This is a genomic window from Mycetocola sp. Y791 (genome assembly GCF_059445325.1).
The window spans coordinates 115,344-173,014 of the sequence record NZ_JCAIUC010000004.1; the positions used below are offsets into that span (position 1 = coordinate 115,344).

The following is a 57,671-nucleotide window of genomic DNA, read 5'->3' on the forward strand; positions in this document are numbered from 1 at the left end:
GACGTACAGGCTCAGCAGCCGGCTGATCGGCAGATACACCTCCGCCACCTCGGTCATGTCCAGTCGGTCGCCGAGGCCCCGAAGCTGCACAACCTCCGCGTCGGTCAGTGGCGACGGTGTGTTCGGGGCGAGTCGTGCCCAGTCCGACCTGTCGATTTCAACGAACGGCGTGCTCTGGGTGCCATTGTGATGGCCGTCTCCGTGGTCAGACATAAGGCTCCCAGTCTATTGCGGCTATTCTTGACCCCATGTGTGGAATCGTGGGATACGTAGGCGGAAATGACAGCATCGATGTACTTGTCGGAGGACTGAGTCGGCTCGAGTATCGCGGTTACGACTCCGCAGGCGTCGCCGTCATCGACGAGAACGGTGTTCTCCGCACGCGGAAGCGGGCGGGCAAGCTTGCTGTTCTCGCAGACGACCTCAAGTCGGGAGCCATCGAAGTCAGCCGTACAGGCATCGGCCACACCCGCTGGGCGACGCACGGGGCACCGACCGACCAGAACGCGCACCCGCACCTCGGTGACGACGGCAAGCTCGCGCTCATCCACAACGGCATCATCGAAAACTTCTCCCCGCTCAAGCAGGAACTGCTCGACGAAGGCTTCACTTTCGAGAGCGACACGGACTCCGAGGTCGCCGCTGTGCTGCTCGGTCGTGAGTACCGCAAGACGCAGGACCTCCGCGAGGCATTCCAGAACGTCGTGGCACGGCTCGATGGCGCTTTCACGCTCCTCGCTGTGCACGAAAACGAGCCGGGCATCGTCGTCGGCGCACGCCGCAACTCGCCGCTCGTGATCGGGCTCGGCGATGGTGAGAACTTCCTCGCTTCGGACGTCGCCGCATTCGTTGAATACACCAGGAACGCCCTCGCCATCGGCCAGGACCAGATCGTCTCCATCACGCCGGACAAGGTCGAGGTCACCGACTTCTTCGGTGCTCCCGTCGAGGTCGAGCCCTTCGAGATCCAGTGGGACGCCAGCGCAGCAGACAAGGGCGGCTGGCCGAGCTTCATGGCCAAGGAGATTTCCGAAGAACCGGATGCCGTCGCCAACACCCTGCGCGGCCGCATCGATGCAGACGGCCAGGTCGTCATCCCCGAGCTCAACGGTCTCGATGAACTCTTCGTCGACATCAACCGCATCGTCGTCATCGCCTGCGGAACCGCCGCTTACGCGGGCCAGACCGCCAAATACGCGCTCGAGAAGTGGGCCGGAATCCCGGTCGATGTCGAGCTCAGCCACGAGTTCCGCTACCGCGAGCCGGTCATCACCCCGCAGACACTGGTCGTCTCGATCAGCCAGTCCGGTGAGACCATGGACACCCTCATGGCCGTGAAGTACGCCAGCGAGAAGGGCGCCAAGACGCTCTCGATCTGCAACACGCAGGGAGCAACGATCCCTCGCGAGTCCGACGCCGTCGTGTACACCCACGCCGGCCCCGAGGTTGCTGTCGCGTCGACCAAGGCGTTCGTCGCCCAGATCACCGCGCTTTACCTCTTTGCACTCCACCTCGCCCGCGTCCGTGGCGCTCAGCCCGCAGACGTTCTCGCCGAGCAGTCGGCAGAGCTCCTCGCCGTTCCGGCGAAGATCGCCACGATCCTCGACGAGAGCAGTGTCGTCGAGCAGCTGGCGCACTGGATGAGTGACTCCCGGGCAGTGCTGTTCCTGGGCCGCCACGTCGGGTACCCGATCGCTCTCGAGGGCGCCCTCAAGCTCAAGGAGCTCGCCTACATCCACGCCGAAGGGTTCGCCGCCGGTGAGCTCAAGCACGGTCCCATCGCCCTGATCGAACCGGGCCAGCCCGTGTTCGTCGTTGTGCCGAGCCCCCGTGGCTCCGCGATGCTGCACTCCAAAGTGGTTTCCAACATCCAGGAGATCCGGGCCCGCGGAGCGCGGATCATCGCGATCGCTGAAGAGGGCGACGCAGCGGTTCTTCCCTTTGCCGACACGGTCATCCGGATTCCGCTGGCCGCGCCACTCTTCGAGCCGTTGCTCGCCGTCATCCCGCTGCAGATCTTCGCGATGGAACTGGCGATCGCGAAGGGACTCGACGTCGACCAGCCGCGCAACCTCGCCAAGTCGGTGACCGTCGAGTAGCAGCCGCCGCACCCCTCCGCGGGTGCACGACGGAAGGCAAGCGAAGGGAGCAGCGTGATCGTCGGTATCGGGGTCGACCTGGTCGACCTTGCCCGCTTCGAACGTGCTGTCGACCGCACGCCTCGCCTGCGTGAGCGCCTGTTCGCTGAGAGCGAACGGTCGCGACCGTTGCGCTCACTCGCCGGCCGGTTTGCCGCGAAGGAAGCACTGATCAAGGCGCTGGGCAGTTCCGACGGCGTGCGCTGGCTCGACATCGTTGTGTCGAACAGTGATGAGGGCGACCCCGGCTTCGAGATCACCGGCGAGACAGCGAAGGTGATCGAAGCCCGCGGCATCGATCGGCTTCACCTCTCGATGAGCCACGATGCCGGAGCGGCGATTGCATTCGTCATTGCCGAGCGAAACGACCCAGACCGGTCGCAGTCGGGTACCGAGGCACAGGCCCCGCAGAAAGAAGAGAAGGCATGATCGGGTTCCGTGAAGCAGTGATCGACACGGATGCCATGACGCACAACATCCGTCACCTGGCTGGTGTCGTCGGGACGGACCACATCATCGCGGTCGTCAAGGCGGACGGCTACGGCCACGGCGCGGTGCAAGCGGCGCGCGCCGCCCTCGCCGGCGGCGCAGACTGGCTGGGAACGGCAGACCTCGTCGAGGCGCTCGAACTCAGGGACGCCGGAATCACGGCGCCGGTCCTGTGCTGGCTGCACGGCCCCGACACTGAATTCACGGCTGCAGGGCACCGCGGCATCGACGTCGGCGTCTCCTCGATCGACCAGTTGGAGAAGGTAGCGGATGCCGCTGGCGACGCGCCCATCGAAATCCACCTCAAGCTGGACACCGGTCTGTCCCGCAATGGACTCGACGCTTCCGACTGGGCGCGCGCATTCTCCCGCGCCGCCGAACTCGAGCGCAGCGGACGGATTCACGTGCGCGGCATTTTCTCGCACCTCTCCAACGCCTCCGACGATGACGATCGCCAGGCGGCCAGGGAATTCGACGCGGGTGTCCGGCTGGCAACACAACACGGACTCCGTCCGGAGCTCGTGCACCTCGCTGCCACCGCTGCGGCGATCCGGCTGCCGGAGACGCGCTTCAACACGGTGCGCATCGGTCTCGGGCTCTACGGACTCTCGCCATTCGACGATGCCGAATCCAGCGACCTCGGACTCATCCCCGCGATGACCCTTCGAGCGTCGGTTGCCGCCATCCGGCGGGTACCGGCGGGAAAGGGCGTCTCGTACAGCTATACCTACCGCGCTCCGGAAGAGACGACCCTCGCCCTTGTCCCGCTCGGCTACGGCGACGGCATCCCTCGCCAGGCATCCAACGCCGGTCGTGTTCTGATCGGCGGGGGAGTGCACCAGATCGCGGGCAGGATCGCTATGGATCAGTTCGTTGTCGCCGTTGGTGACGCCGCTGTGTCGACCGGAGACGATGTGGTGATCTTTGGTGACCCCGCCACCGGCGCGCCGAGCGCGACGGACTGGGCGACGGTAGCGGGGACGATCAACTACGAAATCGTCACGCGCATCGGAGCCAGGGTGCACCGCGTCTACGGTGCCGGATCATGATCGAGCTCCCGTTCGACTCCGTCGTCGCGACGGCCGACGACATGCACGAACTGGGGATCAGCCTCGGCCGGTCCCTCCGAGCGGGGGATCTCCTCGTGCTCACCGGCCCGCTCGGCGCTGGAAAGACGACGCTCACCCGCGGGATCGGTGAGGGACTCGGCGTTCGAGGACCGGTGACGAGTCCCACGTTCGTGCTGGCGCGCACCCACCCGAGCCTGTCGGATGGTCCACCGCTCGTTCACGTGGATGCCTACCGGCTGTCAAGCGCCGTTGAACTCGACGACCTCGACATCGACTTCGCGGGCAGCGTCGTCATCGTCGAGTGGGGGCGCGGCATGCTCGACGGCATCGCCTCACGGTGGCTCGACGTGGAGATCGAGCGTCCGACGGGGGCGGGCCAGCAGGTGCATTCTTCGAATGGAATACAGGCGGATTCCGGTGGCGGCAAAGACGTGTCAGCTCTCGAGCACGAGGCTGGCGTGAACGAGGCCGACGCCGACGGTGCCGACGTGGACGAGACCGACGAGCCTCGCCGGGTCCGCATCACGATCTCTGAGCCGCCGGTGACCGCGTAGGCTTGATCCGTGCTCCTCGCCATAGATTCATCCACGGGAACCAGCGTCGCTGTGGTCGATCGCGACGGCGGTGTTCTCGCCGAGCGGACCACAGGCGACACGATGAGCCACGCCGAAGTGGTGGGTTCGCTGCTCCGTGAGGTCATGCAGGAGGCCGGTGTCGACGCATCCGCTCTCTCCGGTGTCGTCTGCGGGATGGGCCCAGGCCCGTTCACCGGGCTTCGAATCGGCATCGCTGCGGCCCGCGTGTTCGCACTCGCGGCAGATAAGCCGCTCGTCCCTCTCGTCAGCCACGACGCCATAGCCTTCGACTGGTACCGCTCCGGCAACACCGGCGGGTTGCTCGTGGTCACCGATGCCAGGAGACGCGAGCTGTACTGGTCGGCATACTCCGGCGTCGACGAACACGGAGCGCCTGCCCGGGTGGATGGTCCAGGGCTGGCCAAACCCGACGACCTGGGCCACAGCGATCTTCAGCGGCTCGACGCAACGACGGTGTCTGCAGGTTCACTCGGCATGCTCGGGGAACTGCTCTACTCGACAGGTGGCTCGTTCGCCGCGGACGAGGCGCTCTACCTGCGCTCGCCGGACGCGAAACCGTCGCTCGGCGGAAAACGGGTGACGGCATGACCTGGCAGATTCGGCGCGCCACCGTCGCGGACCTCGCGCATATCCTGGCGATCGAGCAGTCGACCTTCGGGTCCGATGCCTGGTCGGCCGAACTTCTCCGCTCGGAACTCGCGAGCGCAAACACGTACTACATCGTCGCGACACCGGTCGGCGCCCCCGAGATCGTCGAGGGCTACGCGGGACTGATGGTCCCACCGGGCGCCGCCGACGCCGATATCCAGACGATCGCTGTTGCCGCAGAGGTCCGCCGCATGGGACTCGGCCGCATCCTCGTTCGCGCCCTGCTCAGCGAGGCGCGAAAGCGCGGCGCGCGGCAGGTGTTCCTCGAGGTGCGGGAGGACAACCCGGCGGCCCAAGCGCTGTACCTCGACCTCGGGTTTGAGGCGATCGCCGTGCGGCCCGGCTACTACCAGCCGGACAATGTCGACGCCATTGTGATGAAGCTCGTCCTTCAGCCCCGCGTTCCAGGGCTCGCGGTGGGCGCGCAGTGAACGAGGACCTGATGAACCGCACCAACCCGCTCGTTCTGGGGATCGAGACGTCCTGCGACGAAACCGGAATCGGTATCGTGCGGGGGACGAGGCTGCTGAGCAACACCATAGCGTCCTCGATGGACGAGCACGCGAGGTACGGCGGCGTCGTTCCCGAGGTAGCGGCACGGGCGCACCTCGAGGAACTCGTTCCCGCCATCCGCCACGCTGTCGCCGAGGCCACTATCTCCCTCGATGACCTCGACGCCATCGCCGTAACGAGCGGCCCAGGGCTGTCGGGTGCCCTCATGGTCGGCGTCGGCGCGGCCAAGGCGCTCGCGGTCGCGCTGGACAAACCTCTCTACGCGGTCAACCACCTCGTCGGGCACGTCGGTGCCGACATCCTGGACGATTCCGGAACTCCATTCGAGTATCCGACGATCGCCCTGCTGGTTTCCGGTGGGCACACCTCCCTTCTTCTCGTGCGCGATCTCGTGAGCGACGTCGAGCTGCTCGGTGAGACGATCGATGATGCCGCAGGAGAAGCTTTCGACAAGGTTGCTCGTATTCTTGGGCTCCCGTACCCCGGTGGCCCCCAGATCGACAGGGTCGCAGCGGCCGGAGACCCGAACGCCATCAGGTTCCCGCGCGGACTCAGCCGGCCCAAAGACATGGAGAAGCATCGGTACGACTTCTCGTTCTCCGGTCTCAAAACCGCGGTTGCGCGCTGGGTGGAGCAGAAGCAGGATGCCGGACTCGAGGTGCCAGTAGCGGATGTCGCCGCCGGCTTCCGGGAGGCGGTCGCGGATGTGCTCATCACCAAGGCGCTCGCTGCCTGCGCCGACTATGGTGTGCCGCGGTTGCTGCTCGGTGGCGGAGTCGTCGCGAACGCCCGGGTCCGGGCGCTCGCCGCGGAACGGTCTGCCGCGGCGGGAGTGGCTCTCCGCATCCCACCGCTGTCCCTGTGCACGGACAACGGCGCGATGATCGCCGAACTGGGCGCGCAGCTCATCATGGCGGGCCACGCACCCTCTACACTCGACTTCTCGGCAGATTCAACACTTCCTGTGACGGATATCCAGGTGCACTAGCACCGCGCGACGAAGGAGACGCCCATGTCAGATCCTCACGGCCCCGACGGAGTTCCCCCGGCGCCACCGGTGCCGCCGACAACTCCGGAGCCGAACGTGCCATCGATCCCGGCTCAACCGACTCCGCCGTCGCCGAGTGAACCGACGCCGTCGCCCACCGAACCGGCTGCACCGACTCCCTCCGAGCCGGTCGCCCCCCGACCCGCCGAACCGGCTGTGCCGACACCCGTGGAGCCCACGGTGCCGGCTCCCGTCGAGCCGGGGCCGCCACTGCCGACCGAACCCGAAAAACCGGGGCCGGGCGCGCCATCCTCGCCCTTCCCGCTCGCTACCGCTGCTCCCCAGGAGCGACCGCGGACGTCGGAGCCGGGTGGGGTCCAGCACCCGTCCTCGCCAGCCACGCCGTACCGTTCCGCGGGAGCGCCACCGGTCAACCCGTTCCCGCAGGTGCAGCCCGTTGCGGCACCGGCTGCCGGTGCCCCGGCACCGTACGGGGTTCCATATCCGGGTCAGCAGCAGCCCCAGCACGCGCAGGGCCAGCAGTCTCAGGCCCAACAGCCGCAGGCCCAACAGTCACAGGCCCAGCAACCGCAGGGTCTACAGCCACAGGCTCCGCACGGTCAGCAGTATTCTGGCCAGCAGCAGCAGCAGCAGCAGCAGCAGCAGCAGCACCCGGCATCCGCCCAGTACCCCGCGTCGCCCCAGTACCCGGCATCCGCCCAGTACCCCGGTCAGGCCCAGTACCCCGCGTCCGCCCAGTACCCCGGTCAGGCGCAGTATCCCGTTCAGCCTCACAATCCCGGTCAGCCGCAGGCTCCCTGGCCGCCTCAGCCTGGCAACCCTCAGCCCGGCAATCCTCAGGCGTTCACGCCAGCGGGCTATGCGCCGCCATTCGTCCCGTCCCCTCAGGGGCAGGCGCCGGTACAGCAGGCATACGGGTCACCGACTGCGCCGTATCCCGGTCAGCAGGGGTACGCGGGTGCGCCCGGTTATTCCGGTCAGCCGCAGTACCCCACGTCCCCGAAGCCCGCAGCGCCGCCCAAGCCCAAGATGGGCCTGATCGGTCTCATCCTCGGAATCATCGGCGTTATCGGCGGCATCATTTTCGGCTGGACGCTTCCCCTGTCGATAGCCGCGATAGTCCTCGGCCTCGTCGCGCGGAAGAAGGAAGTCGACACCCCTGGCCGATCCCTCGCCGCCATAGTGACGGGCGTGGTCGGGCTTCTTCTTTCCCTGGGCTGGCTTGCGTACAGCGTGATCACCATTGCGGCCACGACAGCGGGATAGGTTCATGTCCCAACGGGTTCCACCGGTGCTTTTCACCGTCGCCGCGTCCAGCTACGCGGCCAACTGTGCGCTCGGTGCCGGCGTTGCGGCAGGCCGTGTGCACACGGGCAACTTTCGCTGGATTCATCACGCTCTCTACATCACGACAGTGACAACGAGCGTGATCGCGGTCAGTTCCCTGCTGTGGAGCCGCAACCGGGCAGGACTGTTTCTCCTGCCAGCGGCGATCCCCCTTGCGGTGATACCGCGGGCGAGCGCACGGTCGCCCAGGCACGTGCGGACAGCGCTTTCTGCAGCACCGTTTTTCGTACTCAGTGTGATCAAGGCCTGGAGGTAGGCGTGGAGTTTCTCGATGTGGTTCGCCGGCGGAAGACAACGAACGGCCCGTTCCTGCCGGACAGGGTCAGTGAGGAACACCAGCGTCTGCTGATGGAAGTGGCCGGTCGCGCCCCCTCGCAGTTGAACAGCCAGCCGTGGCGATTCGTGATTGTCGATGACCCGGACACGATCGACACCATTGCGAGAATCAGTGGCGACAGCATGACCGAGGCGATGTCGAACGGCACTTTCTTCGAGCGCTACAAGCCGTATTTCCGCTTCAGCGCGAGCGAAATGGCCGAAAGACGCGACGGGATGCTGTTCGACAAGCTTCCCGCTGCGTTGCGGCCGTTCACCACACAGGTGTTCACCAAGCGTGGCCAGAAGCTCATGAATGCGATGCGTGTTCCGCAGAAGCTCGGTGAAGAGAACCGCAAGCTCGTTGCCGGCTCACCGTTGCTCATCGGCGTGATGCTTGACCGCTCGGAGTATCGCCCTGGCGAGCTGAGCTCGTTCTATTCAGTGTTCAGCATGGGTGCTGCGATGGAAAACGTCTGGCTGACCACTGTCGAACTCGGCATGGGGATCCAGTTCGTCTCGTTCCCGATGGAAGTCCCGGGCATGTGGGCGAAGATCGAGAACCTGCTCGAGGTGCCCGATTCCCTCGAACTCATGGCTGTCTACCGCCTCGGCTATGTGCCGACGGAACAGCGCCGCCCCGCTATCGACTGGACGAGCCACGAACGCAAGCTGCCGTCGCAGTACGTGTTCCGCGGGACATGCAAAACGCCACAGACCGGCTGGGACACTCCCGTTTCACACGGGTAGCCCAGCCGGCCTGCGGCGTCGGCCCGACGGGCGGTCAACCGCCGACGGGTGCGCTACATCAGCGACCGGTTGCGTCGGGGGAGCGGTCGACCTCGCCGCGCCAGGCTCCGGTCTCGAAGCCGTTCGACTCGATGAGCTTCTTGAACTTCTTGAGGTCGTGACCGATCTGGATGTCGTCGACCTGGAGCAGCGCTCCGGCGTGCTCGAGGATGCCCTGCGGTGACCAGTCGAGCCGCAGCGAGATTCGCGTCTCATCCGCGCTCAAGCGGTGGAACGAAACGACACCGGCGTGATCTTCGCCGTCTGTGCTCGTCCACGCGATGCGGGTGTCGGGGATCTGCTCGGTGATCTCAGCGTCGAATTCGCGTTTGATGCCGGCAATCGACACTTTCCAGTGGGTCTGGGTGTCGCTCGTCTGAGTCACGTCGTCGACGCCGCTCAGGAACTGCGGGAAAGATTCAAACTGAGTCCACTGGTTGTATGCGGTTGACACGGGGACGTGAACGTCGATATCGGCGTTGACAGTTGTCATGAGCGCTCCTTCTGGGTGAGATCCATTGTGTGATCCCAGAGAACCACGGGACGCCTCACAGTGTCGAGGGGTTGCGGGTCGGGCGGGTCTTCGTCAACTTTCTGGAGCGACTGTGCCGCAGGTCAGTTCCGGGGGATCCGCTCGCAGAGGAGCGCGGCGTGCTTGCCGTTCACGCGGGTGAGCACAATCGTCGCGCTCTTGCTGCCGCGGAGCGCCATCCGCTTGCGGAAGACCGCCGGATCGATGTCTGCGCCTCGCTTTTTCACCTCGAGCGTCCCGATATCGCGCCTCGCGAGCTCCCGCTTCAGTGTCCGCTCATCGAGCGGGAACCTCTCGATCACGCGGAACGCCGTGGCGAACGGGGTCCGGGCCTCGGTGTCGCCCGTGAGATAGGCAATGCCGGGGCTGAGCATCCCCGCACCGATCTCGCGCGCAACGTCGCCGATAAGCCTCGCCCGGATGACCGCGCCGTCCGGTTCGAAGAGAAATTCGCCGGGCTCACGCACGGCGACATCCTCACTGTCGGCGGGAGCGGTCAGTTCGTGGGTTCCCGCCGAGTCGAGGACGAGCGCTGACCGGCGCACCCCATCGCGGGCGAGGGCGCCGAACCACAGGCCGAGCTCGACGACCTGCCCATCGACGCTGACCCATTGGGCTTCAGCGTCGTCGGGAATGAGTGATCTGTCGAACCCTGGGCCGAGTTTGACACCGACGGGCTGCGTTGCGGCACGCCCGAAGACCAAATCGAGCGACGGGCTGTAATCCTCCGGCCGGGTCAGCCGAGTGGTGTTCGAGTGCCCGGCGGTGCGTCTGGCCGGATCGAAATAGAGCCCGTCGAATGCGCTCGTGTCGATGTCCTCCGCCTTCGCGTGCCTCACATCGGCGGTGGGGAAGGGGGCGAGGTTGTAGCTGGCGACTGTCGCGGTCACTTCGTCGGCGTCGACGGCGGTAACCTCGAGGTCCATCGCGGCCATCGCCATGGCGTCGCCCCCGATCCCGCAGCCGAGGTCAGCAATCCGGGTGAGTCCCGCCGAGCTGAATCGGCCGGCGTGGAGTGCGGCGACGCGCAACCGGGTGGCCTGTTCGAGGCCAGCCTCGGTGAAGAGCATCCGCGACGCGAACTCGCCGAACTTCCCAACAGCCTTCCGCCGGAGCCTGACCTGCGTCAGCACGGCCGCGACGAGCGCGGGCGAGTGGCCTTCCGCGCGCAGTCGTGACACGGTCCCAACCGGGTCGGTGTCGGCATCCGACCCCCCGACCTGGTCGATGAGGGTGAGCCCATCCGGCGTCAGTAGTTCAACGAGTTCGGCTCTCTCCATCGTGCAAACTTATCAACCCGGATGCTGTGCGCTCGCCCTACGTTGGCACTCACGTTGCGAGAGTGCCAACGTATCCCTACACTGGCATTAGCACTCTCGATGTGAGGGTGCTAACTCAAGTCTTAGTTTAGAAAGAGGTCAACCGTGTCGGTCAGCATCAAGCCGCTCGAGGATCGCATCGTCATCAAGCAGGTCGAGGCAGAGCAGACCACTGCTTCAGGTCTCGTCATTCCTGACACCGCCAAGGAGAAGCCGCAGGAAGGCGTCGTCGAGGCTGTCGGCCCCGGCCGCATCGACGACAACGGCAACCGAGTACCGCTCGACGTCGCCGTCGGCGACAAGGTGATCTACTCCAAGTACGGCGGAACCGAGGTCAAGTTCGACGGCCAGGACTACCTGGTCCTCTCGGCTCGCGACGTGCTCGCGGTTGTGGTTCGATAACTCAAACGAACTGAAGCCCGGACGGTGACTCACTGTCCGGGCTTCTTCGTCTTAACAGGCGGTTGCCCCGCAGGTGCGGAGTAGCATCGATGGGTGCAGATGACCCCAGAGCCGGTTCCGGCCAATAGTGCAGGCCCGACAGGCAATGCAGCTCCGACAGGCAATGCAGGTCCGACAGGCGGTGCGGGCCCCGAAGCGGCGGCCACCGGCGCAGTGGCTTCTCCCGACGCCCCGCTGAGCCGCCCCGGCCTCATTTTCGCCGTGACCGCATACACGCTGTGGGGCGTTCTTCCGCTGTACTTCCTCCTGCTCGCGCCGACGGGCCCGTTCGAGCTTGTCGCGGCCCGCGTGATCTTCTCGCTGGTGTTCTGCATGTTCCTCCTGACGGTGACGCGCGGGTGGGCTCCCTTTCTCCAGCTCGCCAGGAATCCCCGGGTGTCTTTCACCCTCGGTCTCGCTGGCGTCCTCATCTTCGTCAACTGGCAGACGTACGTCTACGGAGTGCTGAACGGGCAGGTCGTCGAGACGGCGCTCGGTTACTTCATCAATCCCATCGTCACTGTTTTTCTCGGCGTGTTCTTTCTGCGCGAGAAGCTTCGCGTCGTGCAGTGGATCTCGGTCGGCATCAGCATTGCCGCGGTGCTCGTGCTCGCGATCGGCGCGCACGGCGTTCCGTGGATTGCCCTGATCCTCGCCTTTTCCTTCGGGCTCTACGGCTACATCAAGAAGCGGGTCGGGGGGACCGTCGACGCCGTCTCGGGGCTCACCCTCGAGACAGCGTGGCTCACGCCCCTCGCCGTCGTCCAACTCATCGTCGTCGGCTCCACCGCCGGACTGACCATCGGACAGGTCAGTGTCTTTCATACGGTGCTGCTCGTCGGTACCGGTGTGATCACGGCGGTGCCCCTGCTCTTCTTCGCCGCTGCGTCGCGTCGGCTTCCGCTCATCTACATGGGCTTCATCCAGTTCTTCGCCCCCGTGATTCAGTTCCTCGTCGGGGTGCTCGTACTCCACGAGGCCATGCCGGTGGAGCGGTGGATCGGGTTCATTCTGGTCTGGATTGCTCTCGTCGTCCTGACGGCGGACACGGTCATCAGTGCGCGCGGATCGCTCCGGCGGCGCAATAAAGCTGCGTCTGAAGCGCCAGAACAGCTCTGATGCCGCTGAACTGTAACGATTGCGTCGCCGTTACACGTATGTAACGCCCACGTATTGTTCGGTGACGATTGCTCGAATATGTTGGCATCACGACAGTATTTAGCGCTGTCGGTTGGATACACGACACAGCATAGGAGCAACATGGGCGTCTTCACCCGGGCTACGGCCTCCCGCTCACGCACCCGCACGATCACACTGGGTTCTCTCGCAATCCTCGGAGCCAGCGCGCTGGTCCTCACCGGTTGCAGCAGCCCAGGTGGCGGCGAAGGTGACTCAGACCAGCCAGCAGGCGACCTGACACTCAAGATCGGAACGCAGCTGCCGCAGACAGGCAACCTCGCCTTCCTCGGCCCGCCCGAGGAAGCAGGAGTCGGCCTCGCGGCCAAGGAGATCAACGACGCCGACCTCGGGATCGAGATCGACGTTGTCTACGGTGACTCCGGAGACACCGACAACAAGGCATACGCAACCGAGGTGCCGCGACTTCTTCAGGAGGGCGTCTCGGCGATCATTGGCGCAGCCGCCAGTGGTGTGACCAAGCTCTTCATCGACCAGGTGACGGGCGAAGGCGTGATTCAGTTCTCGCCGGCCAACACCTCTGCGGACTTCACAACGTGGGACGACAACGGGCTGTTCTGGCGAACTGCCCCGAGTGACGTGCTGCAGGGTGAGGTCCTCGGAAACCTGATCGCTGAAGACGGCAACGAAACCCTCGGCATTCTCTACCTCAACGACTCGTACGGGACCGGCCTCGCCGAATTCACGACAGAGGCGTTCGAGAACGCGGGCGGCGAAGTCGTCGAACAGCAGTCGTACAACACGGGCGACACCTCCTTCGACGCTCAGGTCAGCGCACTGAAGGCGGCAAACCCCGACGCAATCGCCCTGATCGCGTTCGAGGAGACCAAGACGATCGTTCCCGCGCTCGCCGGGTTCCCGTCCGACAAGCTGTACTTCGTCGACGGCAACCTCGCCGACTACTCAGCCGATTTCCCTGCAGGTACCCTCACGGGCGCCAAGGGTACGCTGCCGGGTCTCGACACCGAGTCCCTCGGTGACTTCACCGACCGCCTGCAGGAGTTCTGGCAGGGCGAGGGCAACGAGGAGCTGAAGGACTACAGCTACGCGGCTGAATCCTACGACGCCGTCGTCCTTCTGGCGCTGGCCGCGATGGCGGCGGGCTCCACCGACGGCGAGGACATCGCAGGGAAACTCCAGGAGGTCTCTGGTGGTTCCGGTGACGGTACCACGTGCACGTCGTTCAGCGAGTGTGCTGAGCTGCTCAACGATGGCGAGACGATCGACTACGACGGAAACTCCGGCCCGGTCACGTTCGACGAGAACGGTGACCCGACCGAGGCAACGATCGGCGTCTTCCAGTACCTCGAAGACAACACCTACGAGCGCATCTCCGAGTAGTTCGTAACCGAAACACAACCGCAGGGCCACGGGAAACCGTGGCCCTGCCGTTCGTTAAGCCCGGCGCTACAGCCTCCCACCGCGCTGCGCTGGAGCGCGTCTCGTCCATTCACGTTCGGCAGACTCTCGTCATCCGGCCGGTGCTGTGTTAGCGTCATGTCACCCATTTGCGGGGAGGCGACCAGCCGCGTGTACCGGCCATCACAACGAAGTGAATGCACATGACACCACTCTCAAGGCGCCAATTGCTCGGCGCTGGACTCAGCTCAGCAGCGCTCGCCATGCTCACCGGGTGCGCCACACCCGGGACCACGTCGGTCAACTCCCAACCGGTGATTGCCGCTGCCGGCGGCGGCGAAAAGATCACCCTGACCTACTGGGCCTGGCTCAAGGACCTCCAGAAGGTTGCCGACGTGTGGAACGCCTCGCACCCCGACGTGCAGGTCGAGGCCGTCTGGATCCCCGGCGGAAACGACGGCGGATACCAGCAGCTCTACGCGGCGCTCGCCGCGGGCGGCGGGCCGGACATCGGACAGGTGGAACTCCGATCCATTCCCGAGTTCATGCTCGTGAACGGGCTGGTGGACCTGTCACGGTACGGAGCCGACGACCACGCGGATCTCTATGACAAGACGCTCTGGAGCCAGGTGAGTTACGTGGACGGTGTCTATGGCATCCCGCAGGACTCAGGTCCCATGGCGATGTTCTACCAGCCCGAGGTGTTTGCCAGGGTAGGTGGATCTCCGCCGTCGACCTGGGACGACTGGCTCGGGCTCGCGCGAGAGCTTCGCGGCGCTGGCGCGTACATCGACTGCTTCCCACTCGCTGACGCATCCTTCTTTGCGGCGCTGGCCACCCAGGCCGGTGCGAGCTGGCTGAGGGCCGAGGACGACGGGTGGGTGATCAACATGACCGACGAATCCACCCTGCAGGTCGCGCGGTTCTTCGACGGCGCGATCGACGAGGACCTCGTTGAGAGCGGCTATGCGGCGTACTCGCCCGCCTGGTTCGCCGCAGCGGCCAACGGCGAGATGGCATCCGTCGTCACCGGCAGCTGGGGCGACGCCATCATCGAGGGCGTGAGCAACGGCGCGGGGAAATGGATGGCGGCACCCATGCCGACCTGGGGCGACTCAGGCTTCGGGTCGAGCTACCTGGGCGGCTCCACCGCGGCCGTCTTTGCCAACAGCGCCCACCCGAAGGAAGCCCTCGAGTTTGCGGTGTGGATGACCACCTCGCAGGAGGGCATCGACGCCATGATCGACAACAGCGGCATCGGCTGGTCGCCGGCGCCAGACGTGATCGGCGCGAAACGGGAACAGCCATCCGAATTCTTCAGCGGCCAGCGCTACAACGAGGAAGTCTTCGTCCCCGCGACCCTCCAGCAGAACGCCGACTGGTCGTGGTGGCCCACAACGCAGCAGACCTTCAACATCCTGAGCGACGGCTTCCGGAAGAAAGCATCGGGAACCACGCTCGTCGACTCTCTCGCGACATCCGAGAGGCTCGTGATGAAGTCCTTCGAGAACAAGGGCCTCCGTATCCGCAAGGAGGAGTCGTGACGTCGACAACCGCTCGACCGGCAACCCGCAGTGCACCGGCAAAGCAGAGGGCGAGGGTCGCGGCAACGACCCGGGCCCCATGGCTGCTCCTGGCGCCGTTCCTGGCGCTTTTCCTGCTCACCTTCATTCTCCCGATCCTGGTGGCGATCGGGTCGAGCTTTACGAGGGTCACGCGCAGGGGGCTGTTCGGTGAAGAGGGGGTGACCACCGAGTTCGCCTGGTTCAGCAACTACGCGCAGGCGCTCGCCGACGGCAACTTCGTCGCATCGATCGGGCGGATGCTGCTCTTCGGCATTGTGCAGGTTCCCATCATGATCGCCCTGTGCACCATTCTTGCGCTCATGCTCGAGTCGGCCTCAGCGAAGTGGCCCGGGTTCTTCCGCGCCGCCTATTTCCTGCCGTATGGCGTTCCCGGTGTGATCGCGACCATCCTGTGGTCGTTCCTCTACGTCCCGGGGCTCTCTCCGCTGTTCGACATCGCCGGACTGTTCGGCCTGACGCCCAACTTCCTCGGTGCCAGCACCGTGCTCTGGTCGATCGCGAATATCGTGACCTGGAGCTACACCGGATACAACATGCTCATCATCGTGGCTCAGCTCAAAGCGATCCCGGTCGAACTGTATGAAGCGGCAAAAGTGGACGGCGCGTCGACGCTCCGGGTCGCAACGAGCATCCAGCTCCCGCTCATTCGGCCGGCGCTGCTGCTCACCGCCGTGTTCTCCATCATCGGCACCCTGCAGCTGTTCGCGGAAGCCCAGGTGCTGCAGTCGGTCTCGCCGGCCATCGACAGCCAGTACACGCCGAACCTCAGCGCGTACACGACGGCGTTCGCCTACAACGACTACAACGTCGCCGCTGCCCAGGCTGTGCTCATCGCCGTCGTGGCATTCGCACTCTCCTTTGCTTTCCTGAAGCTGACGAATCGGAAATCATCATGACCACAACGACGACACGTCAGACCGGACAGGCATCCGTTTCATCGTCAGCAACCGACGCGAACACCGCGGCGAAAAAGCGACGGACGCGTTCGAGGCGATCATCGTCGATCATCGTCACGGGGATCCTCACTGTCGTCGCGCTGTACTTCCTCATTCCGGTGTACTGGGTCGTCGTCGCTGCCACGAAGTCGACGGAGGACCTGTTCTCCACCTACGGGTTCTGGTTCGCCCCGACGTTCGCCCTGTGGGAGAACCTCGGCCAGGTGCTGAGCTACGACGGCGGTATCTTCGTGCGCTGGTTCGGCAACTCGGTGCTCTACGCCGGGGTCGGCGCGCTCCTCGCGACCTACTTTGCGGCCGCGGGAGGGTATGCGCTCGCGAAATACGAGTTCAAGGGCCGTGACCTCATCTTCGGCACCATCCTCGGAGGCGTGCTCGTGCCCGGGACGGCGACGGCACTCCCGCTCTTTCTGCTGTTCAGCCAGATGGGCATCGCCAACACCTACTGGAGCGTGCTGCTTCCGTCACTCGTTTCACCGTTCGGGCTGTTCCTGTGCCGCATCTACGCCCAGGCCACCGTCGATTCATCACTCGTCGAGGCCGCCCGCATCGACGGGGCCGGCGAGATCCGGATCTTCCACACCATCGGACTGAGAATCCTCACCCCGGCGCTCGTCACGGTATTTCTGTTCCAGCTGGTCGGCATCTGGAACAACTACTTCCTGCCCCTTGTGATGCTTTCTGACTCCGATCTCTACCCGATCACCCTCGGACTCAACAGTTGGTTGAGCCAGGTCGATAGGCTGCCAGAGTTCTATGAACTCACCACCGGCGGAGTTCTGTTGTCGATCATTCCGCTCGGCATCGCCATGATCGTGTTGCAGCGCTTCTGGCGCGGCGGCCTCACCGAAGGATCAGTCAAGTCGTGACATCCAGCTCCACAGCAGACAATTTCACACTCACCTCGAAAGGCCCGGGATCCGGACGACGATTGCCAGCACGGTCCTGGTTGAATTCGGATGCCGCGTCGCAGTCGCTGAACGGACAGTGGCGGTTCCGCCTGCTGGCAGGCACTCCGGGAACACCGGGCGCCGCTGGAGTGCTGCCCGATGGCGAAGCGGACACCGACGTTGCGACCGAGGAGTTCGACGACTCGGGCTGGGACACCCTCACGGTGCCGTCACACTGGGTCCTGCAGGGCGACGGTAAGTACGGGCTGCCGATCTACACGAACGTGCAGTACCCGTTCCCGGTGGAGCCCCCGCACGTGCCGGATGACAACCCGACGGGGGACTACCGTCGCACCTTTGAGCTCGCCGAGTCCTGGAGCGACGCCGCCCGGGTGGTGCTGCGCTTCGACGGCGTGGAGTCGCACTACCGCGTCTGGGTCAACGGGGCCGAGGTCGGGGTCGGCGTCGGTTCGAGGCTGGCCCAGGAGTTCGACGTCACCCCGGTCGTACGAACGGGCACCAACCTCATTGTGGTCAGGGTCTCCCAGTGGTCGGCCGCGAGCTACCTCGAAGACCAGGACCAGTGGTGGCTGCCCGGGATCTTCCGGGACGTGACTCTTCAGGCGCGTCCGGCCGGAGGCATCGACGACGTCTGGCTGCGCGCCGCGTACGACGGTGATGCCGCCGGCACTGGCGCCGGGACCGTTTCCGCGGAGATCACCGCGTCACCCGACGCGTATCCGGTGACGCTGAGAATCCCCGCCCTCGACGTCGACGTGACCTGGCCGTCGGCCGACGCCGTGGCATCCGTTTCCATCGACGCCGTCGAACCGTGGTCGGCGGAGAGCCCAACGCTCTACGACGCAACAGTGTCCAATTCGGCCGAGACGGTGTCGCTGCGCGTCGGCTTCCGCACCGTTGAGATCGTCGGCGACCGCTTCCTCGTGAACGGGCGCCGTGTCGTGTTCCACGGCATGAACCGGCACGAAACCAACCCCGACCGCGGGCGGGTGTTCGACGAGGACTCCGCCCGCGAAGATCTCTCGCTCATGAAGCGGTTCAACGTCAATGCCATCCGAACGAGCCACTATCCGCCCCACCCGCGCCTGCTCGACCTCGCCGACGAGCTCGGGTTCTGGGTCGTGCTCGAGTGCGACCTGGAGACCCACGGGTTCGAGGCACACGGCTGGGTCGACAACCCGAGCGACGACCCGACCTGGCGAGAGGCTTACCTCGATCGGATGGAACGCACTGTCGAGCGGGACAAGAACCACCCGTCGATCGTGATGTGGTCGCTCGGCAACGAGGCGGGCACCGGACAGAACCTCGCCGCGATGGCAGCCTGGACCCACGCGCGGGACACCAGCCGACCGGTCCACTACGAGGGCGACTACACCGGGTCATACACCGACGTTTACTCCCGGATGTATTCCTCGGTGCCCGAGACCGAAACCATCGGTCGGGACGATTCGTTCAACCTGTTGCTCGGGTGCTCGGCCGCCGAATCCGCGAGACAGCGTACGAAACCGTTCCTGCTCTGTGAGTACGTGCACGCCATGGGGAACGGACCAGGCGCGATCGACCAGTACGAGGATCTCGTCGATCGGTACCCGAGGCTCCACGGCGGCTTCGTCTGGGAGTGGCGAGACCACGGAATCCGCACGCACACCGCCGACGGCACCGAGTACTTCGGCTACGGCGGTGACTTCGGCGAGGTGGTCCACGACGGCAACTTCGTCATGGACGGCATGGTGCTCTCCGACTCGACGCCCACCCCGGGGCTCTATGAATACAAGCAGGTCGTCGCGCCGATCCGGCTGGGCTTCGACGTGGACGGGAACGGCGACAGGGTCGTGGTGGTGTCGAATCTGCGCCACACGACGGATGCCGCCGACGTTCTGTTCCGGTGGACCGCTGAGCACGACGGCACGACTGTCTCGACCGGGGAGCTCAAGGTCGCTGGTGCGACAGGGCTGGCGCTCGCCGCGGGGGAGTCGGCCACCGTCGCGTTGCCCTCGGTCGAGCTGGGGACCGGCGAAACCTGGTTCACGGTCGAGGCGGTGCTCCGTGAGGCGACAGCCTGGGCGGAGGCCGGTCACCGGATCTCGGCGGCACAGCTCGACCTCACCCCGCACGGTTCCGTCGGCACCAGCGTGCGACCGCTGGCCTCCGTCTCTGCCGATGCCGGTGCCGGTGCCGGTGCCGGTGCCGACGGCATCCCGGCTTCCCTGATCCCGGCTTCCCTGGCCCTGGGGCCGGCGGTCTTCGAGAATGGACGACTGGCCTCGCTCGCCGGCGTTCCGGTGTCGGGCCCGCGCCTCGAACTGTGGCGGGCACCGACCGACAACGATCGTGGCGACGGACGGGGCTCGTACGATCTCGCCGACCCGACACTGGCGAACGGAAACGGGGCACCCGCACCGTCGTCCGCCGAGGTCTGGCGTGCGGCGGGCCTCGACCGGCTCACCGCACGGGTTGAGCGGGTCGACGTGGGAGCCGACGGCATCCGGATTCGGACCCGGTATTCCGCGGCCGAGCAGCGGAACGCCGTGATCGTCGAGGAGGACTGGCGCGTCGTGGACGGCCAGCTCGCCCTGCGGGCCGACATCGTGCCGAGCGCCGGCTGGAACATGGTGCTGCCGCGCATCGGACTGAGGTTCGACCTGCCCGCGAGCGTTGACCGGGCGTCCTGGTTCGGCGCTGGACCGCGCGAGTCGTACCCGGACTCGACGCGAGCGGCCCTCGTTGGCCGATACTCGGCGACACTCGACGAGCTCACTGTTCCGTACGCGATGCCGCAGGAGAGTGGACACCGGAGTGATCTTCGTGCGCTGACGCTCGGACGCGACGGCGGGGACTGGCTGCGGGTCGATACGGTGCCGGATGCCAGGGGCCGGCGGATCGGCTTCACTCTTGCCGCTCACACCGCGCAGCAGGTGGACGCCGCGAACCACCGGTACGAGCTACCCGAGAGCGAGGCCAGCTACCTCTACCTCGACGCTGCGCAGCACGGGCTCGGATCGCGGGCGTGTGGGCCCGATGTCTGGCCGGACTTCATCCTGCGGCCAGAGGCGCGGACGATCACCCTGCGGTTCACAGCCATCGAGTAGCGCAGCGCCCCCTCACCCTCTGATCGACGAAACGCCCCGCAGGACTGCGGGGCGTTTCGGTCGTACGGGTGGCGCAGCTCAGTCGTCCTGGCCGAGCGTACCCAGGTAGAGGCCGATCACCTTGTCATCGTTCAGCAGCTCGCGACCGGTCCCGGTGTATGCGTCGGTTCCCTGGTCGAGAACGTAACCGCGGTCACAGATCTGCAGGCAGCGGCGGGCGTTCTGCTCGACCATGATGGTGGTCACACCGGCCTTGTTGATGTCGGAAACACGGATGAACGCATCGTCCTGCCGGACGGGGGAGAGGCCGGCGCTCGGCTCGTCGAGAAGAAGCACCGCGGGGTCCATCATCAACGCCCGCGACATGGCCACCATCTGGCGCTCACCACCGGACAGCGAGCCGGCCCGCTGCTTGAGCCGCTTGCCGAGCTCACCGAAAATCCCGGTGACGAACTCGAGTCGCTCTGCGTAGATTTTGGGCTTCTGGAACAGGCCCATCTGCAGGTTCTCTTCGATGGTGAGGCTCTGGAACACGTTGTTCGTCTGCGGCACGAAGCCGACGCCACGGGCGACGAGCTTGTCGGCCTTGAGCCCGGTGATGTCGTCGCCGTTGAGGCGGATCGATCCCTCACGCACCTTGACCTGGCCGAAGATGGCCTTGAGGAGGGTCGACTTTCCGGCACCATTGGGTCCGATGATGCCGATGAGCTCACCCTTGGACGCCGTGAGGTTGGCGCTGTTGAGGATGTTGACGCCCGGCAGGTAGCCCGCCGTCACGTTTTCCACGCTGACGACGATCTCCGGAGCCATTGTTGCTGTCACTTGGTGTCCTCGTCCCTCGTCGGCCCAGCGGCGCGCGGATGTTCGATGTCGTGCTCGACGCCGGTTTCGGCGTCGATCTCCTCGAGCAGTTCTTCGACCTCCGGTGTAATCTCACCGGCGATCCTCCCCGTGACAACTCCGAGGTCGACGTCCTGGTGTGAACCGAGGTAGGCGTCGATGACAGCGGGGTTTTGCATCACGAGGTCTGGTGGACCTTCAGCGACGACCCTGCCCTCCGCCATCACCACGACCCAGTCGGCGATGTGGCGAACCATCTGCATGTCGTGTTCGACGAACAGCACACTCATTCCCTGGACCTTGAGGTCGAGGATGTGTTCGAGCAGCGACTGGGTCAGCGCGGGGTTCACGCCGGCCATCGGCTCGTCGAGCATGACGAGCTTGGGCTCGCTCATGAGTGCGCGGGCCATCTCGAGAAGCTTTCGCTGCCCGCCGGAGAGGCTCGCGGCGAAATCGTCCTTCTTGGTGTCGAGCTTGAACCGGGCGAGGATGTCGAGCGCTCGCTCCTCGATTTCCTCTTCCTGCTTCTGCCACAGCGGTTTGATGAGGCTCGAGAAGATCCCCTCGCCCTTCTGCTTCTGCGAGCCGAGTTTCATGTTCTCGAGCACGGTCAGCAGGCCGAGGGCCTTGGTGAGCTGGAACGTACGGACCTGGCCCATTCGTGCGACCTTGAACGCTGGAACACCGTTGAGCTGTGTTCCGTCGAACACCCAGGTCCCGGTGTCCGGCTTGTCGAAGCCGGTGAGCAGGTTGAACAGTGTCGTCTTTCCCGCCCCGTTCGGTCCGATCAGCGCCGTGATGGCGTTCCGGGGGATTTCGAGGTGTTCGACGTCGACGGCCTTGAGCCCGCCGAACTGCCTGGTCACGTTGTCGGCGATGATGATCGGGTCGACCTTCGCGACGCCGGGGACGGCGTCGCCGATGTGAAGTCCCGTGGATTTCACCGGTTTGACGGATGCTGCGTCACTACTTGACAAAGGTCAGCTCCTTCTTATTTCCGAGGATGCCCTGTGGTCGATAAATAACGATCAGCATCAGGGCGAGTCCGACGAGGATGTAGCGGACTGTTGCCGCCTGAGTCGTCGACATGAACGGCAGGATGCCGCTCGACGCGAGCTCGGGGAGGACATTCGACAGGAAGCCCATGATGACCCAGAAGATCACGGCACCCAGCAACGGCCCGAAGACCGTCGCGGCACCGCCCAGCAGGAGGATGGTCCAGATGAAGAACGTCAGGCTCGTCACGTAGACACTCGGCACGACGGCGGAGGGAAGTGCGAACACCACCCCGCCGAGGGCGCCGAACATGCCACCGACGATGAGCGCCTGCATCTTGTAGGCGAAGACGTTCTTACCGAGCGCGCGCACGGCATCCTCGTCTTCACGGATGCCCTTGAGCACCCGTCCCCACGGGCTGCGCATGAGCAGCCAGACGAGGAGCACGGCGACGGCCAGGAGGCAGATGCCGAAGACACGGACCCACCAGCCGTTCTCGTTGTAAGTCCACGGGCCGAAGCCGTAGGTGCCCTCGGGGAAGGGGTTCGCGGCACGGAAGCCCGCGTGGTAGTTGCCGAGCCCGTCTGCCGAGTTGGTGATGTCGTCGAAGACCTGGGTGGTGAAGAGCAGCCGAACGATCTCCGCCGCCGCGATCGTGGTGATCGCGAGGTAGTCGGCGCGCAGTCTCAGTGTCGGGATACCGAGAATGAGGGCGAAGACGACGGATGCCCCACAGCCGACGAGAATTCCGGCCCACCACGGCAGCCCGAAGGTCAGGATGGAAATGGCGTACCCATATGCGCCGAGCGCCATGAAGGCGGCCATACCGAAGTTGAGCAGTCCGCCGTATCCAAAGTGGACGGCGAGGCCGAGGGCGGCAAGCGCGTACGCGATCGTCTCGGGGCTAATCAGCCAGGAGGCGGTGTTTGAAAGAATTGATCCCCAGTCCATGGCGTCCTCCTATCCAATTCTCTCTTTGCGGCCCAGAAGTCCCTGGGGTTTCACGAGCAGGACGGCGATGAGCACGACCAGTGCACCGACGTACTTGATGTCAGACGGGATCCACAGCGTCGAGACTTCGACGAGGAGGCCGACGATGATCGCACCGATGAGTGCGCCGAACGCTGTACCGAGCCCACCGAGGACTATCGCGCCGAAGACAAGCAGCAGGATCTGCGTACCCATGTCCCACTTGATGCCCGGGCGGAAATAGGCCCAGAGGATACCGGCGAGGCCGGCGAGGGCCGCCGCGAGGATCCAGACGATCCGGATCACCCTGTCGACATCGATGCCGCTCGCTGCGGCGAGGGAGGGGTTGTCCGAGATCGCCCGAGTTGCCTTACCGGTTCGGGTCCGCAGCAACCACCAGGCGACAGCGAGGAGAACGACCGCCGAAACGGCCATGCTCACCATGTCGGTGACGGAGAGTGCGACACTGCCGAACAGTGTGATCCGCTCCTCACCGGAACCGGGCAGCTGGTAGGTGCTTCCGCCGATGAAGTAGAGGAAGACGTACCTGATGAGCAGCGAGAGGCCGATGGAGACGATCATCACCTGGACGATGCCGATGCCCTTTCGCCTCAGCGGTCTCCAGAGCCCGGCGTCGAGGGTGAACCCGAAGAGTGCGCTCATCAGGACCGCAGCTGCGAGAGCGCCCCAGAGCGGCCACTGGAGGACGTTGGCGAAGACATAGGCCATCACCGCCCCGAACGTCACCATTTCACCGTGCGCGAAGTTCGACAGTCCGGTCGTTCCGAAGACCAGGGATGCCCCAACGGCAGCGAGTGCGAGCAGGAGCCCGAAGTTGAGTCCGTTGACGATTCGTTCCGCCAACTGGTCCCAGAAGCTCACTGTGACGCGGACTCCCTCGCCGAGGAAGTAGTTCACGATCTTGGAGTTTGTGAGCGCGATCTCGGCGTCGACGGCTGCGGAGCCTTCGGCGACGATCACGCCCTCCGGGAGTGTCTCCTCGACCAGGGTCACCGTGTAGGTGCCTTTCTCCGGCACCCCGATCTTCCACTTGCCGTCCGCGGCGGTGTCAACCTCTGCGTCATAGCCATTGCCTTCGACAGTGATTGTCACGCCCTCGAGCGGTTCGCTGTCGTACTTGACGTTGCCCGCGAAGTAGAAGTCATACTCCGTTCCGACCTCATCGGCCTGCGCCGGCGCCGCAGAAAACGATTGAAACGCAAGCGTCGCAAAAAGAAATCCGAGGAACAGCAACAGGGTGCGCTTGTGGCGCGGGGCGTGGGCTGAATGAGTGAGACTCACTGCACCTCCAGAACGGGACCGCCAGGTCCCTCGAGTGAAGAGACCGCCAGATCTCTTGTGGTTCTTCGCCGAACGGCTCGGTTTGACGATACGACCCGATTATGACCTACATGTTTCGTACATGGGTATTCCTCACATCAATGTCGGAAGTGCCGGGCATAATCGTTACCTTCCAGCGGTTAGCATTAAGTACCGGTGAGATGTGCGCTTGTACGCGGCATCCGTTACCTCACGACACCGGAAAACAGCGCTTCTGTGAAGGGATGCAATGGAAAACTCAGACCCATTTGGCTTCGTCGGTCTCACCTATGATGATGTCCTTCTTCTCCCCGGACACACCGACGTCATTCCAAGTGAGGCCGAGACGTTTTCTCGACTGACCAAACGCATCACTGTCGCTACGCCGCTGCTCTCGAGCGCGATGGACACGGTCACCGAGTCCCGGATGGCCGTCGCCATGGCGAGGCAGGGCGGAATCGGGATCCTGCACCGCAACCTGTCGATCGGCGACCAGGCCGCGCAGGTTGACCTCGTCAAGCGCAGTGAGTCCGGCATGATCACCAACCCCGTCACGACGACGCCGACGGCCACCGTCGCTGAGGTCGACGCCCTGTGCCGTAACTTCCGGGTATCGGGCCTCCCGGTGATCGACACCGACGGAGTGCTCGTCGGAATCATCACCAACCGCGACATGCGATTCGTCGGTGCGCAGGAGAAGGCAACGACACCGGTCAGCGCCGTCATGTCGAAGATGCCGCTTATCACAGCGCCCGTCGGCATCAGCCCCGAAGACGCGATTTCGATCCTTGCCGAGCACCGCATCGAAAAGCTTCCACTCGTCGACGCCGCCGGCAAGCTCAAGGGCCTCATCACGGTCAAGGACTTCGACAAGCGGGAGAAGTACCCGCTCGCGACGAAGGACGACTCCGGGCGCCTCCGCGTCGGTGCAGCCATCGGCTTCTTCGGTGACGCCTGGCAGCGTGCCGGTGCACTGCTCGACGCCGGTGTCGATGTACTCGTCGTCGACACCGCCAACGGCGATTCGGCCGGCGTTCTCGACATCATCCGCAAACTGAAGTCAGACAAGGCGTTCGACGGCGTCGACGTGATCGGCGGAAACGTCGCGACGCGCGACGGAGCAAAGGCGATCGCCGAAGCAGGAGCTGACGCAGTGAAGGTCGGTGTCGGACCCGGGTCGATCTGCACCACTCGCGTCGTCGCAGGTGTCGGCGTGCCCCAGATCACCGCGGTGTACCAGGCATCGCTCGCCGCCCGCGAATACGATGTGCCGGTCATCGCCGATGGAGGCCTGCAGTACTCCGGCGACATCGCCAAGGCGCTCGTCGCCGGTGCAGACACCGTCATGCTCGGCTCGCTTCTCGCCGGCTGCGACGAGAGCCCCGGCGAACTCGTGTTCGTCAACGGCAAGCAGTTCAAGATGTACCGCGGAATGGGATCGCTCGGTGCGCTCCAGACCCGCGGCGAGAAGACCTCGTACTCCAAGGACCGGTACTTCCAGTCCGACGTTCCGAGCGACGACAAGCTCATCCCAGAGGGCATCGAGGGTCAGGTTCCGTATCGCGGGCCGCTCTCGTCCGTCGCCTACCAGCTCATCGGCGGCCTGCGCCAGTCGATGTTCTACGTCGGTGCTCGCACCATCGAAGAGCTCAAGGCGAAGGGCAAGTTCGTTCGCATCACCCCGGCCGGACTCAAGGAGTCGCACCCGCACGACGTGCAGATCGTGGTCGAGGCCCCGAACTACAGCCGCTAGACCAATCCTCCGAAAACCCGCACGAGCACACAGCTCGTGCGGGTTTTTGAGTTAAGTCAGCCGCTTCGTCCAGGCATGGGTGGAGGGGCCGACCGAGTATTTTCTCCTCAGCTCAAACAATGCCGGCAAGCGGGAGGGCGCCGGGTTGTGCGGATCATCGGCTGTGTCTTCCTGCCCTCCCGCTTGCCCTCATAACTCGGCACCCCGAAATCACTCGGTCGGCCCCCGAGTTCGCTCTGCTTCTCGGTTCCGCGCGCCGAGGAGAAAATGCTCTGTCGACCCAAAGACTCCCACCGCAGTTGCCAGCCCGGCTGCCGCGAGCGACCCCGAAGTCATGGACGGTAGGCTGGAGGGCGTGAGTATGGAAACTGAGATCGGCGCTTCCAAGCGCGCACGCCGTGCATATGCCTTCGACGACATCGCGGTGGTACCGTCGCGTCGAACGAGAGACCCCGAAGACGTCTCCGTCGGCTGGTCGATCGACGCATACTCCTTCGACATTCCGTTCCTCGCCGCGCCCATGGACTCGGTCGTCTCACCCGCGACCGCGATCATGATGGGCAAGCTCGGCGGAGTCGGCGTACTCGACCTCGAGGGCCTGTGGACCCGATACGAGGACCCCGAGCCGCTGCTCGCTGAAATCCGCGGGTTGAGCGACGAGCTTTCGACGGCGCGCATGCAGGAGATCTACTCCGAGCCGATCAAGCCCGAACTCGTCACGGCCCGGCTTGCCGAGATCCGTGCGGCAGGCGTCACCGTTGCCGGCGCGTTGTCGCCGCAGCGCACGCAGGAGCTCTACCAGACGGTGGTCGCCGCTGGCGTCGACCTCTTCGTCATCCGCGGCACAACCGTGTCTGCCGAGCACGTCTCCCGCAACCAGGAACCGCTCAACCTCAAGGAGTTCATCTACGAACTCGACGTCCCCGTGATCGTCGGTGGCGCTGCGACCTACACGGCTGCGCTTCACCTCATGCGCACCGGTGCGGCCGGTGTCCTCGTCGGATTCGGCGGGGGAGCCGCGTCAACCACCCGCGCGACCCTCGGCATCCACGCTCCCATGGCGACAGCCGTTGCGGACATCGCCGGCGCCCGGCGTGACTACATGGACGAGTCCGGTGGCCGCTACGTGCACGTCATCGCCGACGGCGGTCTTGGCACCGCCGGCGACATCGTCAAGGCTGTCGCGTGTGGTGCGGACGCCGTCATGCTCGGTACCACCCTCGCTCGGGCAACCGATGCACCCGGCGGCGGTTACCACTGGGGCACCGAGGCGTACCACTCCGAGCTCCCTCGCGGCCGACGCGTCGAAGTCGGCCAGATCGGCACCCTCGAGCAAGTCCTCTACGGACCGGCATCCGTCGCAGACGGCAAGGCCAACCTCGTCGGCGCGCTTCGCCGGTCGATGGCGACCACCGGGTACTCCGACCTCAAGGAGTTCCAGCGGGTCGAGGTCGTTCTCGCCCCGTATCGCACGAACTAAGGCCCCGCACCGCCCGCGTAGAGTGGGGCGTCAGCCGCGGATCCTGCGGACCACGTTGGTGTTCGCGAGGTCGATGAGTTCCTCACCACGGCCGGACAGTACTGTGCGGATCGCGTAGAGCGTGAAGCCCTTCGCCTGCTCGGCGGTGATCGATGGCGGCAGGGAGAGTTCCTGCCGCGCGGTCACCACGTCGATCAGTGCCGGTCCGTCGTGCGCGAACGCGTCGCTGAGCGCGGCGGCCAGGTCATTCGGCCTCTCGACGCGCTGGCCGTGGATGCCCATCGCGTTCGCGACGTCGGCGAAGTTCGGGTTCACGAGTCCCGTGCCGTAATTCACGAGGCCCGCCGCTTTCATTTCGAGCTCGACGAAATTGAGCGACGAGTTGTTGAAGACGACGATCTTGACGGGCAATCGATTCTGGGCGAGGCTCACGAGTTCCCCGAGCAGCATCGTGAGGCCGCCGTCGCCCGCGAGCGCGACGACCTGGCGCCCGGGATGGGACGCCTGTGCGCCGATCGACTGCGAGAGAGCGTTGGCCATCGTGCCGTGGGTAAACGAACCGATCAGGCGGCGCCTGCCGTTCATGGTGAGGTAGCGGCAGGCCCAGACCACGGGTGAACCAACATCCGGGATGAACACAGCGTCGTCGTTCGCCGTCTCGTCGACCAGTCTGGCGAGGTACTGCGGATGAATCGGTGCACGATTGCTGTCGTTGGTCGCGAGGTCATCCAGGCCCTTTCGCGCCTTCCGGTAGTGCTTGAGCGACGACTCGAGGTGGTCGCGGTTCGTCTTGTACTGGACAAGACTCTCCAGGGCGCGAGCCGTCTCGCGCACCGTGCCGACGAGGCCGAGATCCAGCGGAGTTCGCCTGCCGAGCTGCTCGCCCCGCACGTCGACCTGAATTTTCACGGCCTTCTCGGGGTAGAACTGCTGGTACGGAAAGTCGGTGCCGAGCATGAGCAAGGCATCGCAGCTCTCCATCGCACGGTATCCCGAACTGAACCCGAGCAGTCCGGTCATGCCGACATCGAATGGGTTGTCGTACTCGATGTGTTCCTTGCCCCTCAGGGCATGCACGATCGGTGCTCCGAGCGCGCGGGCGAGCGCAACGACCTCGACGTGTGCTCCTGCCACGCCCGCGCCGGCGAGAATGGTCACGCGTGGCGCGGCATCCAGCAGTCGAACAGCCTCAGCGAGTCCGTCCGCGTCCGGGAGAACCGTGCTGTGGGTCGGCCGGATCGATACGGTTCTCGGCGCTTCAGCCTTCTGCTGGAGGATGTCACCGGGAATGACGACAACGGCAACACCCCTCTTCTCGATCGCCGTCCGCATCGCGATCTCGAGGATGCGGGGCATCTGCGCCGCTGAACTCACGAGCTCGCAGTACACGCTGCACTCCCGGAAGAGTTCCTCGGGGTGGGTCTCCTGGAAGTACGAGCTGCCGATCTCGGTGCTCGGGAGGTGGGTGGCAAGAGCGAGCACGGGAACCCGCGACCGTTGGGCGTCGAACAGCCCGTTGATGAGATGCAGGTTTCCCGGGCCGGCACTGGCGGCACACACCGCCAGCTGCCCGGTGAGTCCCGCCTCAGCGGACGCGGCGAGAGCCGCGGCTTCTTCGTGCCGGACAAGCACCCAGTCGATCGAGCCGTCAGCGCGGAGAGCCTCCGTGAATCCGTTGACCGAGTCTCCTGGGATGCCGTACACCCGCTTTATCCCGCTCGCCACAAGCGTGTCGACGATGTTCGCTGCGATCGTTGCCATGATCCCTCGGTTCTTCAGACTCGTACGTTCTCAGGCCGGTGCGTTCTCGTGTGGTGCGTGCTCGTCGAGTCCAGCACACGCGGCCGTGATTGTTAAGGGCCGGAGCGCACAGGGCTCGCGTACGCAGCCCACAGGCCATTCCCTGCTTGAGCCTGTTGTCAGGGTCAGAGGCGTGCATTAGCGTCGAGTGGAAGAGGGGTGGCGTAGCCTGTCGGTGCCATCACCAATGAGCGTCCGGCGACCGTGGCAGGCTCGGTTGCCAGGAGAGGCAGTCATGGCCAATTCCAACACAGTGAGTCACTCGACGAAGCTCGGCCCGGTCGAGCGTGCGGCGGCCATTGAAGCGCTGAAATCCAAGGAACTCGATGTGCTCGTCGTCGGCGGCGGCATCGTCGGGGCGGGAAGCGCACTGGATGCCGTCACGCGCGGCCTGTCCACCGGCATCCTGGAGGCACGCGACTGGTCGAGCGGGACATCCAGCCGGTCATCGAAGCTTGTCCACGGCGGCATCCGTTACCTCGAGCAACTCGACTTCCGGCTGGTCCGCGAGGCGCTCATCGAGCGAGGGTTGCTGCTGCAGCGGATCGCGCCTCACCTCGTGAAGCCCGTGCGGTTCCTTTACCCGCTCAACCGACCGCTGTTCGAGCGCCTGTATATCGGTGCCGGCATGCTCCTGTACGACGTGTTCAGCTACACGGGCGGCCGCCCGCCCGGTGTGCCGCACCACCGCCACCTCCTCAAGCGTCAGGTGCAGCGGGCGATTCCTTCGCTCCGCAACAACGCGTTCGTCGGCGGGATCACTTACTACGACGCCCAGGTCGACGACGCGCGCTACAACATGTCGGTCGTCCGCACCGCGTCCTCGTACGGGGCTCACGCGGCGAGTCGGGTTCGGGTCGAGGGTTTCCTCAAGGTGGGCCAGCGGGTCGTCGGGGTGAAGGCACACGATCTTCAGACCGGTGAGCGCTTCGACGTTCGTGCAAAGCAGGTGGTCAACGCAACCGGCGTGTGGACCGACGACACCCAGGCCATGGTTGGTGAGCGTGGCCAGTTCAAGGTCCGCGCGTCGAAGGGCATCCATCTCCTCGTTCCGCGTGACAGGTTCCAGTCGACCATGGGCCTTCTGCTCCGCACCGAGAAGAGCGTTCTGTTCGTCATTCCGTGGGGCAGGCACTGGATCATCGGCACGACGGACACGGACTGGAACCTCGACAAGGCGCACCCAGCGGCTACCGCTGCCGACATCGATTACCTCCTCGAGCACGTGAACAAGATCCTTGCCGTTCCCCTGACTCGTGACGATGTCGAGGGTGTGTACGCGGGGCTCAGGCCGTTGCTCGCCGGCGAGAGTGACCAGACATCAAAGCTGTCCCGCGAGCACCTCGTCGCTCACTCGGTGCCCGGCCTCGTTGTGATCGCCGGTGGCAAGTGGACGACATACCGGGTCATGGCGAAGGACGCGATTGACGCGGCCGCTGACGCCCTCGACGGAAAGGTCCCGGCATCCACAACGGACAACATCGCGCTTCTCGGCGCGGAGGGCTACCAGGCGGCATGGAATAAGCGTGCCAAGATCGCGAGGGCGTTCGGCGTGCACACCGCGCGGATCGAGCACCTGCTCAACCGGTACGGTGTGCTCACCGACGAGTTGCTCGATTTGATCAGGACGAGGCCGGAGCTGGCCGATCCACTGCCGGGAGCTGACGACTACATCGGCGCCGAGGTTGTCTACGCCGCATCGCACGAGGGCGCGCTCCACCTGGACGACGTCCTCGCTCGCCGCACCCGGATCTCGATCGAGTCCTGGGACCGCGGCGTGTCTGCGGCCCCCGTTGCCGCTCAGCTGATGGCCGAGGTGCTCGACTGGGACCAGGAGCGCACGGACCACGAGGTTGCCGTCTACCTCGCGCGGGTGGCCGCGGAGCGGGCGTCGCAGGAACAACCTGATGACGAATCAGCCGACCGAATCCGGCTCGAAGCTCCCGAGATCGTCGCTCCGTAGCTCATCCCGCAGTTCGGTCGACCGCCGCCCGGGGACGGGCGGCGGTCGCGCGCTGACTCCGGATTGCCGGTAACGCTCGGATAGACTGGGAGGACTTCCCACATACCCTAGGAGTCCGGCCATGGTTGACGTTCGTCGGGTGAAGCTCCCCGGTGTGGGAGTGTTGCACACCTTCATCACCGCTGACGGAGGCAAGGTCGGCGTGATCGCACACCGTTCCGGGCACAGCGATCTCATCACCTTCGCCGACGACGAAGACGGATCCGACGCCAGCAAGGTGTCACTGAGGCTTCGGGAAGACGAGGCGCACACTCTCGCCGAGCTGCTCGGCGGAACCCAGATCACCGAATCGCTGAGTGCTCTCGATCGCATTCCCGGCCTCAGCATCGACTGGTTCACCGTCGACTACGACGACCACATCGCCGGGCAACCACTCGGCGACCCGGCAGACCGCGGTATCGTCGGCCTGACCGTCGTCGCCGTTGTTCGTGGAGAGTCGGCGAACCCGGCGCCGAGCGAGGACTTCCGGGTGTTCCCCGGTGACACGCTCGTTGTCGCCGGAAGCCCTGAGAAGGTGGCGAAGGCGTTCGCGTTCTTCCGCACGGGGGCATCACGCCTCTCCGGTTCTCAAGACGGTCCGCCGGGAGTGTGACGCGGATGATCGCAACCGCAGCAGGAGAAGCCTCCCACCTGGGAACCGATCTCGTCGTTCTCGGGACTCTGCTCGTTGCCGCGTACATTCTGGGACGGCTCGGCAAAACCATCGGGCTTCCCGCCATCCCGATCTACATGATCGTCGGCTTTCTCGCGAGTCCGAACAACGGATGGTTCCCGCTCAACTTTGAGAGCGGGTACATCGAACTCATCGCCGTGTTCGGACTGATTCTGCTTCTGTTCAACCTCGGGCTCGAGTTCGATCAGGATGAGTTCTTCGGCAACGCCGGGAAGCTGCTGATCTCAGGTGGCTCCTACCTGGTTCTGCTGATGGGAGCCGGCCTTGCCTTCGGCTTCGCGCTCGGCTGGGGTACCAAGGAAGCCCTCATCATCGCCGGGATCATCGGGACGTCGTCGAGCGCGATCGTCACCAAACTGCTCATCGAGCTCAATCGCCTCGCGAACCGCGAGACGCCGATGATCCTCGGCGTCACCGTGGTGCAGGACATCTTCCTCGCGATTTACCTTGCGATTGTCTCTGTCGTGCTGAGCGGTGAAAACGAGCCATGGCTCGTCGTCGGAAAACTCGCCATTGCGTTCACCTTCCTCGTCGTGATGTTCAGCATCGCGCGGTGGGGAGGAGCGTTCGTCGGGCGGTTGTTCCGCACGAAGGACGATGAGCTGTTTACCATTCTGTTCTTCGGGCTCGCCGTAATGTTCGGCGGGCTCGGAGAGGTGCTCGGTGTCAGCGACGCGATCGGCGCCTTCCTCATCGGTCTCGTGCTCGGCGCGACGCGGTACAGCGCCAAGATCGAGCATGTGTCGGTGCCGCTGCGTGACGTCTTCGGGGCGTTCTTCTTCCTCAACTTCGGCCTCGGCCTCGACCCGACCGAGTTCCCGCTCGTCATCGGGCCGGTAATCATCGCCGTCGTCCTCACGCTCGTGCTCAACGTCGTCGCCGGTCAGTTCATGGCGAGGCTCTACGGCTTCAGCGCGCAGGCCGGAATCAACGCGGCAGCAATTCTGATGAACCGTGGTGAGTTCGCCCTCATCCTGGCCATTCTCGCGCTCACTGCCGGGCTCGACCCCAGGCTGCAACCGTTCGCCGGGCTCTACGTGCTCGTCGTCAGCGTGATGGGCCCGCTCCTCGCATCCAACTCCGAGCGCATCGGCGCTGCTGTGCTCCGTACCAAGCGCAAAACCCCGGTTCGGCCCCGCGATCCGATGCTCGCCGAGGAGATCGCACTCGTTGACGCCGCGACGGCGGGCGACTCCGCGCCCGAATCGACCGCGACGGCGCGGGCCATCGACCGAATCGTCGAGCAGGCGATGAACCAGCGCGACATCCCACCCGAAAAGACGAAGCGAGACGACGATTACTAGCAACACCCCGGCACCGGCTGGCCCGGCCGAACCCCGCAAGACCCTGTTCCGCACAATGCTCGAGCCACGCTGGATCGCGATGCTCCTGCTCGCACTGCTCGTGTCAGGTGCGTTCGCGTGGCTCGGCCAGTGGCAACTCGAACGCGCGGTTACCTCCACAGAAACCGTGGACCAGCCCACCGAACGGGTCCGGCCCCTCGCGGACGTCGCCGAGACCGGCGGTCCTCTCCGCGACAGCGTCATCGGCCAGCTGGTCGAGGTCGACGGGGTCCTGGTGCCCGGTGATTACCTCGTCGTGAGCGAGCGCCTGAACCTCGGTGAGACGGGATACTGGGTCACCGGGCACCTCCGGGCGGACGCCGAGCCACAGGCCTCCATCGCCGTCGCGCTCGGCTGGACACCCGACCGGGAGGTTGCGGACGAAACCGTGGCTGCCCTGAACGCTCGCGCCGAGGCATCCGTCGTTACCGTCACCGGACGACTGAACGCGTCGCAGGCTCCTGAGCTGCCGGAGGATGACGCCGACCCGTTCGAAATCACGACGATGTCGATGGCCGCGTTCGTCAACATCTGGAGCGACCTGGGGGACAGGCCCGTCTACAACGGATACGTCGTTGCGGACGAGGCGCCGGAGGGGCTCACCGTCATCGATGCGCCGCCCGTTGAAGAGGGCGGCACGCTCAACTGGCTGAACATCTTCTACGCCGCAGAATGGATCGTCTTCGCCGGTTTCGCGGTCTTCGTCTGGTACCACCTGGTGAAGGATGCCTGGACGCGTCGTGAGGAAGAGGCTGAGCTCGAACGCTCAGAATCGGACACGTAGACTAGAGATATGCCACTTGAACCTCGCGAGAGCGCTTTGCCGCGGATCGCCGGCGCACTGAAGTTCTACCAGATCGCATCGATCATCACGGGAATCATGCTGCTCGCGCTCTGCGCCGAGATGCTGATGAAGTACGCATTCGGGCTCGAACTCGAACTCGGCGGCGCATACGGATTCCTGGCCTTCGTGCCGAGCGGATCCGCACAGGCCATCAACCTCTCGACCGGGATCCTGATCGCGCACGGCTGGTTCTACGTCCTGTACCTGTTCAGCAACTTCCGGCTGTGGAGCCTGATGCGCTGGGAATTCCCCCGGCTGATCATCCTCGCCCTCGGCGGAGTGATCCCGTTCCTGTCGTTCTTCCTCGAATCACGGATTGCCCGCGAGGTGCGCACGTACCTCGCCTCACGTGCCGAGCGCACGGCATCCGTTTCATCTGCTGCACCAAATTCCAACCCTGTGGAGGCATCTCATTAGCGAGCAGGCAACCAACGCCCGCCCCGTTCTCGTCGTCGACTTCGGCGCCCAGTACGCCCAACTCATCGCACGCCGCGTGCGTGAAGCGGGGGTCTATTCCGAAATCGTGCCTCACTCGATCACCGCAGCTGAGGTGGCCGAGAAAAACCCCGTCGGCATCGTCCTGTCCGGTGGACCGTCGAGCGTGTACGAAGACGGCGCCCCCGCTCTCGACTCGCAAATCTTCGACCTCGACGTGCCGACGCTCGGTATTTGCTACGGCTTCCAGGTCATGGCCCGTGCACTCGGCGGCGAGGTGGCGAACACCGGCCTGCGCGAGTACGGATCGACCGACGCATCGCTCTCGACCGACGGTGGCGTCCTGCTCGACGGGCAGCCCGCCGACCAGACCGTGTGGATGAGCCACGGCGACTCGGTCGCGAAGGCGCCGGAGGGCTTCACCGTCCTCGCGTCGACGGCGTCGACCCCTGTCGCCGCGTTCGGTAACGACGAGCGCAAGCTCTACGGTGTGCAGTGGCACCCCGAGGTGAAGCACTCGGCGTATGGCCAGAACGTGCTCGAGAACTTCCTGCACCGTGCCGCCGGCATCCCCTCCGACTGGAACCCCGGCAACGTCATCGCCGAGCAGGTCGAGCGCATTCGCGCCCAGATCGGCACCGGCAAGGTCATCTGCGGCCTCTCCGGGGGAGTCGACTCCGCTGTTGCCGCTGCCCTCGTGCACAAGGCCGTCGGCGACCAGCTCGTCTGCGTCTTCGTCGACCACGGTCTTCTCCGCCAGGACGAGCGCAAACAGGTCGAAGAGGACTACGTCGCGGCAACCGGCGTTCGTCTCATCACCATCGACGCTCGTGAGCAGTTCCTCAACGCCCTCGCCGGTGTCAGCGACCCGGAGACGAAGCGCAAGATCATCGGCCGTGAGTTCATCCGCACCTTCGAGAAGGCACAGGCAGACCTCATTGCTGAGTCGCTCGAGGACGACGGTGACCCCATTGCCTTCCTCGTCCAGGGCACCCTGTACCCGGATGTCGTCGAGTCCGGCGGCGGAACCGGAACGGCGAACATCAAGAGCCACCACAATGTCGGCGGACTGCCGGACGACCTGACCTTCGAACTGGTCGAACCGCTTCGCACCCTGTTCAAGGACGAGGTCCGCGCGATCGGCCGCGAACTCGGGCTTCCCGAGGTCATCGTCGGCCGCCAGCCGTTCCCCGGCCCAGGCCTCGGCATCCGCATCGTCGGTGAGGTCACCGCCGAGCGGCTTGAGCTGCTGCGCAAGGCGGATGCCATCGCCCGGTTCGAACTGTCGGCCGCCGGTCTGGACAGCGAAATCTGGCAGTGCCCTGTTGTGCTTCTCGCCGATGTTCGCTCGGTCGGCGTGCAGGGAGACGGACGCACGTATGGGCATCCGATCGTGCTTCGCCCGGTCAGCTCAGAGGACGCCATGACGGCGGACTGGACGCGACTGCCGTACGACGTGCTCGCGAAGATCTCGAACCGGATCACGAACGAGGTGGACGGCGTGAACCGCGTCGTTCTCGACGTCACGTCGAAGCCACCGGGAACTATTGAGTGGGAGTAACTGTCGGGTGAGGAGCGAACATTTTGCTCCTCAGCTCAGACAATGACGTGAAGGGTCGGCTCGTTTGAGTCGGCCTTTTGCGTTTCCGCCGTGTCGGCGGAAAGCCGATCATTTTCTCCTCAGCTCAAACAATGACGATTACAGGACCGGCTCGCTGAGCGGTCCTGTTTCGTTTTGACCGCGCCGACCAGCCGAGAGACGAGCCGGTCCTGAAATCGCCATAACTCGCACCCCGAAAACGATCGGCCTTCCGCCTGCGGGAGGGGCGGGATGCGTGCGAGGGCGAAGGCGGGGACTTACAGGAGATCGCACGGTTGTCAGGCCCGAATCTGGGCGTTCGTCCTGATTGGCGTGCGATCTCCTGTTTCGCGGTCGCGGGCGCGGGCGAGGGAAGGACAAAGCGCCGAGGCAAGGACGGTTGCGGGGCTCGCGTCCTTGTGTGACCGCTATCTCCTTATGTCGGAGGGGCTCGGGTCCCTTATGTCGGAGTGACTCGGCCTCTGCGGGGTGGCGGGGTGTAGGTGTCCATGCGCACCAGGACGACACCGGCGAGGATACCGAGCCCGCCGAGGAGTTGCAGGAGGCTGGGCAGTTCGGCGAGCAGGAGCCACGACACGAGCACCGCGAGCACGACCTCGCTCAGGCCGACGAAGGAGGCGATCCGCGTGCCGAGGCGAGCGGTCGCAATGATGCCGGTGAGGTAGGCGGCCGCTGTCGAAATCAGCGCGAGCGAGAGGAGAGGCACGTACCAGGGCAGCTCGTGATCGAGCAGCGTGACGTTCGCCGTCGAGAACGCGAGCGGCAGCAGCCCGATCACGCCACAGATCCCGACGACCACGGTTCCGACAATGAGTCCACCACCGGCGAGCACGAGCGGGGACAGGTCATCGCTGATCTTCGTGCCGAGCACGAAGTAGGTGGCGAGCGACACCGCCGCGAGGAGCGCCCACGCGACACCGATTGGATGGACGGTCTCTGCACCGGTGAGGTCGAGAACGAGCACCATGCCGAGGATGGCGATCACGGTGCCGGCGATGGTGCGGACACCGGGACGGCGACGGGTCTGCGCCCAGACGAGCAGGACAAGGAGAACGGGAGCGAGATACTCGATGAGGAGCGCAACGCCAACCGACAGGTACGAGACAGCGTTGAAGAACCCGACCTGGGCCCCCGCGATCGCCACGGTGCCGTAGATGGCGATGGTTCTCCCGCTGCGGCGGAGGGTCTTCCAGCGGCCCCGCATGAGGACGAGGGTCGGGACAAGCAGCACGAGCGCGGCCCCGCCGATCCTCGCGAGAACCGCAGCACCGGGCGACCATCCCGAGTCCATAAGGGACTTGGCCACCGGGCCGCTGAGCGCGAACATCAGTGCGCTCGCAAGGGCGATGACGATCCCCGACGCTTGACCGCGTGGCGCGGTGCGAACGGCATCCGTCCTCGGGGTCTCGGTTTGGGTAGTTGTCATCTGGTTCGCGCGGCCCGGAAGCCGCTCTGCTTTCTGTCAGGAGTAATCTGGGCTATGGTCATGACACTAGACCCGCACCTCGTCAGGAGTCAACATGCTTTTTGCACATGACACCGAAGTCTCCCTGGTGACCACCGCCGCGCTGATCAATACCCTTCCCGGTGCTTCACACAGTGGAGATGACGAGCTGGCGACCACCGAGCAACTCGCCGGCTTCCTCGATCGGTTCGAGTTCACCGGTTACCGCGCAGGGGATGCCCCGGAACTCGAGGAGATGTGCGCTCTCCGCGGGCGGTTGCGGGAGCTCTGGACGCGTGATGAGGACGGTGTCGTCGCGCTCGTCAACGAGCTGCTCCGTGAGGCGAACGCGCTGCCGCAGCTTGTCCGGCACGACAACTGGGAATGGCACATCCACGCGACAGAGTCATCGGCCCCGGTGGCCAGACGCGCGCAGGTCGAGGCTGCGATGGCGGTTGTCGATCTCGTTCGTGCCCAGGAGCTCTCCCGGCTCCACGAGTGCGCCTCCGACGACTGCAGCGCGGTCGTCGTCGACCTGTCACGCAACCGCTCGCGTCGCTACTGTGACGTCGGCAACTGCGGGAATCGGGTGCACGTCGCCGCGTATCGCGCGAGGCAGCGAAGCGCGTCGTGACTGACGGCATCCGTAGTGATCAGGCGGATGCTGTCGGCCGAGGCTATCCCTCGACCAGAATTCCCAGCTGGGTGGCGAAGAGCGGCGCGAGCTCGCTGAGCTGGTACTCGCTGACCGTCGCACCCTTCAAGCCTTCGAGGCCGTGGATGGCCTGGAACTCGAGTCCGCGCAGATCGACATGGGTGAGCGTCGATCGCGTGAGGTCGAGGGTTTGCACCCGGGTGCCGGAAAACGCGACCCGGGTGGCGGTGGCGCCGCCGAGGTCGAGCTCGTCGATGGTGCAATCCTCGAACAGGACGTCGGTGAGCGACGAGCCGCGCAGGTTGACGTAGCCCAGCTTGCTGCCCGAGATGCGGACGGACTGCCAGGTCGCGTCGAACAGCTCGCCGGAGCCGATCCGTGACCGGGTGAGGGTGACGTCGCGCCAGGTCGACCGGCTCGAACGCAGAATTGGGGCGTTGACGCCGGTGAGCACCGACTCGATCAGGCGGGACCCGCGGAGGTTCGCATCGGTGAGGGTGACGTCGTCGAGCGAACATTCCCGGAGCGTGAGGCCGGAGAGGTCGCGGTCGGAGAGGTCACCGCCGCTGAACTCCTCGAGCTCGCGGTCGTCGTCGGTGTCGAGCGAGTCGGCATCACCTGGCGTCCGCTCCACGACGCGCAGTGTGTCGAGGCGTGGGGGATGAGTGGATGGGCGACGTGCCATTGATGCCTCGCAGAGTGAAGGTGAAACTGTGGAACCGGGCATGAGAAAGCCCCTGGGTCGCACATCCGGCGGCGACCCAGGGGCATTCTTGATGCTGTTATTCGCGGGTGATGGCGAGCATGCGGAGGATTTCCATGTACAGCCAGATGACCGTGACCATGATTCCGAATGCGCCGGACCAGCCGTACTTGCGCGGTGCGCGGTTCTGCACGCCCCTCTGGATGAAGTCGAAGTCGAGAACGAGGGAGTATGCACCCATGATCACGCACAGCACACCGAGGATGAGGCCGAGGGGGATGCCAGCGATCTCAGCTCCGCGAAGGCCGAATGCGTTGTCGGTCAGGCCGAACATCTGCATTCCGACGTTGACGAGCGAGAAGACGAGGTAACCGACCATGGCGATGAGGAAGATCTTCGTCGCCTTCTTCGACGCGCGGATCTTGCCGCTCGCGAAGAGGGCGAGGGTCACACCGACGACGACGAGCGTCGCGATGACGGCCTGGGCGACGATTCCCGAGTAGCGTGCGTCGAACATGCCGGAGATGCCACCAACGAAGATGCCCTGAACGCCGGCGTAGGCGAGGATCAGCGGAGCGGACGGCTCCTTCTTGAAGGTGTTGACCAGGGCGAGAACGAAGCCGACGATGGCTGCGCCGATGGTCAGGAGGGGCATGCCAGCGGCCCAGCCGAGGACAGCGCCGACGAGGAGAACGCCGAACGCGATAGCGCTCTTGGTGATCGTGTCTTCGACCGTCATCCGGTCAGCGGATGCTGCGCCAGCGGTCGGACGGTTGTACATGTCCTGCAGTTCGGACGCGCTTGCCGTCTGCACGGCCATTGCGTTCGACCGCGTGAATGCCGGGTTCTTGAACGCCGGATTGTTCGTTGCCATGTCTAAAGTATTTCCTTCTCAGTCGAAACGGCTGGAATGTGGTCGCTCCGCGAAGCGGAACGTCTGTCCAATCTAGTGGTCTTTGCTGTGAAACACAGAGGTTTCCGGGGGTATTCCGATGCTGCCCCTGTGATACGGGCCGCCTAGGCTCGAAGCATGACAGCGTCAGATTCGGCAGGTCCGCTCATCATCGGCCACCGCGGTGCTCCCGGTTACCGCCCCGAGCACACCCGTTCTTCCTATGAGCTGGCCTTCGCGCTCGGCGCCGACGCGGTCGAGCCCGACATCGTCGCTACGAAAGACGGAATTCTCGTTCTGCGGCACGAAAACGAAATCTCAGGGACAACGGATGTCGCGACCCGGCCTGAGTTCGCCGACCGCCGTGTCACGAAGCACATCGACGGGGTCGAGCTCACCGGCTGGTTCACCGAGGATTTCACCTGGGCGGAGCTGTCGACGCTTCGAAGCCGCGAGCGCATTCCGGGGCTTCGGCCGGCGAGCGCGAGTTTTGACGGATCCTCCGGCATCCTCCGGTTCTCGGATCTGCTCGAGATCATCGACGAGGCCTCCGAGGCCCAGGGTCGTGCGCTCGGGCTCGTTGCCGAGATCAAGCACGCGACCTACTTCGACAGCGTCGGCCTTCCACTCGACGAGCTGGTGGCATCCGCTCTCTCCGACACCTCGTTTGCGGAGGGGACCGGTCTCGTCGTCGAGGCCTTCGAGAAGTCGGTGCTCGCCAGGATGCACGGTCGCGGACTCAGGGCCCGTTACATCTACCTGCTCGAAAAACAGGGCAGCCCGTTCGACGACATCACCCTGCTCGGGACGAAAGCTCCGACATATGCGGATGTCATCACCGACGTCGGTCTTGATGCACTCGCGGAGGGCTCCGGCGGGTTTACGGTCGACGGCATCAGCGTCGACAAGGCGATGCTCTTCGCCGGGGCACCCGCGGGGCATACCAACGACCTCGTCGAACGCGCCCACCGGCGAGGGCTCGACGTGTTCACCTGGACACTTCGACCGGAGAACAAGTTCCTGTCGCGGGCATTCCGGTCGCGCGGTGGGCCGTCGGCATTCGGAAACTGGGAGGGCGAGTTCGACGCGATCCTTGCCACAGGCATCGACGGCGTGTTCTGCGACCACCCCGACCTCGGTGTCGCCGCGCGAGATGCGCGGCGGAGGACCGTCACTCGCGCCGACGGCTGAGAGAACTGGAGCCGGTTGTCAGACGCCCGGCCTAAGCTTGACAGTGATATGGCGAGCACCCCGGAACCCAACCAGCAGTCTGCGACTCCCGTGATAGTCGACGGCTGGCACACCGCCAGCATCCCGTCGAGTGATCCGAGTGGGCAGAGCGGTGAAAGTCGGCTGCTCGAGGGTCTCAACCCGCAGCAGCGTGAGGCGGTCCTGTACCGCGGGCAGGCGCTGCTCATCGTTGCCGGTGCCGGATCCGGCAAGACCAGCGTTCTCACCCGGCGCATCGCGAGCCTGCTCGAGAATCGTGAGGCCTGGCCGAGCCAGATCCTCGCGATCACCTTTACGAACAAGGCCGCCGCCGAAATGCGCGAGAGGGTCGGCGCCCTGGTCGGCCAGGTCGCCGAGGGCATGTGGATCTCGACCTTCCACTCCGCGTGCGTCCGTATCCTCCGCCGCGAGGCCGAGAACTTCGGCTTCACCAGAAACTTCACCATCTACGACTCGTCCGACTCCCGGGTGCTCATCAAGCGCATCATCAAGGAGCAGGGTGCAGACGTGCTCGGCTTCACGCCCGCCAACGTCTCCGCGAAGATCTCGAAGCTCAAGAACGAACTCGCCGACGTCGACAGCTACGCGCGAAACGCCAACATGGACGACCCCAACGAGGCAGCGTTCGTCCAGATCTTCCGTGCATACACCCGGGCGCTCACCGCGGCGAATGCATTCGACTTCGATGACCTCATCGGCCAGACCGTGTACCTGTTCCGGGCGTTCCCCCATGTCGCCGCGACCTACCAGAACCGGTTCAAGCACGTGCTCGTCGACGAGTACCAGGACACCAACCACGCGCAGTACTCGCTCATCCGCGAGCTGACGCGCCCGCCGGCACTCGACGACAACGCGCTCATCACCACGTCGCCAGGGGCATCGCTCACCGTCGTCGGTGACTCTGACCAGTCGATCTATGCGTTCCGCGGCGCAGACATCCGGAACATCGTCGAATTCGAGCGTGACTTCCCGGGTGCGAAGGTCATCCTGCTCGAGCAGAACTACCGGTCGACACAGAACATTCTCACCGCGGCGAACTCGGTCATCGCCAACAACTTCGACCGCAAAGACAAGAAGCTGTGGACCGCGGTCGGTGACGGCGAGAAGATCGTGGGTTACACGGGCTACTCGGGTCACGATGAGGCGCAGTTCGTCGCCGACGAGATCGAGAAGCTGCACCGCGAGGGGATGCCGTACAGCTCGATCGCCGTGTTCTACCGCACCAACGCGCAGACCCGTGCACTCGAAGAAATCTTCATCCGGTCGGCGCTGCCGTACCGCATCATGGGTGGCACCAAGTTCTACGAGCGGGCGGAAATCAAGGATGCCATGGGCTACCTCGTTTCGGTCGCGAACCCTCAGGACACCCTCGCGCTCCGCCGCATCCTCAACACCCCGAAGCGGGGGATCGGTCCCGCTACCGAGACTCAGCTGTTCCGGTTCGCCGAAGACAACGGGCTGACGTTCCGTGAGGCGATGCGTGAGGCAGCGGCTCTCGGGCTCGGACCGAAGGTGACGAACGCGATCCTGTCGCTCTCGGCACTGCTCGACGAGGGGGCCGCGCTCGTTGCCGAGGGCAAGGTCGCCGATGTGCTCTCGACGCTCGTGACCAAGAGCGGGCTGATCGAGTCTCTGCGCAGAAGCCACGACCCGCAAGACGAAGCGCGCGCAGAGAACATCGAAGAACTCATTGCCGTCGCCAGGGAGTTCGAGCGCAACAACCCCGATGGAGAACTCGTCGACTTCCTCACCGAGGTTTCGCTCGTCGCAGCTGCCGATGACCTCGACGACTCGAGCGGTACCGTCTCGCTCATGACTCTCCACACGGCGAAGGGGCTCGAGTACGACGCCGTCTTCCTCACCGGCATCGAGGAAGACCTGCTGCCGCACCGGATGAGCGCGTCGGAGCCCGGCGGTCCCGCCGAGGAACGCCGCTTGTTCTATGTGGGAATCACCCGGGCGAAGAAACGGTTGTTCCTCTCGCTGGCCATGACCCGTGCCCAGTACGGTGAGACCGCCGTCGCCATGCCAAGCCGTTACCTCCAGGAGATCCCCGGTGAGCTCATCGAGTGGCGCCAGTCGCCCGGAATGGCGAACTCGCGGGGTGGAACGCAGCCCCGTGCGCTCAACGCCAACCGGACCAAGTGGAACGGCACAGACCTCGCGACCAAGCCGCTCACCGAGAAGCGTGACTGGCCCAACCGCATCACAAACCAGGTTCGTGACAACGGCTCGCTGGAACTCGCCGCCGGTGACCGCATCCGTCACAGTGATTTCGGCGAGGGTCGGGTCCAGACCGTCACCGGCGAAGGCGCCAAGCGAATCGCACACGTCCAGTTCGAATCTGCGGGCTTCAAGAAGCTCCTGATCAAAATCGCACCGATTGAGAAGTTGTAATACCCATGCTGCGCACCATGTTCACCGCGAAGATTCACCGCGCGACAGTCACCCAGGCCGACCTGCACTACGTCGGCTCGGTGACCGTCGACCTCGACCTGCTCGACGCCGCAGACATCCTGCCGGGTGAGCTCGTCTCGATCGTCGACGTGACGAACGGCGCCCGGTTGGAGACATACACGATTGCCGGTGAGCGCGGCAGCGGCGTGATCGGTATCAACGGCGCGGCCGCACGCCTCGTCTTCCCGGGAGACACCGTCATCCTCATCGCCTATGGGCAGATGACGACCGAAGAGGCGCGACAGTTTGTGCCGAACGTTGTGCACGTCGACTCCGCGAATCGTATTGTCGCGATTGGCAGCGACCCGGCGGAGGCGATCGTCGGCGACGTCGAGACCCCGCCGCACGCACTGCTTCGCTGAGCCGCGCGCCCTCGCGGCGTGACCCGCGTTGGTTTGCCACAGAACGCGGTTCCGGTCCATCGGGAAACGCATTCTGCGACGGATGAGCGTGCGTGGCGGGGCAGCGATTCGGGTCGTCCGTCGCGTGTGTCAGGTGTGGCGTGCTTGTGTCGACATCTGTGACGGATGAGCGTGCGCTGCGGGGCAGCGATGCGGGTCGTCCGTCGCGTGTGTCGGGTGTGGCGTGCTTGTGTCGACATCTGTGACGGATGAGCGTGCGCGGCGGGGCAGCGATACGGGTCTTCCGTCGCGCGTGGCGCGGGTTAGCCGCGCTCTGCGAGAGACGAGTACCGCGGCCTCAGGCACGCAGCTCCCGTTGCAACGAGCGCGAGGGCGATGACGGCGGCGTGCAGGCGCGAGAGGTCGCCACTTCCTGTCTCGGGCAGCGTCGGTGCTTCCGGCGCCGGTGCTACGGGGGCAACGTGGGGCTGGTCGGCGGGCGGAGGGGGAGCCGGAGGCGCATTCACCGTGGTGATTTCTGTTGCGACGCCGAAGGGTGACGTCCACGGCAGGATTCGTTCGCCACCCTCGGTCGGTGTGGTATCCGATGGAGAAATGCTCTCAACCCAGACGTAGTGCCCTGGCCCGGCCAGCGTGCACGAGGGGGTGACGTACTCGCCCGGCCCCGTCGTAACGACGAGGGTCACCTCGCACGCAACCGGGGCATCGGCCGGGGGATGCTCAGCCGGCACGACCTGGTCGGCGAACGGCCCCAGCAGCCTGCTCCGAACGGTCACCGGCACCGGCACGAATGGCCCGCCAGACGGCCCCGCCACCGGCCACTCGGCGAGTGTCGACGCCGTCCGCTCGACCGCGATGAGCACGGTGTCGGAAATCTCGGCGCCCTCATCCGCGACGGCCGCGCTCGTCCGGGTGGATACCACCGGCTGGAACGGCAGGTCGGACGGCAGGGGAGTGGTCGCGCTGGCCGTGGCGCTCGCCGAGGCGGAGCCAGCCGTAAGCAGATTCTGCGCCGCACCGGAGGACACCGCCATCGTGAGCGCGTTCCCGTAGGGGAGCCCGTCGAAGTGGACCGAGGCTGCCACATCGGCAACCGCGGCGGAGGCAGGCACCCGCACCCGAACCGGAACACCGTTGCGCACAGGGGAACTCGTTGATCCGTCGTCGAAGGTCGCCCCGCTGAGCGTGAGAGTTCCCTCGTGGGCGCCAGCGGGCACGGCAACGGGACCGGCTGCGATGCTGTCGGCGGTGAGCGCCGCCGACACCTGTGAACCATCGCCGTCACGGCTGAACTCAAGGACCGCACCGACCGAGCGGGAGGCCGAGCGCTGTGTCTCGTCGAGCATGCGGCGGGCGAGCTCGAGGACGGCTGCCGCGTTCGCACCGGCGTTCGCGGCAAGTTCCTCCTGGCTATGGCGACCCAGCCCGGTGATCGTCCAGGTCGCGATCTGCCCGGCAGCAGCGGTTGTCGGGTCCTGTGTCCCCGCCCAGGTCCGGGAGATGTAGGCCAGCCGTGCGGCGTCGTCGGGGCTGTACCACCCGAGCGCAGCTCCGTCGGCGTAGGAGAACTCAGCCCCGTTCGGAGTCGGGCGTTCGGTGTTGACGCAAAAGGCGAGGGTTCCGTCGGCGAGGCGCCACGACCCGAGCCAGAATCCACCGTTCTGGGCCGAGTAGTAGCCGAAAGCCCGACCGGTGACCGGTATGGCGGATGCCGGGGGTGCGGAGAAGAACAGCGGAGCAAGCACGGCGGCGACGACGGTGAGGATCAGCACCATGATGCTGGGGCGACGGCGACGGCGACGGCGGCCCGGTGCCGGGGCGGCCTGGGCGGGAAGCGCCGCGGCCCGTGTACGAAAGAGGGATGTCGGGGTCATACCCAGAAGTGTGTTGACGCCGGGCGTCCCCGTGAACCGGACGACGACAGCTGTGGGCAGCGCCGCCCATCCGATTCACTGGGGAGGAACGGTTGTGCCCACTGCAGGACCCAGAACCGTCGGTCTGGCCATCGAGCGAGGCGCGCCTACCGCGTCGACGCGCGCAGTCTCCGCAGGTAGAAGGAGCACACGGAGAAACGGATGCCGCGCGGCAGCCTCGGCCAGACCATACGCGTCACGCGAATGACGCGGTCGAACCGCCGCTGCTGCTTCGGCGACCACCGGAATCCGTAGTCCGCGCGAAGTCTCTCGTCGAGCAACCCGGCCGTCATCAACCGCGCGAGTGGCATCGCGGCGCGGAGGGGGAGTGGCAGGGACCTCGCCGAGAGCAGCTCCCTGCTGACGGCCCGAGCTTCGGGGCTGACCTCGAGTTTCGCGGTCTCCTCGGCGAAGTAGCGGTCAAAGTCGGCCCGGGTCGGCGGCCACAGCTCCGGCGACATCTGAAGCGCGGTGCCGAGCACCGCGTACTCGCGGTAGATCCGCTCGGCGGACTCGGCGTCGAGCGGCCCGTAAACCAGTTCTCGAACGGTGATCGCAGTGTCATAGAGCGTCGCGGCGACCCAGAGCTGAAGGGCAGGGTCGAACGCCGAGTAGCCGGGTGATTCCGGTGTTGGCCCGGCCGAGACCGGCCCGTGCGCCGCATTGACTCGCCTGGTCACTGCGCGCTTGTCGGCATCGGTTCCGTACACCTGGGCATAGGCGAAGGTCAACGTTGCGTGCAGCCGGTCGAGCGGGCGCGACGCGAAGTCGCTGTGGGACGCAACTCCGAGGCCGACACCGGGGTTGGCGATCTGGAGCAGGATCGCGCGACCGCCGCCCGCCACGAGCACCGCGTCCCCGCCGATGTCGTCAAGAGTCGTCACGCGCCAACCGTAGCCCACGCTCGCCGCCGATAACGGTGAGCCGGTACGCTCCAATGAGACGAAGTAGAGTGGTAACGGCATTTCTCTCGGCGTCGAGATACCTGACGCGGGACGGCCAACAACTGCGCACATCAGCAACGCATTAAGCAGAACGGAAATCCACGTGGATCTTTACGAATACCAGGCACGAGACCTGTTCGAAAAATACGACGTCCCGGTCCTGCCGGGGATCGTCGCTGAGACGCCAGAGGAGGTACGCGCTGCGGCCGAGAAGCTGGGCGGTGTCGTCGTGGTCAAGGCTCAGGTCAAGGTGGGCGGGCGAGGAAAGGCCGGCGGCGTCAAGGTCGCCAAGACCCCTGACGAGGCATTCGAAGCGGCTCAGTCCATCCTCGGTCTCGACATCAAGGGCCACGTCGTCAAGCGCGTCATGGTCGCCGCAGGTGCCCGTATCGCCCAGGAGTTCTACTTCTCGGTGCTGCTCGACCGCGCCAACCGCTCCTACCTGTCGCTCACGAGCGTCGAGGGTGGAATGGAGATTGAGATTCTCGCCGTCGAGAAGCCCGAAGCCCTCGCGCGCATCGAGGTCGACCCGCTCGACGGAATCGACGCCGCCAAGGCCCGCGAGATCGCGGTAGCCGCGAACTTCCCCGCAGAGCTCGTCGACAAGGTCGCCGACGTCTTCGTCAAGCTGTACGACGTCTACAAGGGTGAGGATGCCACGCTCGTCGAGGTCAACCCGCTCGTGCTCACCGAGGAAGGCGACATCGTCGCCCTCGACGGCAAGGTCACGCTCGACGAGAACGCCGGTTTCCGTCACCCGTCGCACGAGGCGCTCGAAGACAAGGATGCCGCTGATCCGCTCGAAGCGAAGGCCAAGGCCAGCGACCTCAACTACGTCAAGCTCGACGGTGAAGTCGGTGTCATCGGAAACGGTGCCGGGCTCGTCATGTCCACACTTGACGTCGTCGCGTACGCCGGTGAGAACCACGGCGGCGTGAAGCCGGCCAACTTCCTCGACATCGGAGGCGGAGCATCCGCCGAGGTTATGGCAGCAGGCCTCGACGTCATCCTCGGTGACCCGCAGGTCAAGAGCGTCTTCGTCAACGTCTTTGGTGGCATCACCGCGTGTGACGCTGTCGCGAAGGGTATCGTCGGCGCTCTCGCCGAACTGGGCTCCGCCGCGAACAAGCCCCTCGTCGTTCGCCTCGACGGCAACAACGTCGAGGAAGGCCGCCGCATCCTCAACGAGGCCAACCACCCGCTGGTCACCCTCGCCGCAACCATGGACGAAGGCGCCGACAAGGCCGCCGAGCTGGCTTCGAAGTAAAAGGACGAACGAAACAATGTCAATTTTCCTCAATAAGGATTCCAAGGTCATCGTCCAGGGCATCACCGGCGGCGAAGGCACCAAGCACACCGCACTGATGCTCAAGGCAGGCACCAACGTCGTCGGCGGCGTCAACGCCCGCAAGGCCGGCACCACCGTCGTTCACGGTGACGTCGAACTGCCCGTCTTCGCCACCGTCGCTGAGGCAATGGAGAAGACCGGCGCTGACGTGTCGATCGCCTTCGTGCCGCCGGCGTTCACCAAGGACGCCGTCATCGAAGCCATCGACGCTGAGATCCCGCTGCTCGTCATCATCACGGAGGGTGTCCCCGTCGGTGACTCCGCCGAGTTCTGGGCGTACGCGCAGAAGAAGGGCAACACGACCAGGATCATCGGCCCGAACTGCCCGGGCATCATCACGCCGGGAGAAGCTCTCGTCGGAATCACGCCGGCGAACATCACCGGCAAGGGACCGATCGGCCTCGTCTCGAAGTCGGGCACGCTGACCTACCAGATGATGTACGAGCTGCGCGAGATTGGCTTCTCGACCGCCATCGGCATCGGTGGAGACCCGATCATCGGCACCACCCACATCGACGCACTCGCGGCGTTTGAGGCCGACCCGGAGACCAAGGCCATCGTCATGATCGGTGAGATCGGCGGAGACGCCGAAGAGCGCGCCGCTGACTACATCAAGGCGAACGTCACGAAGCCCGTCGTCGGATACGTTGCCGGGTTCACCGCTCCCGAGGGCAAGACCATGGGCCACGCTGGCGCCATCGTCTCCGGTTCGGCCGGAACCGCTGCCGCGAAGCAGGAGGCTCTCGAAGCCGCCGGCGTCAAGGTGGGCAAGACCCCGTCAGAGGCAGCACGCCTCATGCGCGAGATCATCGCCGGACTGTAAACCGAACAGAAGCACGAACCGAAGGGCGGCAGGAAACTGCCGCCCTTCGTCGTATCTGGCGTGGGAGGACGGCCCGCCGCCCGACGACGGCTAAACTCCAAGTCGAATGAACCGCACAACACTTGCCATGCTCGCCGCGCTCGAGGCGCTCATCACCGTCGCTATCGGAATTGGGGTCACCCTCGTCCCGCTGAGCGTGCTCTGGGCCACCGACTACGGATTCTCGGTCGACTGGCTGGTCTTCTGGCGAGCGTCGGTCGACATCTGGTTGCTCGGAAACGGGGTGGATCTCACCGTCACCCTCCCGAGCGCGCTCGTCGCAGCCATCGGCATCCCCGAGGCATCGGCACCGTTCGTGGTCAGTTTCGTTCCCCTCGCGGTCGCCCTGTTCACCGTGGTCATGGGTGCCCGTACGGGTTCACGCGCCGCGGCAAGCAGGCTCTGGCCGATCGCACTGGTCTCGGCCATCGTCACCTTCGTTGTGATCACGGGGCTGCTCGCCCTCACCGCCGTGGATTCCACGGTGAACCCGTCGCTTCTGCAGAGCTTCCTCGTACCCGGTGCCATCTACGCCCTCGGCCTGATCGTCGGCGCACGACGCGTGCTGTTCCGGGCGGATGCCATGGGCAACGGACGGGTGAAAACCTGGGTCACCGGCATTGTGGACAGGTTCGACGACACGGCGCCCGCGGTGCTCTCCGCAGCCCTCCGTGGTGGATTCGCCGCGGTACTCGGTGTCCTCGCCGTGTCTGGGCTCCTGCTCGCTGTCGCCATCCTCGGTAATTTCGGACTCATCACCAGCCTGTACCAGAGCGCCCAGCTCGGCGTCTCCGGCGGGATCATGGCGACGATCGCGCAGTTGGGCTTCCTGGGAAATATCGTCATCTGGGTCGCGTCCTGGCTGATCGGTCCAGGGTTTGCTCTCGGCGCCGGAAGCTCGATCTCACCGGTGAACACGCTGGTCGGCCCGATCCCGGCATTCCCCATCTTCGGTGCCGTTCCGAACGGCGATCTCCCGCTCGGCTTCCTCGGGCTCCTCGTTCCCTTCATCATTGGCTTCGTCGCGGCGGCTCTCGTTCGCCCGCAACTCGTCCGTGAACTCCGCGGCGGCCCGCTGGCCGCGAGGCTCGCCATTGCCGCCGTCGGGATCGGAGCGGTCGCCGGCCTGGGTCTCGGCCTGCTCGCCTGGTTCTCCGGGGGAGCGATCGGCCCAGGCAGGTTCGAGACCGTCGGCCCGAACCCGTGGCTGGTCGGCGTCTTCACCTTCGCGGAGGTCACGCTCGCTGCCCTCATCGGTATGGCGTCGGGCAAGACCGACTCAGGTCAGCTCGACGTTCCCTCCGGGCGAACAGGTGCCGCCTCGCGCTGATCGACTCCGCCGGGAAGCGACGCGACTGTAGGATTGCCCCGTGCTGAATATCGTCGTGCTGATCTCGGGTACGGGATCCAACCTCCGTGCGCTGCTCGAGGCGTCAGCCGACGCTGAGTTCCCCGCTCGTGTGGTCGCCGTCGGAGCAGACCGCGAGGCCGACGGACTCGCCCACGCCGAGGAATTCGGGATCCCGACGTTCACCGTTCCGTTCAGTTCCTTCGCCAGCCGCGAGGAATGGGGCGTCGCCCTCCTCGAGCAGATCCGGGTATGGAACCCTGACCTCGTCGTGCTGAGCGGGTTCATGCGACTTCTGCCGCGGACCGTGGTCGACGCGCTCGCACCCCACCTCATCAACACACATCCCGCCTATCTCCCCGAGTTTCCGGGGGCACACGGGGTGCGCGACGCCCTCGCCGCCGGAGTCGACGAGACAGGCGCATCCATCATCGTTGTCGACAACGGCGTCGACCAGGGCCCGGTCATCGTTCAGGAACGCGTTCCCGTCCTGCCGGGCGACACCGAGCAGGAACTCCACGAAAGAATCAAACCGGTCGAACGCCGCCTGCTCGTGCAGACGGTTCTCGACATCGCCAACGGTCTCGATCTCGCTTCCCTTTAGCGCGACCGGCCTCTCAACCCCGTTCACTCGGCATTCCCAAGGAGCACACAATGGCCGGCCCAACACACGACAAGAGCCTGTACCGCGACCGTGACGTCGTGCCCATCACACGCGCCCTGATCTCGGTGAGCGACAAGACCGGCCTCATCGACCTGGCCCGCGCGCTCGCGGAGGCCGGCGTCGAGATGGTGTCGACAGGATCGACAGCCCAGGCCATCAGGGACGCCGGCTACGAGGTGACCGACGTCGCGAGTGTCACCGGGTTCCCCGAGTCGCTCGACGGACGGGTGAAGACGCTTCACCCATCGGTGCACGCCGGTCTCCTCGCCGACCTCCGCCTCGAGTCGCACGAGCAGCAGCTCGGCGACCTCGGTGTCGAACCGTTCGAACTCGTCGTCGTGAATCTCTACCCGTTCGTTGAGACCGTTGCGAGCGGCGCCGTCGGCGACGATGTCGTCGAGCAGATCGACATCGGCGGCCCCGCGATGGTGCGAGCCGCGGCAAAGAACCACCCGAACGTCGCGATCGTTGTGTCGCCCGCCAGCTACGGCGAGATCATTGAGGCCGTCGCGCAGGGCGGTACGACCCTCGCCCAGCGTCGCGAACTCGCCGCGCGCGCCTTCTCGCACACCGCGGCGTATGACACCGCGGTCGCAGGCTGGTTCACAGACACGGCCGAGGGCTTCGGTGCATCACTGACGATCCAGGCCGAGCTGGCCCACGTCCTCCGCTACGGCGAGAATTCGCACCAGGAAGCGGCGCTGTACCTGCGCGCCGGCGGTCACGGCATCGCCCAGGCGACGCAGCTCGGCGGCAAGGAGATGAGCTACAACAACTTCGTTGACGCGGATGCCGCGGTGCGCGCCGCGTACGATTTCACTGCTCCCGCCGTGGCCATCATCAAGCACGCCAACCCGTGCGGAATCGCCGTGGCGTCTCCGAAAGCACCGGATGCCATCGCGTCTGCACACGCTCGTGCTCACGCGTGCGACCCGGTCTCAGCGTTCGGCGGTGTCATTGCGGCCAACCGGATGGTGACCCTCAAGATGGCGGAGACCATCAAGGAGATCTTCACCGAGGTCATCGTCGCGCCCGGGTTCGACGACGACGCACTCGACGTGCTTCGCACCAAGAAGAACCTCCGCATTCTCGAGTTGCCAGCGGACTTCGCGCCGGAACCTCTCGAGGCGAAGCAGGTCTCTGGCGGCATCCTCGTGCAGCAGGCAGACCGGTTCCCGACCGAGGGAAGCGTGACGGACACCTGGAGCCTCGCCGCCGGCGATCCCGCCGACGATGAGACCCTCGCTGATCTCGCGTTCGCGTGGACAGCGTGCCGTTCGGTGAAGTCGAACGCGATTCTCCTCGCGAAGAATGGTGCGTCTGTCGGTGTGGGGATGGGCCAGGTCAACCGTGTCGACTCGTGCCACCTCGCGGTCACGCGCGCCGGCGACAGGGCCGCTGGTTCGGTTGCGGCATCCGACGCCTTCTTCCCGTTCGCCGACGGACTCCAGGTGCTTCTCGACGCGGGCGTTCGTGCCGTCGTGCAGCCGGGCGGTTCGGTTCGGGACGAAGAGGTCATCCAGGCCGCGAGGGCCGCTGGGATCACGATGTACTTCACGGGGGAGCGCCACTTCTTCCACTAGAAGACCGGCCCTCCAGCTGGAACGTTGGCGCTCCGAGTCAGCCACTAGGCTCAAGCCATGACTGTTTCGTGGGGCCGCAGGCTCGTTTCGTCCTTCCTCGCCGCACTGACGACGGTTCTCGTGACCCACGCTGCCAGCGTGTTCGTGTTCTTCGTTTCGCAGCAGTACCAGTCGGCTGTGCTCACGCAGGTCAGCGACTATTACTTCCTCGGCAGTCTCTTCGCCTTCCTGCTCGTCTTTGTCTTCGCCATCGTCGGCGCCCTGAGGCAGTGGTGGACGGCACTTCTGGTCGGCCTGTTCGCCGGGCTCGTCGGTGCGCTGATCGGTACAGGCATCACGACACTCGCCGGTGGGTTCGGCCTCAACGGCGAGGTGATCGAGTACCTTTTCGGCACGCTGGTCAGCATCAACGGCGTCTACGTTGTGGTTGCCACGATCATCGCCCCGACCATCGGCCGGGCCGTCTACACGAGGGCCATCGAGTGGAAGGCGGCAGCGGCCAAGGCTGGCGCGCGGGTCGCACTGGTGAGGATGCCGGCGTCGAACCTCGCCAAGGGGACCGTCACCCACATCGATCGCACGCCCGTCGACACCGAACTCGCCGACACGCAGTGGGACGCATACACGAAGGCCCTGGAGAGCAACGGCTGGACTACCCGCGAGGTCACCTTCGCCGACAAGCTCGCCGACTCAGTCTTCGTAGAGGACACCCTGGTTGTTGTCGGCCCGGTGGCGATCGTGACACGATCCGGGGTCAGCAGCCGCCGTGACGAGGCGGAGGCCGCCGAGGAGACTGCTGAGTCGCTCGGTCTTCGGATCGAACGGATCATGAGCCCAGGCACCCTCGACGGCGGTGACGTGCTGATCGTCGGCAACAGGATCTACGTCGGTCGCGGTGGACGGACCAACGCGGAAGGGGTCCGCCAGTTGCGCGAGATCGCGACGCGCGAAGGCTACAACGTCACAGCGGTCCGCGTCACGAGGGCGCTCCACCTCAAGACCGCGATGACGGCACTCCCCGACGGGACCATCATCGGTCACCCCGACCTCGTCGATAACGCTGCGTTCTTCCCCCACTTCCTTGCGGCGCCGGAGAGAGCGGGCGCCAACGTGATCGCGCTGTCCGAGGACACAGTGATGATGTCAGCGTCAGCGCCGAAGACGGCGAAGCTTGTTGAGGACCTGGGTTACACGGTTGTCAGCGTCGACATCAGCGAGTTCGAGAAGCTCGAGGGTTCGGTGACCTGCCTCTCGGTGCGGGTCGGCTAAACCCGGCAAAAAACTTCTTGCGACGCTGAGCACCACGTTCTAGGCTGAAGGGCTGTACTGCGGCAAGGAGGACGTGATGATGTACCCGATGAAGACACTGGCTCAGAGCCCAGCGGCCTCGGGGGTGCGCCTTTCGCGAGTCCGCCCCTCCCGATCGCACCTCCTGGCCCGGATTTCGTATCCCGCGTCCTGACACCGCCGAGGAGCCTTCCGTCGCGGTCGACGGTTCCGTCGCAGCTGTCCCGCCAGGGAATCTGCCGTCTCACACCTTCGTTTCTCCGGGAACATAACGCTTTCCCTCTGCCCGCCCGTCGGGCTCTTTCATGGAAGAGAAGTCTCTCGCTATGGCTCGTCACACCGACGCCAGTACAACCCAGCCAGTATCGAACCACACCTCGACACTGAGTACATTCCGCTCACTCCTGCGGATCTACCCGTACGCGAAGTCCGCGCTGCCGCGGATCTACCTCGGCATGGGCGCTGCGCTCGGCGCCGGTCTCGTTGCCCTCGGCATCCCCCTGGTGCTCGAGGCTCTCGTCGACGGCCCGCTCGCGACGAAGGGCACGTCGCAGATCTGGTGGGCGGCTGCGGGTGTGCTCGGACTGGGCATCCTCGAGGCTGTCTTCATCGCCTTGCGGCGCTGGTTCGTGCTGACCCCCGGCACCCACGTCGAGGCCGCAATGCGCAATTCGCTGTATGCCCGGCTTCAGGACCTGCCGGTCGCCTTCCACGACCGCTGGCAGTCCGGACAGTTGCTCTCCCGCGCGATCAGCGACCTCAACCTCATCCGCCGCTGGCTGTCGTTCGGGCTCGTGCTGCTCGTGGTCAACATGGTCACGATCGTGATCGGGGCCGCCGTTCTCTTCTACTGGCACTGGCTTCTCGGCACGATCTTCCTCACCCTCGCGATCCCGGTATGGATCTACGGCTTCGTATTCGAGAAGAAGTACTCGATCATCGCGAGGAGGAGCCAGGACCAGGCCGGTGACCTCGCAACGGCCGTCGAGGAGTCCGTGCACGGCATCCGAGTGCTCAAGGCGTTTGGCAGGGGAAAGTACGCGCTGCGCAACTTCGAGTCGCAGGCGGAGAGCCTGCGGGGGACGGAGATCGAGAAAGCCAAGGCCATCGCTGGCATCTGGCTGTGGCTGCTTCTCTTGCCAGACATCGCATTTGCGCTGTGCCTGTTCACCGGGATCTGGCTGGCGTCGACCGGAGAAATCACCGTCGGCCAGGTGTTCGCGTTCTTCGCGACCGCGACGGTGCTGCGGTTCCCGATCGAATCGATCGGGTTCCTGCTGTCGATGACGTTCGACACCAGGACGGCAACCGACAGGTTCTTCGAGGTGCTCGATACCGCGAATACGATCACCGACCCGGAGAACCCGAAGACCATCCTTGCGCCGGAGGGACGCCTCGTGTTTGAGGATGTCCACTTCCGGTACCCGGATTCGCCCGCCGGTGTCCCCGACCTGATCGACGGCGTCGACCTCAGTCTCGAGCCGGGGGAGACCATGGCCCTCGTCGGCCTGACCGGCTCGGGAAAGTCGACACTGACGGCGTTGCCGGCACGCCTGTACGACGTGACCGGTGGGCGGGTGACGCTGGATGGAATCGACGTGAGGGACCTCAGGCGCGAGGAACTCCGCACCCACATCGCGATGGCCTTCGAAGATGCGACGCTGTTCTCGGCATCCGTTCGCGATAACGTTCTGCTCGGACGAGCTGACCTCGATCCGACAAGCCGTGAAGCGGATGCCGTCATGAACGAGGCTCTCGACATCGCGCAGGCCGGCTTTGTGCGCGACCTGCCCGACGGTGTTGACACGAAGGTCGGTGAAGAGGGACTCAGCCTCTCCGGCGGACAGCGACAGCGGCTGGCTCTCGCCAGGGCGGTCGCGGCGAACCCCGCGGTCCTCGTCCTCGATGACCCGCTCTCAGCGCTCGACGTGGACACCGAGGCCCTCGTGGAGGCGGCCCTCCGGCGCGTGCTCGCCTCGACGACGGCGCTTGTCGTCGCGCACCGGCCGTCGACGGTCATGCTGGCCGACCGGGTGGCCCTGCTCGAGAATGGCAGGATCACCGCCGTTGGACGACACAGCGAGCTGATCAGGACCAACGAGCACTACAAGTTCGTGATCTCGAGCCTCGAGGACGAAGAGAAACGCGAGGCCGCCGAACAGATCGACCGTGCCCTCGCAGAGGAAATTCGGGAACAGGAAGAGGTGAGCAAGTGAGCACCGCAACGGTGGACGGCGTCGAGGGTGAAGAACGCGACGACTTCACGAAGAAGGAGAGCGCGCAGATCCGGCGCAGGTCGCTGAGACTGCTCGGCTCGCTGCTTGCGCCGCTCAAGCTGCGCCTTGTCCTGACGATGCTCGTTGTAACCGTCTCGGTCGCGGCCCAGGTCGCCGGCCCCGCGCTCATCGCATTCGGCATTGACAGGGGCCTGCCGGCCGTTCTCGAGTCGAACGACTGGATGCCGGCGTTCGTCATTGTCGGGCTGTACCTGTTCACCGGTGTGATCGGCGCGATCCTGATGGCCTGGTACACCGTGCTGAGTGCGCGGGTCGGGCAGGCGATCCTCATCGACCTGCGCAAACGGGTGTTCCTCCAGACCCAGAAACTCAGCCTCGAGTTCCACGAGAGCTACACGTCCGGGCGCATCATCTCCAGGCAGACCAGTGACCTCGACGCGATTCGCGAACTCCTCGATTCGGGTATCAACCAGCTTGTCTCCGGCATCCTGTACATGCTCTTCACCGGAGTGGCGCTGTTCCTGCTCGACGGCATCAGCGGACTGGTTCTGCTTGGCTCGCTCGTGCCGCTCTACTTCCTCACCCGCTGGTTCCAGAAGCGGTCGCAGGCGCTGTTCCGCCAGTCGCGCGTGGCATCCGCGAAGGTCATCGTGCAGTTCGTCGAGACCATGACCGGCATCCGTGCTGTGAAGGCGTTTCGCAAGGAGAAGCGCAACGCCGAGCACTTCGGTGAACTCGTCGAGGACTACCGGAGCGTCAACGCGAGGGTCATCCAGCTGTTCGGCGTCTTCGACCCCGGTCTCGTCTTCATCGGAAACGTCACCGTCGCGATCGTGCTGCTCGTTGGCGGGTTCCGTGTCATCGACGGCTCGCTGGCGATCGGTGCCCTGCTCGCCGTTGTGCTGTACACGCGTCGTTTCTACGACCCGATGGAGGAGATGGCGATGTTCTACAACTCCTACCAGTCAGCCGCGGCCGCGCTCGAGAAGATTTCGGGTGTGCTCGAGGAGAAGCCGACGGTTCCTGACCCGGTGCATCCCGTCGACCTGTGGACGGCGCGCGGACACGTGCACTTCGACGGTGTGCGGTTCGCGTACAAGGACGACAACGTCGTGCTGCCCGACTTCACCCTCGATCTGCCCGCTGGCCAAACGATCGCGCTCGTCGGGTCAACCGGGGCGGGAAAGTCGACGCTCGCCAAGCTGATCTCGCGGTTCTACGATCCGACAGAGGGAACCGTGACCCTGGACGGCATCGATTTGCGGATGCTGCACCCCAAGGACCTGCGCCGGGCGATCGTCATGGTCACCCAGGAGGCGTACCTGTTCTCGGGTTCCGTCGCCGACAACATCGCGATCGGGA

General features: G+C 65.2%; 50 protein-coding genes (2 of these 50 cut by a window edge). 37 read left to right on the forward strand and 13 right to left on the reverse strand.

What is annotated here, in order from left to right; genetic code table 11:
* Nucleotides 1–213, reverse strand: the 5' portion of a protein-coding gene (gene coaA / locus AC1C2N_RS13625) for a type I pantothenate kinase (RefSeq protein ID WP_495434275.1). Its footprint begins 744 nt before the window's first position; 213 of the gene's 957 nt are visible here — the first part of the coding sequence; its start codon is at nucleotides 211–213; its stop codon lies beyond the left edge, outside the window.
* A 35-nt stretch (nucleotides 214–248) separates the two neighbouring features.
* Here coaA and glmS point away from each other — a divergent pair, with 35 nt between their 5' ends.
* Genes glmS through AC1C2N_RS13675 form a run of 10 tightly spaced genes read left to right on the forward strand, consistent with a single transcriptional unit; the run spans nucleotide 249 to nucleotide 8,875 of the window.
* Complete coding sequence (glmS, locus tag AC1C2N_RS13630) at nucleotides 249–2,099, forward strand: glutamine--fructose-6-phosphate transaminase (isomerizing) (RefSeq protein WP_495434276.1); 1,851 nt, start codon at nucleotides 249–251, stop codon at nucleotides 2,097–2,099.
* 54 nt (nucleotides 2,100–2,153) lie between these two features.
* On the forward strand, nucleotides 2,154–2,567 hold the full coding sequence (locus tag AC1C2N_RS13635) for a holo-ACP synthase (protein WP_495434277.1): 414 nt from the start codon (nucleotides 2,154–2,156) through the stop codon (nucleotides 2,565–2,567).
* Nucleotides 2,564–3,676, forward strand: coding sequence for an alanine racemase (alr, locus tag AC1C2N_RS13640; protein ID WP_495434278.1), 1,113 nt, complete (start codon nucleotides 2,564–2,566; stop codon nucleotides 3,674–3,676). Before AC1C2N_RS13635 ends, alr begins: the two co-directional genes overlap by 4 nt.
* A complete protein-coding gene (gene tsaE / locus AC1C2N_RS13645; protein WP_495434279.1) occupies nucleotides 3,673–4,251 on the forward strand; it encodes a tRNA (adenosine(37)-N6)-threonylcarbamoyltransferase complex ATPase subunit type 1 TsaE in 579 nt (192 codons plus the stop codon). Before alr ends, tsaE begins: the two co-directional genes overlap by 4 nt.
* 9 nt (nucleotides 4,252–4,260) lie before the next feature.
* On the forward strand, nucleotides 4,261–4,881 hold the full coding sequence (gene tsaB / locus AC1C2N_RS13650; RefSeq protein WP_483404862.1) for a tRNA (adenosine(37)-N6)-threonylcarbamoyltransferase complex dimerization subunit type 1 TsaB: 621 nt from the start codon (nucleotides 4,261–4,263) through the stop codon (nucleotides 4,879–4,881).
* Nucleotides 4,878–5,372, forward strand: coding sequence for a ribosomal protein S18-alanine N-acetyltransferase (gene rimI / locus AC1C2N_RS13655; RefSeq protein WP_495434280.1), 495 nt, complete (start codon nucleotides 4,878–4,880; stop codon nucleotides 5,370–5,372). Before tsaB ends, rimI begins: the two co-directional genes overlap by 4 nt.
* An 11-nt stretch (nucleotides 5,373–5,383) precedes the next feature.
* On the forward strand, nucleotides 5,384–6,442 hold the full coding sequence (gene tsaD, locus AC1C2N_RS13660) for a tRNA (adenosine(37)-N6)-threonylcarbamoyltransferase complex transferase subunit TsaD (protein WP_495434281.1): 1,059 nt from the start codon (nucleotides 5,384–5,386) through the stop codon (nucleotides 6,440–6,442).
* A 24-nt stretch (nucleotides 6,443–6,466) separates the two neighbouring features.
* Nucleotides 6,467–7,729 carry a DUF4190 domain-containing protein gene (locus AC1C2N_RS13665; protein ID WP_495434282.1) on the forward strand — a complete coding sequence of 421 codons (1,263 nt, stop codon included), beginning with the start codon at nucleotides 6,467–6,469 and terminating at the stop codon, nucleotides 7,727–7,729.
* A 4-nt stretch (nucleotides 7,730–7,733) separates the two neighbouring features.
* Entirely contained in the window at nucleotides 7,734–8,066 is a 333-nt protein-coding gene (locus tag AC1C2N_RS13670; protein WP_495434283.1) for a hypothetical protein, read from the forward strand.
* Between the two features lie 2 nt (nucleotides 8,067–8,068).
* Nucleotides 8,069–8,875, forward strand: coding sequence for a nitroreductase family protein (locus AC1C2N_RS13675; RefSeq protein ID WP_495434284.1), 807 nt, complete (start codon nucleotides 8,069–8,071; stop codon nucleotides 8,873–8,875).
* Between the two features lie 58 nt (nucleotides 8,876–8,933).
* On the opposite strand, the gene AC1C2N_RS13680 is transcribed toward AC1C2N_RS13675, so the two are convergent.
* Together AC1C2N_RS13680 and AC1C2N_RS13685 are read right to left on the reverse strand one after the other, a co-directional pair.
* Nucleotides 8,934–9,407, reverse strand: a complete 474-nt coding sequence (locus tag AC1C2N_RS13680) for an SRPBCC family protein (protein ID WP_483404856.1) — start codon at nucleotides 9,405–9,407, stop codon at nucleotides 8,934–8,936.
* A 122-nt stretch (nucleotides 9,408–9,529) separates the two neighbouring features.
* On the reverse strand, nucleotides 9,530–10,726 hold the full coding sequence (locus tag AC1C2N_RS13685) for a class I SAM-dependent methyltransferase (protein ID WP_495434285.1): 1,197 nt from the start codon (nucleotides 10,724–10,726) through the stop codon (nucleotides 9,530–9,532).
* Nucleotides 10,727–10,870: 144 nt separating this feature from the next.
* Between AC1C2N_RS13685 and groES the strand changes: the two genes are divergently transcribed.
* The 7 genes from groES to AC1C2N_RS13720 all read left to right on the forward strand — a co-directional run bounded on the left by groES (nucleotide 10,871) and on the right by AC1C2N_RS13720 (nucleotide 20,304).
* Nucleotides 10,871–11,167: a co-chaperone GroES gene (gene groES, locus AC1C2N_RS13690; protein ID WP_108391728.1), complete on the forward strand. Its 297-nt coding sequence runs from the start codon at nucleotides 10,871–10,873 to the stop codon at nucleotides 11,165–11,167.
* A gap of 99 nt (nucleotides 11,168–11,266) precedes the next feature.
* On the forward strand, nucleotides 11,267–12,325 hold the full coding sequence (gene rarD, locus AC1C2N_RS13695) for an EamA family transporter RarD (protein ID WP_495434488.1): 1,059 nt from the start codon (nucleotides 11,267–11,269) through the stop codon (nucleotides 12,323–12,325).
* Between the two features lie 141 nt (nucleotides 12,326–12,466).
* Nucleotides 12,467–13,744: an ABC transporter substrate-binding protein gene (locus tag AC1C2N_RS13700; protein ID WP_483404854.1), complete on the forward strand. Its 1,278-nt coding sequence runs from the start codon at nucleotides 12,467–12,469 to the stop codon at nucleotides 13,742–13,744.
* Between the two features lie 221 nt (nucleotides 13,745–13,965).
* Nucleotides 13,966–15,306, forward strand: coding sequence for an ABC transporter substrate-binding protein (locus AC1C2N_RS13705; RefSeq protein WP_495434286.1), 1,341 nt, complete (start codon nucleotides 13,966–13,968; stop codon nucleotides 15,304–15,306).
* A complete protein-coding gene (locus AC1C2N_RS13710) occupies nucleotides 15,303–16,244 on the forward strand; it encodes a carbohydrate ABC transporter permease (protein ID WP_483404852.1) in 942 nt (313 codons plus the stop codon). Before AC1C2N_RS13705 ends, AC1C2N_RS13710 begins: the two co-directional genes overlap by 4 nt.
* Nucleotides 16,241–17,173, forward strand: coding sequence for a carbohydrate ABC transporter permease (locus tag AC1C2N_RS13715; protein ID WP_483404851.1), 933 nt, complete (start codon nucleotides 16,241–16,243; stop codon nucleotides 17,171–17,173). Before AC1C2N_RS13710 ends, AC1C2N_RS13715 begins: the two co-directional genes overlap by 4 nt.
* Nucleotides 17,170–20,304: a glycoside hydrolase family 2 TIM barrel-domain containing protein gene (locus AC1C2N_RS13720; protein ID WP_495434287.1), complete on the forward strand. Its 3,135-nt coding sequence runs from the start codon at nucleotides 17,170–17,172 to the stop codon at nucleotides 20,302–20,304. Before AC1C2N_RS13715 ends, AC1C2N_RS13720 begins: the two co-directional genes overlap by 4 nt.
* A gap of 78 nt (nucleotides 20,305–20,382) precedes the next feature.
* Here the strand turns inward: AC1C2N_RS13720 and AC1C2N_RS13725 are convergent, their stop codons facing one another.
* From AC1C2N_RS13725 to AC1C2N_RS13740, 4 genes are read right to left on the reverse strand one after another with little or no spacing between them, the layout of a single operon-like run.
* Complete coding sequence (locus AC1C2N_RS13725) at nucleotides 20,383–21,114, reverse strand: ABC transporter ATP-binding protein (protein WP_483404987.1); 732 nt, start codon at nucleotides 21,112–21,114, stop codon at nucleotides 20,383–20,385.
* Between the two features lie 8 nt (nucleotides 21,115–21,122).
* On the reverse strand, nucleotides 21,123–22,121 hold the full coding sequence (locus AC1C2N_RS13730; protein WP_483404849.1) for an ABC transporter ATP-binding protein: 999 nt from the start codon (nucleotides 22,119–22,121) through the stop codon (nucleotides 21,123–21,125).
* The gene (locus tag AC1C2N_RS13735; RefSeq protein ID WP_483404848.1) at nucleotides 22,111–23,091 is read right to left on the reverse strand and encodes a branched-chain amino acid ABC transporter permease; all 981 of its coding nucleotides are present in this window, start codon (nucleotides 23,089–23,091) and stop codon (nucleotides 22,111–22,113) included. The genes AC1C2N_RS13730 and AC1C2N_RS13735 overlap by 11 nt, the downstream gene beginning before the upstream one ends.
* Before the next feature lie 9 nt (nucleotides 23,092–23,100).
* The gene (locus tag AC1C2N_RS13740; RefSeq protein WP_495434288.1) at nucleotides 23,101–24,411 is read right to left on the reverse strand and encodes a branched-chain amino acid ABC transporter permease; all 1,311 of its coding nucleotides are present in this window, start codon (nucleotides 24,409–24,411) and stop codon (nucleotides 23,101–23,103) included.
* Nucleotides 24,412–24,679: 268 nt separating this feature from the next.
* Here AC1C2N_RS13740 and guaB point away from each other — a divergent pair, with 268 nt between their 5' ends.
* Entirely contained in the window at nucleotides 24,680–26,182 is a 1,503-nt protein-coding gene (guaB, locus tag AC1C2N_RS13745) for an IMP dehydrogenase (protein ID WP_483404847.1), read from the forward strand.
* A gap of 361 nt (nucleotides 26,183–26,543) precedes the next feature.
* Nucleotides 26,544–27,662: a GuaB3 family IMP dehydrogenase-related protein gene (locus tag AC1C2N_RS13750; RefSeq protein WP_483404986.1), complete on the forward strand. Its 1,119-nt coding sequence runs from the start codon at nucleotides 26,544–26,546 to the stop codon at nucleotides 27,660–27,662.
* 30 nt (nucleotides 27,663–27,692) lie between these two features.
* Here the strand turns inward: AC1C2N_RS13750 and poxB are convergent, their stop codons facing one another.
* Complete coding sequence (gene poxB, locus AC1C2N_RS13755) at nucleotides 27,693–29,423, reverse strand: ubiquinone-dependent pyruvate dehydrogenase (RefSeq protein WP_495434289.1); 1,731 nt, start codon at nucleotides 29,421–29,423, stop codon at nucleotides 27,693–27,695.
* Nucleotides 29,424–29,697: 274 nt separating this feature from the next.
* Here poxB and AC1C2N_RS13760 point away from each other — a divergent pair, with 274 nt between their 5' ends.
* From AC1C2N_RS13760 to guaA, 6 genes are all read left to right on the forward strand, one after another.
* The gene (locus tag AC1C2N_RS13760; protein WP_483404845.1) at nucleotides 29,698–31,425 is read left to right on the forward strand and encodes a glycerol-3-phosphate dehydrogenase/oxidase; all 1,728 of its coding nucleotides are present in this window, start codon (nucleotides 29,698–29,700) and stop codon (nucleotides 31,423–31,425) included.
* 121 nt (nucleotides 31,426–31,546) lie between these two features.
* Complete coding sequence (locus AC1C2N_RS13765) at nucleotides 31,547–32,077, forward strand: cation:proton antiporter regulatory subunit (protein ID WP_108391719.1); 531 nt, start codon at nucleotides 31,547–31,549, stop codon at nucleotides 32,075–32,077.
* A gap of 5 nt (nucleotides 32,078–32,082) precedes the next feature.
* The gene (locus AC1C2N_RS13770) at nucleotides 32,083–33,462 is read left to right on the forward strand and encodes a cation:proton antiporter (protein WP_495434290.1); all 1,380 of its coding nucleotides are present in this window, start codon (nucleotides 32,083–32,085) and stop codon (nucleotides 33,460–33,462) included.
* Between the two features lie 55 nt (nucleotides 33,463–33,517).
* The gene (locus AC1C2N_RS13775) at nucleotides 33,518–34,285 is read left to right on the forward strand and encodes an SURF1 family protein (protein WP_495434291.1); all 768 of its coding nucleotides are present in this window, start codon (nucleotides 33,518–33,520) and stop codon (nucleotides 34,283–34,285) included.
* Between the two features lie 9 nt (nucleotides 34,286–34,294).
* Nucleotides 34,295–34,762, forward strand: coding sequence for a DUF3817 domain-containing protein (locus AC1C2N_RS13780; protein ID WP_483404841.1), 468 nt, complete (start codon nucleotides 34,295–34,297; stop codon nucleotides 34,760–34,762).
* The gene (guaA, locus tag AC1C2N_RS13785; protein ID WP_483404985.1) at nucleotides 34,758–36,341 is read left to right on the forward strand and encodes a glutamine-hydrolyzing GMP synthase; all 1,584 of its coding nucleotides are present in this window, start codon (nucleotides 34,758–34,760) and stop codon (nucleotides 36,339–36,341) included. Before AC1C2N_RS13780 ends, guaA begins: the two co-directional genes overlap by 5 nt.
* Nucleotides 36,342–36,819: 478 nt before the next feature.
* On the opposite strand, the gene AC1C2N_RS13790 is transcribed toward guaA, so the two are convergent.
* Nucleotides 36,820–37,806: an EamA family transporter gene (locus AC1C2N_RS13790; RefSeq protein ID WP_495434292.1), complete on the reverse strand. Its 987-nt coding sequence runs from the start codon at nucleotides 37,804–37,806 to the stop codon at nucleotides 36,820–36,822.
* A gap of 94 nt (nucleotides 37,807–37,900) precedes the next feature.
* On the opposite strand from AC1C2N_RS13790, the gene AC1C2N_RS13795 reads away from it, so the two are divergent.
* Nucleotides 37,901–38,458: a CGNR zinc finger domain-containing protein gene (locus AC1C2N_RS13795; protein ID WP_495434293.1), complete on the forward strand. Its 558-nt coding sequence runs from the start codon at nucleotides 37,901–37,903 to the stop codon at nucleotides 38,456–38,458.
* Between the two features lie 43 nt (nucleotides 38,459–38,501).
* Here the strand turns inward: AC1C2N_RS13795 and AC1C2N_RS13800 are convergent, their stop codons facing one another.
* Together AC1C2N_RS13800 and AC1C2N_RS13805 are read right to left on the reverse strand one after the other, a co-directional pair.
* Entirely contained in the window at nucleotides 38,502–39,113 is a 612-nt protein-coding gene (locus tag AC1C2N_RS13800; protein WP_495434294.1) for a pentapeptide repeat-containing protein, read from the reverse strand.
* A 148-nt stretch (nucleotides 39,114–39,261) separates the two neighbouring features.
* A complete protein-coding gene (locus AC1C2N_RS13805; RefSeq protein WP_495434295.1) occupies nucleotides 39,262–40,056 on the reverse strand; it encodes a Bax inhibitor-1/YccA family protein in 795 nt (264 codons plus the stop codon).
* A 156-nt stretch (nucleotides 40,057–40,212) separates the two neighbouring features.
* On the opposite strand from AC1C2N_RS13805, the gene AC1C2N_RS13810 reads away from it, so the two are divergent.
* Genes AC1C2N_RS13810 through panD form a run of 3 tightly spaced genes read left to right on the forward strand, consistent with a single transcriptional unit; the run spans nucleotide 40,213 to nucleotide 44,123 of the window.
* Nucleotides 40,213–41,265: a glycerophosphodiester phosphodiesterase family protein gene (locus AC1C2N_RS13810; RefSeq protein ID WP_495434296.1), complete on the forward strand. Its 1,053-nt coding sequence runs from the start codon at nucleotides 40,213–40,215 to the stop codon at nucleotides 41,263–41,265.
* A gap of 48 nt (nucleotides 41,266–41,313) precedes the next feature.
* On the forward strand, nucleotides 41,314–43,701 hold the full coding sequence (locus tag AC1C2N_RS13815) for an ATP-dependent helicase (protein WP_495434297.1): 2,388 nt from the start codon (nucleotides 41,314–41,316) through the stop codon (nucleotides 43,699–43,701).
* Between the two features lie 5 nt (nucleotides 43,702–43,706).
* On the forward strand, nucleotides 43,707–44,123 hold the full coding sequence (gene panD, locus AC1C2N_RS13820; protein ID WP_483404834.1) for an aspartate 1-decarboxylase: 417 nt from the start codon (nucleotides 43,707–43,709) through the stop codon (nucleotides 44,121–44,123).
* A 302-nt stretch (nucleotides 44,124–44,425) separates the two neighbouring features.
* On the opposite strand, the gene AC1C2N_RS13825 is transcribed toward panD, so the two are convergent.
* Nucleotides 44,426–45,997, reverse strand: a complete 1,572-nt coding sequence (locus tag AC1C2N_RS13825) for a hypothetical protein (RefSeq protein ID WP_495434298.1) — start codon at nucleotides 45,995–45,997, stop codon at nucleotides 44,426–44,428.
* 146 nt (nucleotides 45,998–46,143) lie between these two features.
* Nucleotides 46,144–46,920, reverse strand: coding sequence for an oxygenase MpaB family protein (locus AC1C2N_RS13830; RefSeq protein ID WP_495434299.1), 777 nt, complete (start codon nucleotides 46,918–46,920; stop codon nucleotides 46,144–46,146).
* 163 nt (nucleotides 46,921–47,083) lie between these two features.
* Here AC1C2N_RS13830 and sucC point away from each other — a divergent pair, with 163 nt between their 5' ends.
* From sucC to AC1C2N_RS13870, 8 genes are all read left to right on the forward strand, one after another.
* Nucleotides 47,084–48,247 (forward strand): ADP-forming succinate--CoA ligase subunit beta, encoded by a 1,164-nt coding sequence (gene sucC / locus AC1C2N_RS13835; RefSeq protein ID WP_495434300.1) that lies wholly within the window; start codon nucleotides 47,084–47,086, stop codon nucleotides 48,245–48,247.
* A gap of 16 nt (nucleotides 48,248–48,263) precedes the next feature.
* Complete coding sequence (gene sucD, locus AC1C2N_RS13840; protein ID WP_483404830.1) at nucleotides 48,264–49,151, forward strand: succinate--CoA ligase subunit alpha; 888 nt, start codon at nucleotides 48,264–48,266, stop codon at nucleotides 49,149–49,151.
* 106 nt (nucleotides 49,152–49,257) lie between these two features.
* Nucleotides 49,258–50,520, forward strand: coding sequence for a cell division protein PerM (locus tag AC1C2N_RS13845; protein ID WP_495434301.1), 1,263 nt, complete (start codon nucleotides 49,258–49,260; stop codon nucleotides 50,518–50,520).
* A gap of 40 nt (nucleotides 50,521–50,560) precedes the next feature.
* Nucleotides 50,561–51,142 (forward strand): phosphoribosylglycinamide formyltransferase, encoded by a 582-nt coding sequence (gene purN, locus AC1C2N_RS13850; RefSeq protein ID WP_483404828.1) that lies wholly within the window; start codon nucleotides 50,561–50,563, stop codon nucleotides 51,140–51,142.
* A gap of 50 nt (nucleotides 51,143–51,192) precedes the next feature.
* Entirely contained in the window at nucleotides 51,193–52,785 is a 1,593-nt protein-coding gene (purH, locus tag AC1C2N_RS13855; RefSeq protein ID WP_495434302.1) for a bifunctional phosphoribosylaminoimidazolecarboxamide formyltransferase/IMP cyclohydrolase, read from the forward strand.
* A gap of 57 nt (nucleotides 52,786–52,842) precedes the next feature.
* On the forward strand, nucleotides 52,843–54,054 hold the full coding sequence (gene ddaH, locus AC1C2N_RS13860) for a dimethylargininase (protein WP_495434303.1): 1,212 nt from the start codon (nucleotides 52,843–52,845) through the stop codon (nucleotides 54,052–54,054).
* A gap of 344 nt (nucleotides 54,055–54,398) precedes the next feature.
* A complete protein-coding gene (locus AC1C2N_RS13865; RefSeq protein WP_495434304.1) occupies nucleotides 54,399–56,288 on the forward strand; it encodes an ABC transporter ATP-binding protein in 1,890 nt (629 codons plus the stop codon).
* Nucleotides 56,285–57,671: the 5' portion of an ABC transporter ATP-binding protein gene (locus tag AC1C2N_RS13870; RefSeq protein WP_495434305.1), read on the forward strand. The gene runs 431 nt beyond the window's last position; the window shows 1,387 of its 1,818 coding nt (coding positions 1–1,387); the start codon lies at nucleotides 56,285–56,287; its stop codon lies off the right edge, out of view. The genes AC1C2N_RS13865 and AC1C2N_RS13870 overlap by 4 nt, the downstream gene beginning before the upstream one ends.

Excerpts from the sequence above, each read along its gene's own strand:
- ddaH (WP_495434303.1), top strand. The coding sequence starts at position 52,843 with ATGACTGTTTCGTGGGGCCGCAGGCTCGTTTCGTCCTTCCTCGCCGCA.
- AC1C2N_RS13775 (WP_495434291.1), top strand. The coding sequence starts at position 33,518 with ATGCTCGAGCCACGCTGGATCGCGATGCTCCTGCTCGCACTGCTCGTG.
- AC1C2N_RS13665 (WP_495434282.1), top strand. The coding sequence starts at position 6,467 with ATGTCAGATCCTCACGGCCCCGACGGAGTTCCCCCGGCGCCACCGGTG.
- guaB (WP_483404847.1), top strand. The coding sequence starts at position 24,680 with ATGGAAAACTCAGACCCATTTGGCTTCGTCGGTCTCACCTATGATGAT.
- purH (WP_495434302.1), top strand. The coding sequence starts at position 51,193 with ATGGCCGGCCCAACACACGACAAGAGCCTGTACCGCGACCGTGACGTC.
- rimI (WP_495434280.1), top strand. The coding sequence starts at position 4,878 with ATGACCTGGCAGATTCGGCGCGCCACCGTCGCGGACCTCGCGCATATC.
- AC1C2N_RS13680 (WP_483404856.1), bottom strand. The coding sequence starts at position 9,407 with ATGACAACTGTCAACGCCGATATCGACGTTCACGTCCCCGTGTCAACC.
- AC1C2N_RS13760 (WP_483404845.1), top strand. The coding sequence starts at position 29,698 with ATGGCCAATTCCAACACAGTGAGTCACTCGACGAAGCTCGGCCCGGTC.
- AC1C2N_RS13780 (WP_483404841.1), top strand. The coding sequence starts at position 34,295 with ATGCCACTTGAACCTCGCGAGAGCGCTTTGCCGCGGATCGCCGGCGCA.
- AC1C2N_RS13790 (WP_495434292.1), bottom strand. The coding sequence starts at position 37,806 with ATGACAACTACCCAAACCGAGACCCCGAGGACGGATGCCGTTCGCACC.
- AC1C2N_RS13670 (WP_495434283.1), top strand. The coding sequence starts at position 7,734 with ATGTCCCAACGGGTTCCACCGGTGCTTTTCACCGTCGCCGCGTCCAGC.
- glmS (WP_495434276.1), top strand. The coding sequence starts at position 249 with ATGTGTGGAATCGTGGGATACGTAGGCGGAAATGACAGCATCGATGTA.
- AC1C2N_RS13865 (WP_495434304.1), top strand. The coding sequence starts at position 54,399 with ATGGCTCGTCACACCGACGCCAGTACAACCCAGCCAGTATCGAACCAC.
- AC1C2N_RS13685 (WP_495434285.1), bottom strand. The coding sequence starts at position 10,726 with ATGGAGAGAGCCGAACTCGTTGAACTACTGACGCCGGATGGGCTCACC.
- sucD (WP_483404830.1), top strand. The coding sequence starts at position 48,264 with ATGTCAATTTTCCTCAATAAGGATTCCAAGGTCATCGTCCAGGGCATC.
- AC1C2N_RS13825 (WP_495434298.1), bottom strand. The coding sequence starts at position 45,997 with ATGACCCCGACATCCCTCTTTCGTACACGGGCCGCGGCGCTTCCCGCC.
- poxB (WP_495434289.1), bottom strand. The coding sequence starts at position 29,423 with ATGGCAACGATCGCAGCGAACATCGTCGACACGCTTGTGGCGAGCGGG.
- AC1C2N_RS13770 (WP_495434290.1), top strand. The coding sequence starts at position 32,083 with ATGATCGCAACCGCAGCAGGAGAAGCCTCCCACCTGGGAACCGATCTC.
- AC1C2N_RS13705 (WP_495434286.1), top strand. The coding sequence starts at position 13,966 with ATGACACCACTCTCAAGGCGCCAATTGCTCGGCGCTGGACTCAGCTCA.
- AC1C2N_RS13810 (WP_495434296.1), top strand. The coding sequence starts at position 40,213 with ATGACAGCGTCAGATTCGGCAGGTCCGCTCATCATCGGCCACCGCGGT.
- alr (WP_495434278.1), top strand. The coding sequence starts at position 2,564 with ATGATCGGGTTCCGTGAAGCAGTGATCGACACGGATGCCATGACGCAC.
- tsaD (WP_495434281.1), top strand. The coding sequence starts at position 5,384 with ATGAACCGCACCAACCCGCTCGTTCTGGGGATCGAGACGTCCTGCGAC.
- AC1C2N_RS13735 (WP_483404848.1), bottom strand. The coding sequence starts at position 23,091 with ATGGACTGGGGATCAATTCTTTCAAACACCGCCTCCTGGCTGATTAGC.
- AC1C2N_RS13750 (WP_483404986.1), top strand. The coding sequence starts at position 26,544 with ATGGAAACTGAGATCGGCGCTTCCAAGCGCGCACGCCGTGCATATGCC.
- AC1C2N_RS13715 (WP_483404851.1), top strand. The coding sequence starts at position 16,241 with ATGACCACAACGACGACACGTCAGACCGGACAGGCATCCGTTTCATCG.
- AC1C2N_RS13815 (WP_495434297.1), top strand. The coding sequence starts at position 41,314 with ATGGCGAGCACCCCGGAACCCAACCAGCAGTCTGCGACTCCCGTGATA.
- AC1C2N_RS13725 (WP_483404987.1), bottom strand. The coding sequence starts at position 21,114 with ATGGCTCCGGAGATCGTCGTCAGCGTGGAAAACGTGACGGCGGGCTAC.
- tsaE (WP_495434279.1), top strand. The coding sequence starts at position 3,673 with ATGATCGAGCTCCCGTTCGACTCCGTCGTCGCGACGGCCGACGACATG.
- AC1C2N_RS13805 (WP_495434295.1), bottom strand. The coding sequence starts at position 40,056 with ATGGCAACGAACAATCCGGCGTTCAAGAACCCGGCATTCACGCGGTCG.
- AC1C2N_RS13795 (WP_495434293.1), top strand. The coding sequence starts at position 37,901 with ATGCTTTTTGCACATGACACCGAAGTCTCCCTGGTGACCACCGCCGCG.
- AC1C2N_RS13700 (WP_483404854.1), top strand. The coding sequence starts at position 12,467 with ATGGGCGTCTTCACCCGGGCTACGGCCTCCCGCTCACGCACCCGCACG.
- rarD (WP_495434488.1), top strand. The coding sequence starts at position 11,267 with ATGACCCCAGAGCCGGTTCCGGCCAATAGTGCAGGCCCGACAGGCAAT.
- panD (WP_483404834.1), top strand. The coding sequence starts at position 43,707 with ATGCTGCGCACCATGTTCACCGCGAAGATTCACCGCGCGACAGTCACC.
- AC1C2N_RS13765 (WP_108391719.1), top strand. The coding sequence starts at position 31,547 with ATGGTTGACGTTCGTCGGGTGAAGCTCCCCGGTGTGGGAGTGTTGCAC.
- AC1C2N_RS13845 (WP_495434301.1), top strand. The coding sequence starts at position 49,258 with ATGAACCGCACAACACTTGCCATGCTCGCCGCGCTCGAGGCGCTCATC.